At 73.3% G+C, this 57,671-nt stretch carries 43 protein-coding genes and 1 pseudogene (2 of these 44 only partly in view); 30 read left to right on the forward strand and 14 right to left on the reverse strand.

The features are described 5' to 3' along the window. The 3 genes in view from ligD to C2142_RS30615 are tightly spaced (at most 45 nt apart) and all read left to right on the forward strand, a layout consistent with a single transcriptional unit that may run on beyond the window. A protein-coding gene (gene ligD, locus C2142_RS30605; protein WP_174315791.1) for a non-homologous end-joining DNA ligase crosses the window boundary here: on the forward strand, positions 1-40 show its final stretch. It extends 968 nt beyond the left edge of the window; only the last 40 of its 1,008 coding nucleotides appear in the window; its start codon lies beyond the left edge, outside the window; its stop codon occupies positions 38-40. Between the two features lie 45 nt (positions 41-85). Then, entirely contained in the window at positions 86-775 is a 690-nt protein-coding gene (locus tag C2142_RS30610; protein WP_241002874.1) for a GNAT family N-acetyltransferase, read from the forward strand. Then, complete coding sequence (locus tag C2142_RS30615) at positions 772-1,647, forward strand: aminoglycoside phosphotransferase family protein (RefSeq protein WP_241002875.1); 876 nt, start codon at positions 772-774, stop codon at positions 1,645-1,647. The genes C2142_RS30610 and C2142_RS30615 overlap by 4 nt, the downstream gene beginning before the upstream one ends. A gap of 186 nt (positions 1,648-1,833) precedes the next feature. Here C2142_RS30615 and C2142_RS30620 read toward each other — a convergent pair whose 3' ends face one another. Together C2142_RS30620 and C2142_RS30625 are read right to left on the reverse strand one after the other, a co-directional pair. After that, positions 1,834-3,060, reverse strand: coding sequence for an 8-amino-7-oxononanoate synthase (locus C2142_RS30620; protein WP_148646078.1), 1,227 nt, complete (start codon positions 3,058-3,060; stop codon positions 1,834-1,836). 221 nt (positions 3,061-3,281) lie between these two features. Continuing rightward, the gene (locus tag C2142_RS30625; protein WP_148646079.1) at positions 3,282-4,022 is read right to left on the reverse strand and encodes a hypothetical protein; all 741 of its coding nucleotides are present in this window, start codon (positions 4,020-4,022) and stop codon (positions 3,282-3,284) included. A gap of 195 nt (positions 4,023-4,217) precedes the next feature. On the opposite strand from C2142_RS30625, the gene C2142_RS30630 reads away from it, so the two are divergent. Next, entirely contained in the window at positions 4,218-6,710 is a 2,493-nt protein-coding gene (locus C2142_RS30630) for a DUF3516 domain-containing protein (RefSeq protein WP_346766440.1), read from the forward strand. 296 nt (positions 6,711-7,006) lie between these two features. Here C2142_RS30630 and C2142_RS30635 read toward each other — a convergent pair whose 3' ends face one another. Further along, positions 7,007-7,837, reverse strand: a complete 831-nt coding sequence (locus C2142_RS30635; protein WP_148646081.1) for a hypothetical protein — start codon at positions 7,835-7,837, stop codon at positions 7,007-7,009. A 214-nt stretch (positions 7,838-8,051) separates the two neighbouring features. On the opposite strand from C2142_RS30635, the gene bioB reads away from it, so the two are divergent. Genes bioB through bioD form a run of 3 tightly spaced genes read left to right on the forward strand, consistent with a single transcriptional unit; the run spans position 8,052 to position 11,463 of the window. Beyond that, positions 8,052-9,356 (forward strand): biotin synthase BioB, encoded by a 1,305-nt coding sequence (gene bioB / locus C2142_RS30640; RefSeq protein WP_148646082.1) that lies wholly within the window; start codon positions 8,052-8,054, stop codon positions 9,354-9,356. Between the two features lie 23 nt (positions 9,357-9,379). Then, entirely contained in the window at positions 9,380-10,711 is a 1,332-nt protein-coding gene (locus C2142_RS30645; RefSeq protein WP_148646083.1) for an adenosylmethionine--8-amino-7-oxononanoate transaminase, read from the forward strand. Then, complete coding sequence (gene bioD, locus C2142_RS30650) at positions 10,708-11,463, forward strand: dethiobiotin synthase (RefSeq protein ID WP_148646084.1); 756 nt, start codon at positions 10,708-10,710, stop codon at positions 11,461-11,463. The genes C2142_RS30645 and bioD overlap by 4 nt, the downstream gene beginning before the upstream one ends. A 105-nt stretch (positions 11,464-11,568) precedes the next feature. On the opposite strand, the gene C2142_RS30655 is transcribed toward bioD, so the two are convergent. Continuing rightward, the gene (locus C2142_RS30655; protein WP_148646085.1) at positions 11,569-12,504 is read right to left on the reverse strand and encodes a hypothetical protein; all 936 of its coding nucleotides are present in this window, start codon (positions 12,502-12,504) and stop codon (positions 11,569-11,571) included. 173 nt (positions 12,505-12,677) lie between these two features. Between C2142_RS30655 and C2142_RS30660 the strand changes: the two genes are divergently transcribed. From C2142_RS30660 to C2142_RS30675, 4 genes and pseudogenes are all read left to right on the forward strand, one after another. Next, the gene (locus C2142_RS30660) at positions 12,678-12,857 is read left to right on the forward strand and encodes a hypothetical protein (protein ID WP_148646086.1); all 180 of its coding nucleotides are present in this window, start codon (positions 12,678-12,680) and stop codon (positions 12,855-12,857) included. Between the two features lie 185 nt (positions 12,858-13,042). Continuing rightward, positions 13,043-13,489, forward strand: a complete 447-nt coding sequence (locus C2142_RS30665) for a hypothetical protein (protein WP_148646087.1) — start codon at positions 13,043-13,045, stop codon at positions 13,487-13,489. 197 nt (positions 13,490-13,686) lie between these two features. Beyond that, entirely contained in the window at positions 13,687-15,039 is a 1,353-nt protein-coding gene (locus tag C2142_RS30670; protein ID WP_241002876.1) for an NtaA/DmoA family FMN-dependent monooxygenase, read from the forward strand. A gap of 104 nt (positions 15,040-15,143) precedes the next feature. After that, a pseudogene (locus C2142_RS30675) lies at positions 15,144-15,428 on the forward strand (FMNH2-dependent monooxygenase); the annotation flags it as partial. 138 nt (positions 15,429-15,566) lie between these two features. On the opposite strand, the gene C2142_RS30680 reads toward C2142_RS30675, so the two are convergent. Both C2142_RS30680 and C2142_RS30685 read right to left on the reverse strand, forming a co-directional pair. Then, positions 15,567-16,106 carry a GNAT family N-acetyltransferase gene (locus C2142_RS30680; protein WP_148646088.1) on the reverse strand — a complete coding sequence of 180 codons (540 nt, stop codon included), beginning with the start codon at positions 16,104-16,106 and terminating at the stop codon, positions 15,567-15,569. A gap of 60 nt (positions 16,107-16,166) precedes the next feature. Continuing rightward, the gene (locus C2142_RS30685; protein WP_241002877.1) at positions 16,167-16,802 is read right to left on the reverse strand and encodes a 50S ribosomal protein L11 methyltransferase; all 636 of its coding nucleotides are present in this window, start codon (positions 16,800-16,802) and stop codon (positions 16,167-16,169) included. A gap of 436 nt (positions 16,803-17,238) precedes the next feature. On the opposite strand from C2142_RS30685, the gene C2142_RS30690 reads away from it, so the two are divergent. After that, positions 17,239-18,420, forward strand: a complete 1,182-nt coding sequence (locus C2142_RS30690; protein ID WP_148646089.1) for an ROK family protein — start codon at positions 17,239-17,241, stop codon at positions 18,418-18,420. A gap of 138 nt (positions 18,421-18,558) precedes the next feature. On the opposite strand, the gene C2142_RS30695 is transcribed toward C2142_RS30690, so the two are convergent. Further along, the gene (locus C2142_RS30695) at positions 18,559-19,356 is read right to left on the reverse strand and encodes a GntR family transcriptional regulator (protein ID WP_148646090.1); all 798 of its coding nucleotides are present in this window, start codon (positions 19,354-19,356) and stop codon (positions 18,559-18,561) included. 319 nt (positions 19,357-19,675) lie between these two features. Between C2142_RS30695 and C2142_RS30700 the strand changes: the two genes are divergently transcribed. Next, entirely contained in the window at positions 19,676-20,485 is an 810-nt protein-coding gene (locus C2142_RS30700; RefSeq protein WP_148646091.1) for an exodeoxyribonuclease III, read from the forward strand. Positions 20,486-20,582: 97 nt separating this feature from the next. On the opposite strand, the gene C2142_RS30705 is transcribed toward C2142_RS30700, so the two are convergent. Both C2142_RS30705 and C2142_RS30710 read right to left on the reverse strand, forming a co-directional pair. Further along, on the reverse strand, positions 20,583-23,105 hold the full coding sequence (locus C2142_RS30705; RefSeq protein ID WP_241002878.1) for a collagenase: 2,523 nt from the start codon (positions 23,103-23,105) through the stop codon (positions 20,583-20,585). 614 nt (positions 23,106-23,719) lie between these two features. Continuing rightward, positions 23,720-24,271, reverse strand: a complete 552-nt coding sequence (locus tag C2142_RS30710; RefSeq protein ID WP_148646093.1) for a helix-turn-helix domain-containing protein — start codon at positions 24,269-24,271, stop codon at positions 23,720-23,722. Between the two features lie 62 nt (positions 24,272-24,333). Here C2142_RS30710 and C2142_RS30715 point away from each other — a divergent pair, with 62 nt between their 5' ends. Both C2142_RS30715 and C2142_RS30720 read left to right on the forward strand, forming a co-directional pair. After that, positions 24,334-25,200: an alpha/beta hydrolase gene (locus C2142_RS30715; protein WP_162002597.1), complete on the forward strand. Its 867-nt coding sequence runs from the start codon at positions 24,334-24,336 to the stop codon at positions 25,198-25,200. A 165-nt stretch (positions 25,201-25,365) separates the two neighbouring features. Next, complete coding sequence (locus C2142_RS30720) at positions 25,366-25,542, forward strand: hypothetical protein (protein ID WP_153882833.1); 177 nt, start codon at positions 25,366-25,368, stop codon at positions 25,540-25,542. 264 nt (positions 25,543-25,806) lie between these two features. Here C2142_RS30720 and C2142_RS30725 read toward each other — a convergent pair whose 3' ends face one another. From C2142_RS30725 to C2142_RS30735, 3 genes are all read right to left on the reverse strand, one after another. After that, positions 25,807-28,617 carry a type 2 lantipeptide synthetase LanM family protein gene (locus C2142_RS30725; protein ID WP_241003301.1) on the reverse strand — a complete coding sequence of 937 codons (2,811 nt, stop codon included), beginning with the start codon at positions 28,615-28,617 and terminating at the stop codon, positions 25,807-25,809. A gap of 189 nt (positions 28,618-28,806) precedes the next feature. After that, positions 28,807-31,770, reverse strand: coding sequence for a LuxR family transcriptional regulator (locus C2142_RS30730; protein WP_148646097.1), 2,964 nt, complete (start codon positions 31,768-31,770; stop codon positions 28,807-28,809). A gap of 41 nt (positions 31,771-31,811) precedes the next feature. Then, entirely contained in the window at positions 31,812-32,378 is a 567-nt protein-coding gene (locus C2142_RS30735; protein ID WP_206671055.1) for a flavoprotein, read from the reverse strand. Between the two features lie 390 nt (positions 32,379-32,768). Between C2142_RS30735 and C2142_RS30740 the strand changes: the two genes are divergently transcribed. The 3 genes from C2142_RS30740 to C2142_RS30750 are packed head-to-tail and all read left to right on the forward strand — an operon-like array spanning position 32,769 to position 36,628. Beyond that, complete coding sequence (locus C2142_RS30740; RefSeq protein ID WP_148646098.1) at positions 32,769-33,914, forward strand: hypothetical protein; 1,146 nt, start codon at positions 32,769-32,771, stop codon at positions 33,912-33,914. Positions 33,915-33,944: 30 nt separating this feature from the next. Next, a complete protein-coding gene (locus C2142_RS30745; RefSeq protein ID WP_148646099.1) occupies positions 33,945-36,080 on the forward strand; it encodes a tetratricopeptide repeat protein in 2,136 nt (711 codons plus the stop codon). Positions 36,081-36,103: 23 nt separating this feature from the next. After that, on the forward strand, positions 36,104-36,628 hold the full coding sequence (locus C2142_RS30750) for a flavin reductase family protein (RefSeq protein ID WP_206671056.1): 525 nt from the start codon (positions 36,104-36,106) through the stop codon (positions 36,626-36,628). 230 nt (positions 36,629-36,858) lie between these two features. Here the strand turns inward: C2142_RS30750 and C2142_RS40575 are convergent, their stop codons facing one another. Continuing rightward, the gene (locus C2142_RS40575) at positions 36,859-37,083 is read right to left on the reverse strand and encodes a hypothetical protein (protein WP_241002879.1); all 225 of its coding nucleotides are present in this window, start codon (positions 37,081-37,083) and stop codon (positions 36,859-36,861) included. A gap of 68 nt (positions 37,084-37,151) precedes the next feature. Further along, on the reverse strand, positions 37,152-38,516 hold the full coding sequence (locus tag C2142_RS30760; protein WP_148646100.1) for a glutamate decarboxylase: 1,365 nt from the start codon (positions 38,514-38,516) through the stop codon (positions 37,152-37,154). Positions 38,517-38,791: 275 nt separating this feature from the next. Between C2142_RS30760 and C2142_RS30765 the strand changes: the two genes are divergently transcribed. The 12 genes from C2142_RS30765 to C2142_RS30820 all read left to right on the forward strand — a co-directional run. Continuing rightward, entirely contained in the window at positions 38,792-39,979 is a 1,188-nt protein-coding gene (locus C2142_RS30765) for a cytochrome P450 (RefSeq protein ID WP_148646101.1), read from the forward strand. Between the two features lie 353 nt (positions 39,980-40,332). Next, a complete protein-coding gene (locus tag C2142_RS30770; RefSeq protein ID WP_153882834.1) occupies positions 40,333-40,485 on the forward strand; it encodes a hypothetical protein in 153 nt (50 codons plus the stop codon). Between the two features lie 1,481 nt (positions 40,486-41,966). Further along, complete coding sequence (locus tag C2142_RS30775; protein ID WP_148646650.1) at positions 41,967-43,451, forward strand: sugar transferase; 1,485 nt, start codon at positions 41,967-41,969, stop codon at positions 43,449-43,451. Positions 43,452-43,524: 73 nt separating this feature from the next. After that, complete coding sequence (locus tag C2142_RS30780) at positions 43,525-44,841, forward strand: nucleotide sugar dehydrogenase (RefSeq protein WP_148646102.1); 1,317 nt, start codon at positions 43,525-43,527, stop codon at positions 44,839-44,841. Continuing rightward, positions 44,831-46,096: a glycosyltransferase family 4 protein gene (locus C2142_RS30785; protein ID WP_148646103.1), complete on the forward strand. Its 1,266-nt coding sequence runs from the start codon at positions 44,831-44,833 to the stop codon at positions 46,094-46,096. The genes C2142_RS30780 and C2142_RS30785 overlap by 11 nt, the downstream gene beginning before the upstream one ends. Then, the gene (locus C2142_RS30790; RefSeq protein ID WP_148646104.1) at positions 46,093-47,466 is read left to right on the forward strand and encodes a Wzz/FepE/Etk N-terminal domain-containing protein; all 1,374 of its coding nucleotides are present in this window, start codon (positions 46,093-46,095) and stop codon (positions 47,464-47,466) included. Before C2142_RS30785 ends, C2142_RS30790 begins: the two co-directional genes overlap by 4 nt. Continuing rightward, positions 47,463-48,992 carry a Wzz/FepE/Etk N-terminal domain-containing protein gene (locus C2142_RS30795; protein ID WP_148646105.1) on the forward strand — a complete coding sequence of 510 codons (1,530 nt, stop codon included), beginning with the start codon at positions 47,463-47,465 and terminating at the stop codon, positions 48,990-48,992. Before C2142_RS30790 ends, C2142_RS30795 begins: the two co-directional genes overlap by 4 nt. Positions 48,993-48,995: 3 nt before the next feature. After that, positions 48,996-50,921, forward strand: a complete 1,926-nt coding sequence (gene asnB / locus C2142_RS30800) for an asparagine synthase (glutamine-hydrolyzing) (RefSeq protein ID WP_148646106.1) — start codon at positions 48,996-48,998, stop codon at positions 50,919-50,921. Between the two features lie 112 nt (positions 50,922-51,033). Beyond that, positions 51,034-53,226, forward strand: coding sequence for a bi-domain-containing oxidoreductase (locus C2142_RS30805; RefSeq protein ID WP_148646107.1), 2,193 nt, complete (start codon positions 51,034-51,036; stop codon positions 53,224-53,226). After that, positions 53,223-55,172, forward strand: a complete 1,950-nt coding sequence (locus C2142_RS30810; protein WP_148646108.1) for an alginate lyase family protein — start codon at positions 53,223-53,225, stop codon at positions 55,170-55,172. Before C2142_RS30805 ends, C2142_RS30810 begins: the two co-directional genes overlap by 4 nt. A 41-nt stretch (positions 55,173-55,213) precedes the next feature. Next, positions 55,214-56,752, forward strand: coding sequence for a right-handed parallel beta-helix repeat-containing protein (locus C2142_RS30815; protein ID WP_148646109.1), 1,539 nt, complete (start codon positions 55,214-55,216; stop codon positions 56,750-56,752). Position 56,753: 1 nt separating this feature from the next. Further along, positions 56,754-57,671, forward strand: the 5' portion of a protein-coding gene (locus C2142_RS30820; protein ID WP_174315793.1) for an O-antigen ligase domain-containing protein. It continues 387 nt past the right edge of the window; 918 of the gene's 1,305 nt are visible here — the first part of the coding sequence; its start codon is at positions 56,754-56,756; its stop codon lies beyond the right edge, outside the window.

Genomic DNA, 57,671 nt, shown 5'->3' on the forward strand with positions numbered 1-57,671 from the left:
GCCGACCAGGGTGCAGCCGAGCCGGGCACGGAAGTCGTGATCACCGGCGGGGGTGATCACGTAGGCTGTCGGCCCTCGAAGGATCATGCACACGGGGAGGGGTTCCGGGGTGGACGGGCACGGGGTGGACGCGCACGGGTTGCGGGGGATTCTGGCGGACGCGGCGCGCGGGGTGTTCCCGCCGTCGGACGGGTCGGTGACGGTGGTGCCGCAGCCGTCGCCGCGCGAGGCCGGGGTGCTGTCGTTCTCCGCGCACGCGGTGGTGTTCACCGACGAGGACCCGGCCTGGGTGCACGCGGTGCTCGCCGCGGTGCCGAGCGACCCGCTGGCCGCGCCGCTCTGCCCGCCGTTCCTGACCGCGTTCACCGAGCGGACCGGCCGGGTGGCCGGCAACATCGACCTGCTGACGGTGGCCGGCCGGCTGCCCGGTGAGCCGCCGCTGGCGCTGGAGCCGGTGACGGACCGGGAGCACCCCCGGGTGGTGCGCGCCCTGCGGTACCGGGAGGACGTGCGGGTGTTCACCGTGGACGGCGGGGTGCTGGTCCTCGGCCGCGGGGTGGCCGGGCGGTGGGAGTGCGCCATCGAGGTGGACGCGCAGGCGCGGGGCCGCGGCCTGGGGCGCGCGCTGGCGGCGAGCGCCCGGCATCTGCTGCCGGAGGGCGAGTGGATCTGGGCGCAGCAGGCGCCGGGCAACGCGACGAGCGTGCGGGCGTTCCAGGCGGCCGGGTACCGGCCGGTCGGCGCGGAGACGCTGCTGGTGGTGGGGCAGCCGTGAGCGGGGCGGCCGCCGGGCCGCCGGTGGCCGTTCCGGCGGAGGTCCGGTCCCGGCTGGCGGTGCGGTTCGGGCCGTCGGCGGACGCCTGGTGCGCGGCCCTGCCGTCGCTGGTGGCCGGGCTGGCCGCCCGCTGGGGCCTGACCGTGCGGGCGGGCGGCGGGGGCGGGACGGCCCGGGTGTTCCGCTGTGACCGCGGGGACGGGCAGACCGTCTGGCTGAAGCTGACGCCCGACCCCGAGGTGGCCCGGCAGGAGGCGGTGGCCCTGCGCGCGTGGGCGGGGCTGCCGTCGGTGGTGCGGCTGCTGGAGGAGGACGTGGCGGCGGGCGCCCTGCTGCTGGACGACGTGAGCCCCGGGCCGGCGCTGCGGCAGCGGGAGTGGCGGCCGGCCGAGGTGGCTCCGGTGCTCGGCGCGCTGCGGTCGGTGCCGGTGGCGGGGCTCGCGCTGGCGCCGCTGGCCGAGCGGGTGGAGTTCCTCTTCGACCTCACCGAGCGGCGGGTGCCGGGCGCGGTGCCGCGCGGAACGCGGGCGTTCGCGCGGGAGCTGGCCGCGGACGGCCCGGTGGCGCTGGTCCACGGGGACCTGCACCCGGGCAATGTGCTGGACGGCCCGGCCGGGCCGGTGGCGATCGACCCGCGGCCGTCCCTCGGGGACCCGGATTTCGACCTGGTGGACTGGGTGATCGACGGTGCCACCGGCCTGCCCGGGCTGGAGCGGCGGATCGCCGGCCTGACCGCACTGGTGCCGGGGGCCGATCCGCGGCGGGTGCTCGACTGGTGCCGGGCCTCTGCCGTGATCATCGCCGCGCCGCGGGTGGCGGCAGGACGGCAGGACGCGGGGACGGTGTTCCTGGCGGAGCTGGCCGGGCTCTGAGCCCGGCCGGGGCGGCGTGTGCCCCACGGCCAGCAGGGCGAGCGCGCAGGCCGCCGCGCCCACCATCGTGAGCAGTACCCGGACCGGGAGCGGCAGCTCCCGGAGTTCCACGCGTCGCATCACCGCTCCCCCGCCGGTCCGCGCCGTCCTCGCCTGGGACGCCCCGGACCCGGCGGGCGGTTGCGGTCAGCGCGTGGCACCCACCGGGGCGAGCGAGGCGATGATCCTTACCGCATCGGCGATCTGACCGTCCGTCAGGTCACCGCGGGCGGTCAGCCGGAGGCGGGAGATGCCGTCCGGGACGGAGGGCGGGCGGAAGCAGCCGACGGCGAGCCCGGCCCGGCGGCAGTCGGCGGCCCACGCGACGGCGGCCTCCGGGCCGGGGGCCCGGACCGAGACGACGGCCGCGTCCGGGGTGGAGGCGTGCAGGCCGGCCGCGGTGAGCCGGCCGGCGAGGGTGCGGGCGACCTCGCGGGCCCGGTCGGCGCGCTGCGGCTCGGCGCGCAGCAGCCGCAGCGCGCCGAGGGCGGCTCCGGCGGCGGCCGGGGCGAGGCCGGTGTCGAAGATGAAGGTGCGGGCGGTCTCGGTGAGGTGGCGGATCACCCGGCGCGGGCCGAGCACCGCGCCGCCCTGCGAGCCGAGCGACTTGGAGAGGGTGACGGTGGCGACGGTGTCCGGCTCGCCGGCGAGGCCGGCGGCGGCCAGGGCGCCGCTGCCGCCGGGGCCGAGGACGCCGAGCCCGTGCGCGTCGTCCACCAGCAGCGCGGCGCCGGCCGAGCGGGCGGCGGCGGACAGTTCGGGCAGCCGGGCGGCGTTGCCGTCGACCGAGAAGACGGAGTCGGTGACCACCAGCGCCCGGCGGTGGGTGCGGGCGGCGAGCGCGGCCCGGACGGCGTCGGGGTCGCTGTGCGGGGCGCGGTGGACGTCTCCGCGGGCGAGCCGGCAGCCGTCGATCAGCGAGGCGTGGTTGTACGCGTCGGAGACGATCAGGGTGTCCGGGTCGGTGAGCGCGGTCAGCGCGGCCAGGTTGGCGGTGTACCCGGAGGAGAACACCAGCGCCGCCTCCACCCCGCAGAACTCGGCCAGCTCGTCCTCGAGTTCGGTGTGCAGCGCGGTGGTTCCGGTGACCAGCCGGGAGCCGGTCGAGCCGCCGCCCCAGCGCAGCGCGGCGTCGGCGGCGGCCCGGGTGACGGCCGGGTGGCGGGTCAGCCCGAGGTAGTCGTTGCCGGCGAGGTCGAGCACCGGGTCCTCCGCCGGGCGGCTGCGCAGCGTCCGGGTGAGGCCGGCGCGGGCGCGCAGTTCGGCCGTCTCGTCGAGCCAGTCGAAGACGGCGGCCGGGGCCGGGGTGCCGGCGGGGCCGGGGGCGCCGGCCGGGGCGAGGACGGACGGTTCGGACGCGGTGCGGTGGGCCATGATCGGCACTCTGGCACGCGGGGCGCCGGGCGGGCAATGTGCGTCTGGGCACACCCTCGGCGGGTCCTGTTGTCCGTTTCCGTGCGGCCCCGTACGGTCCGTACGGCCCCCTCCGGTGTGTGCGGCCCCGTCCGGCCTCCCGCGGCCCCTCCGGTGCGACGGGCCCGGCGGCCGCCGCCACGAAGGGGCCGACGCCCTGTGCCGAAGGGCGCGCGCCCGGCTCAGTGCGACCAGTAGGGGTCGTCCACCGGGGTGGCCGGGCCACTGCCCCGGTTGCCCCGGTTGCCGTACACGCTGTCGGCGGCGTGCTCGACGCCGTCCTGCTCGGCCGTGATCTCCACCTCCGTGGTCTGCGAGAGGGTCGCGCTGCCGGAGTCCTCCACCCGGACGGTGAGCCGGACGCCCTCGGGCGAGGTGGCGGTGTGCTCGGTCCGGTACCCGGCCGAGGGGCGGTGCCCGAACTCCTGGCTCTGGATGTCGCGGTAGCCGTTGCGGGCCCAGTAGTCGGTGATCGCCGCGGCGAGGGCGGGGTGCCGGCCGGCCGCGACGGTGGTGGTCAGCCGCAGCGAGCGCGAGACGGAGGTGAGCGGGCTGCGGGTCCCGTCCATGTAGTGGGCACCGGGCAGGACCAGGTAGCCGCTGTCGCGGTACCGGACGGCGGGCGTGATGCCGTTGACCGTCCCGGTCAGCGCCCGCTCGAAGCGGTCACGGCACTCGGCGGCCGTCATCAGCGGGCGCTCGTCGGCGGTCTTCTCGCCCAGCTCGTGGTTGAGCCAGACACCGAAGCCCATGATCAACGCCATGACCAGCAGCATGCTCGCGAGGAGGGCGCCCAGCACGACGCGGACGATGCGCAGGGCCAGGCCGCCGGCCCGCCCGTTCGTCGCCGCCGGTGTCGTGACCGTCGCGTCGGCCGTCCCCGGCCCCTCCGCCGTCGCCGCAGTCTCCGCCGTCTCGGCCATGCCCATTCCCCCTGCCAACCGGTGCGTTCTTCCGCGCCGACAGTAGCCGCGCGGCCGGTCCGGGCACCTGAGTACGCGTACTCAACCGCGCCGCCGCGTCCGCCGGCGGCCGTCGGGCGCCCGGGCGGGCGGCCGCGGGCTTTGCCCGGTGTGGGCGCGAACAGGCAAGATAGCCGGGTGACCCTCCTTGACCTGATGCCGAAGCCCGCTACTCCCGACGCTCTGTACGAGACCTTCGCCGCCTGGGCGGAGGAGCGCGGGATCACGCTGTACCCGGCGCAGGAGGAGGCGCTGATCGAGCTGGTGTCGGGGAACAACGTGGTCCTGGCGACGCCGACCGGCTCCGGCAAGAGCCTGGTGGCGGCGGGGGCGCACTTCGCGGCGCTGGCGGAGGGCAAGCGGACCTTCTACACCGCGCCGATCAAGGCGCTGGTGTCGGAGAAGTTCTTCGACCTGTGCAAGGTGTTCGGCACCGAGCAGGTCGGCATGATGACCGGTGACGCGAGCGTCAACCCGACCGCGCCGATCATCTGCTGCACCGCCGAGGTGCTGGCGCAGATCGCGCTGCGGGACGGCGCGCGGGCCGACATCGGCCAGGTGGTGATGGACGAGTTCCACTTCTACGCGGAGCCGGACCGCGGCTGGGCCTGGCAGATCCCGCTGCTGGAGCTGCCGCAGGTGCAGTTCCTGCTGATGTCGGCGACGCTCGGCGACGTCCGCCGCTTCGAGGAGGACCTCACCCGCCGCACCGGCCGGCCCACCACCGTCGTCCGCTCGGCGACGCGCCCCGTGCCGCTGTTCTACGAGTACCGCCGCACCACCCTGCACGACACGCTGGAGGAGCTGCTGAAGACGGGTCAGGCGCCCGTCTACGTCGTGCACTTCACGCAGAAGGAGGCGGTGGAGCGGGCGCAGTCGCTGATGAGCATCAACATGTGCTCGAAGGCAGAAAAGGACGCCATCGCCGACCTGATCGGCGGTTTCCGCTTCACCACCAAGTTCGGCCGCAACCTCTCCCGGTTCGTGCGGCACGGCATCGGCGTGCACCACGCCGGCATGCTGCCCAAGTACCGCCGGCTGGTCGAACGCCTCGCCCAGGCAGGCCTGTTGAAGGTGATCTGCGGGACGGACACGCTCGGCGTCGGCGTCAACGTGCCGATCCGCACGGTGCTGTTCACCGCGCTGTCCAAGTACGACGGCGTGCGGGTGCGCGTCCTGCGGGCCCGTGAGTTCCACCAGATCGCGGGCCGCGCCGGGCGGGCCGGGTTCGACACCGTGGGGCAGGTCGTCGCGCAGGCGCCGGAGCACGTGATCGAGAACGACAAGGCCGTCGCCAAGGCGGGCGACGACCCGAAGAAGAAGCGCAAGATCGTCCGGAAGAAGGCGCCGGAGGGCTTCGTCGGCTGGTCCGAGGAGACCTTCGAGCGGCTGATCGCCGCCGACCCGGAGCCGCTGGTCTCCCGTTTCAAGGTGAGCCACGCGATGCTGCTGTCGGTGATCGGACGGCCCGGCAACGCCTTCGACGCCATGCGCAAGCTGCTCACCGACAACCACGAGGACCGCGCCGCCCAGCGCCGGCACATCCGCACCACCATCGCCATCTACCGCTCGCTGCTGGAGGGCGGCGTGGTGGAGCGGTTGGACGAGCCGGACGCCGAGGGCCGGATCGTCCGCCTCACCCTGGACCTCCAGGAGAACTTCGCGCTCAACCAGCCGCTCTCCACCTTCGCGCTGGCCTCCTTCGAGCTGCTCGACCCGACCTCGCCGTCGTACGCGATGGACGTCGTCTCCGTCGTCGAGGCGACCCTCGACGACCCGCGCCAGATCCTCGCCTCGCAGCAGAACAAGGCCCGCGGCGAGGCCATCGGCGAGATGAAGCGCGACGGCATCGAGTACGAGGAGCGGATGGAGCGGCTCCAGGAGATCACCTACCCGAAGCCGCTGGAGGAGCTGCTCACCCACGCCTACGAGGTGTACCGCCGGGCGCACCCGTGGATCGGCGACCACGAGCTGCGGCCGAAGTCCGTGGTCCGCGACCTGTACGAGCGGGCGATGACCTTCTCGGACTACGTCGGCCACTACGAGCTCGCCCGGACCGAGGGCATCGTGCTGCGCTACCTGGCCGGCGCCTACAAGGCGCTGGAGCAGACCGTCCCCGAGGACGTGAAGACCGACGACCTCAAGGACGTCATCGCCTGGCTGGGCGAGCTGGTGCGCCAGGTCGACTCCAGCCTGCTGGACGAGTGGGAGCAGCTGGCCAACCCGACCGAGCCGCAGGCCGCCGAGGTCACCCTGGACGACAAGCCGGCGCCGGTCACGGCCAACGCGCGGGCCTTCCGGGTGCTGGTGCGCAACGAGATGTTCCGCCGGGTCGAGCTGGCGGCGCTGGAGCACTACGACGCGCTGGGCGAGCTGGACGGCGAGTACGGCTGGGACGCGGACCGCTGGGCGGACGCGCTCGACGGGTACTGGGAGGAGTACGACGACCTCGGCACCGGCCCGGACGCGCGCGGCCCGAAGATGCTGCTGATCGAGGAGGAGGACTCCTCGTGGCGGGTCCGGCAGATCTTCGACGACCCGTCGGGTGACCACGACTGGGGCATCAGCGCCGAGGTCGACCTCTACGGTTCGGACGAGGAGGGCCGCGCGGTGCTGCGCGTCACCGCGGTGGACCGCCTGGGCGGCTGAGGCTCCGCTGGCCCGGTAACCCTCGGACGGGGCGCTCCCGGGCCGGGGTGACCGCCGGACCGCGAGCACCCCGGCCGGGCGGTCACCGGCGGGTCACCGCCGGACGCGGGGGACGCGGGCGGACGTAAGCGCAAGGAGGCCGGGGTCCGCAGAGTGCGGGCCCCGGCCTCCTCGTGTCCGGACTCCGGCCGGCCCCGTTCGGATCTCAGGCTCCGGGCTCCGGGCTCCGGGCTCCGGGCTCCGGGCTCCGGGCTCCGGGCTCCGGGCTCCGGGCTCCGGGCTCCGACCTGCCCCGATCAGATCCAGATGAACGGCGCGCCCGCCGCGTACGACAGCGCCCGGGTGGCCTCGTCCAGCACCTGCTCCGCGCCGGCCCCCGGGCTGGGCGGGACGGCGAGCGGGGTCGCGGAGACGGAGGCCCCCGGGGAGGCGGACGGCGAGCCGCCGTGGCCCTCGACCGGCCGCGAGCTGGTGACGGTCACGTGCCGTCCGACCGCCTCGACGCGCTGCTCCGTGCCGGGCTTGGCGGTGCCGGCGGGCAGGGCGGGGGCGGTGGAGGCGTCCGGGAGGATGAAGGCGAGCGCGCCCGGCTTGGCCCGCAGCGCCTCGGCGGCCTTGGCGGCGGCGGCCTGGTCGGCGAAGCGCAGCAGGGTGACGCTGCTGAGCACCGGCTTGTCCTGGCCCGCGAAGCTGACGGTCAGGTAGCCCTGGCAGCCGCTCTCGCGGAACAGGTCCTGGGCCCGGTCCTGGAGGGCCTCGGTGCAGTTCTCGCCCTGGCGGACGCCGGAGCGCTTGCCCTTGTAGGCGCCGACCTCGACCACCCGCTGGGCGGGGAAGAGGGTGTCGGCGTTGAGCCCCTCGGGGTCGGCGCCGCTGCGCGGGGGCGGGGAGCCGACCACGCGCGGCGTCTTGGTCGCGTCCTTGCTGGACGGGCCGAGGCCGGGTATGAAGTCGCCGGGCGTCGGGCGGGTGATGATCCAGCCGCCGGCCGCCACGACGCCGACCACCACGATCCAGCCCACGACGCGGCGGGCGCCGACTCTCCTGGCCGGCCGCCGGTACGCGCCGCCCGGCTGGTCGGTTCCGTGGTCTCCCGGTGACGGGGTGCGCTCCCCCTGCGTGGTCATGGCGCAGATTCTAAGCAGTGCGCAGGTGGTGGAGATCACGGGGGAGGGCCGGTGACGATCACCCGCGCCGGGGGGCCGGGGAGCTCCGCGGCCGGGGAGTGACATTTACCACTACAGTGAGCTCCGACACTGTGACAACTCGCACATCCTCCCGGAGATCTTCTGGTGGGTTTCCTCTGGCGTCGTCCGTCGGCCACCAGGCAGGATCAGGCCCATGGATCTGCTCGATACCCTCACCGCCAAGGGCCTGCGCGGCGAAGCCCCGACCCGCGAGGAGGCGCTCGCCGTCCTCGCCACCACCGACGACGAGCTGCTGGACGTCGTCGCGGCCGCCGGGCGGGTGCGCCGGCAGTGGTTCGGCCGCCGGGTGAAGCTCAACTACCTGGTGAACCTGAAGAGCGGGCTCTGCCCGGAGGACTGCTCGTACTGCTCGCAGCGGCTGGGCTCCAAGGCCGAGATCCTCAAGTACACCTGGCTGAAGCCGGACCAGGCCGCCGAGGCCGCGAAGGCCGGCGTCGCCGGCGGCGCCAAGCGCGTCTGCCTGGTGGCCAGCGGCCGCGGCCCGACGGACCGTGACATCGACCGGGTCGCCGACACCATCTCCGCCATCAAGGACGCCGACCCGGCCGTCGAGATCTGCGCCTGCCTGGGCCTGCTCTCCGACAACCAGGCCGAGCGGCTGAAGGCGGCCGGCGCCGACGCCTACAACCACAACCTGAACACCTCCGAGGGCACCTACGGCGACATCGCCACCACCCACACCTACGCGGACCGGGTGGACACCGTCCAGAAGGCGCACGGCGCGGGCCTGTCGGCCTGCTCCGGCCTGATCGCGGGCATGGGCGAGAGCGACGAGGACCTCGTGGACGTGGTCTTCGCGCTGCGCGAGCTGGGCTCGGACTCGGTGCCGGTCAACTTCCTCATCCCGTTCGAGGGCACCCCGCTGGCCAAGGAGTGGAACCTCACCCCGCAGCGCTGCCTGCGCATCCTGGCGATGGTGCGCTTCGTCAACCCGGACACCGAGGTGCGGATCGCGGGCGGCCGCGAGGTCCACCTGCGCACGCTCCAGCCGCTGGGCCTGCACCTCGCCAACTCCATCTTCCTCGGCGACTACCTGACCAGCGAGGGCCAGGCCGGGCAGGCCGACCTCGACATGATCAAGGACGCGGGCTTCGAGGTCGAGGGCGCCGGCGAGGCCACCCTGCCCCGGCACCGGGCCGACGTCGCCGCCGCGGTGGCCACGGGCGGCGCCTGCGGGACCGGCGGCGGCTGCGGGCCGTGCGGCGGGCACGGCGAGGCCTCCGGCGACGCGGCCGGCGAGGAGGAGGCAGGCGGCGGTGCGCACGGGTGTGGCCCCTGCGGCGGGCATGCCGTGGCGGCCCCCGCCGAGAACGCGGCCGAGAGCGCGGCCGAGAGCGCGGCCGAGAGCGCGGCCGAGAACCCCAACGACGAGCTGCGCAGCGACCTGGTCCGGGTCCGGCGCCGCGGCGCCGGCACCGAGCTGGCGCCCAACGCCTGACCGCTGCAAGGGAATCCATCATCATGGCTCAGCCTTCCGCCCCCGCCCGGCCCGCCGGGGCCCTGCCCACCGACACCCTGCTCGCCCTCGACCGGGCGCACGTCTGGCACCCGTACGGGCCGATGCCCGGCACCGCCACCCCGTACGTGGTGGAGTCCGCGTCCGGGGTGCGGCTGAAGCTCGCCCGACCCGTCGAGGGGAGGGACGAGCTGGTCGACGGGATGTCGTCCTGGTGGGCGGCGATCCACGGCTACGGGCACCCGGTGCTGGACGACGCGGTGCGCGGGCAGCTGGGCCGGATGAGCCACGTCATGTTCGGCGGGCTCACCCACGAGCCCGCCGTCCGGCTGGCCGCGCGGCTGGTGGAGATCACCCCGGAGCCGCTCCAGCACGTCTTCCTGTCCGACTCGGGCTCGGTGGCCGTCGAGGTCGCGATGAAGATGTGCCTGCAGTACTGGCAGTCCACCGGACGGCCGGAGAAGCGCCGGCTGCTCACCTGGCGCGGCGGCTACCACGGGGACACCTTCCACCCGATGTCGGTCTGCGACCCGCAGGGCGGCATGCACCACCTGTGGGGCGGGGTACTGCCCGACCAGTTGTTCGCGCCGCAGCCGCCGGCCGGCTTCGACGCGCCGCTGGACGCCGAGTACGCGGCCCGCTTCGACGAGTTGATGGAGCGTCACGCCGGCGAGCTGGCCGCCGTCATCGTCGAGCCGGTGGTGCAGGGCGCCGGCGGGATGCAGTTCCACTCCCCCGCCTACCTGCGGATGCTGCGCGAACTCTGCGACCGCCACGGCGTGCTGCTGGTCTTCGACGAGATCGCCACCGGCTTCGGCCGCAGCGGCGCCCTGTTCGCGGCCGACCACGCCGGCGTCTCCCCGGACGTCATGTGCCTGGGCAAGGCGATGACCGGCGGCTACCTCACCATGGCCGCCGCACTCTGCACCGGCGAGATCGCCGACGGCATCAGCCGGGGCGAGATGCCCGTCCTGGCGCACGGCCCGACGTTCATGGGCAACCCGCTGGCCGCCGCGGTCGCCAACGCCTCCATCGACCTGCTGCTCGGGCAGGACTGGCAGACCGAGGTGAAGCGGATCGAGACCGGCCTGCGGGACGGCCTTGCGGACGTGGCCGCCCTGCCCGGTGTCCGGGACGTCCGGGTCCTGGGCGCCATCGGCGTCGTGCAGTTGGACCACCCGGTGGACATGGCGGCGGCGACCACGGCGGCCGCCCGGGAAGGCGTCTGGCTGCGCCCGTTCCGGGACCTCGTCTACACCATGCCGCCGTTCGTGACGGGGGACGAGGACGTGGCGCGGATCGCGGCCGCGGTGACCGCTGCGGCGGTGGCCGGATGATCGCCCCTCCCGTGCTCTTCGTCACCGGCACCGGCACCGAGGTCGGCAAGACCGTGACGACGGCCGCCGTCGCGTCGGCGGCCCTCCAGGCCGGCCTGCGGGTCGCCGTGCTCAAGCCCGGCCAGACCGGGGTCGAGCCGGGCGAGCCGGGGGACGTCGAGGAGGTCGCCCGGCTGGTCGGCGCCCCGCTCGCCGGCCGGCTCACGCTGCGCGAACTCGTCCGCTACCCCGAGCCGCTGGCGCCCGACACGGCCGCCCGGCGCTCCGGTCGGCCGTACCTCGCCCCCGCCGACACGGCCGCCGCCGCCGCCGAACTGGCCCACGACCACGACCTGGTCCTGGTCGAGGGCGCCGGCGGCCTGCTGGTGCGCTACGACGACGAGGGCCGCACGCTCGCCGACCAGGCGCTCGCCGCCCGCGACCTCGGCCTGCCGGCGCAGCTGCTGCTGGTCGCCACGGCCGGCCTCGGCACGCTCAACACCACCTCGCTGACCGCGGAGGCGCTGGCCGCGCGCGGCCTGCCGCTGTTCGGCGTGGTCATCGGCGCCTGGCCCGGCTCCCCCGGCCTCGCCGACCGCTGCAACCTCGCCGACCTGCCCCGGTCGGCGGGCGCCCCGCTGCTCGGCGCCCTGCCCGAACGGGCGGCCGCCGCCGGGGACTTCGCCGCCGTGGCGCGCGCCTCGCTCGCCCCGGCGCTGCACGGGCGGTGGGACGCGGCGGAGTTCGCGAGGACGCATCAGGCGGCGGGCTGACCGGCCCCGGCGGGAGGCCCGGTGAGTGGCCCGGTGAATGGCCCGGTGAATGGCCGGGTCACCGGGCCTCCCACCGGGCCTGCCGCATGACCCGGCCGGTCCGCCTCAGAGGATGGCCTCGCACACCTGCCCCAGGCGGTGCGCTTCGAGGAAGACGTCGCCCTGCTTCGGGGTGGGCATCGGCATCGTGGCGAAGGCCTTCAGCTCCGCCCGGAACGCCTCCGGGACCTTGAGCAGGTCGGCCAGGAAGAAGAGCCCGCTGCGCAGGCCCTCGATGTCCGGGTCGTCCGGCCAGGCTATCGTCACGACGTAGCCGATCGTGTGCAGCAGCCGCCCGAGGGTGAACCAGTTGAACTCCTCGGCCGACGACAACTCCCGTGCCAGGTCGACCACGCCGTCCATGGCAGCGGCGAACTCCACTACCAGGGCCCTGCCCACCTCGTTCGACTCGGCGGCCGGGATCCTGCTCGTGTAGGCCTCGATCCGCTCGATCTCCGACGGCGGGAAGTCGAGCGTGCGCAGCGTGTCCAGGAACTCGGCGAGCCTCTCGGCGCCGCCCGACGATCCGGTCAGCGGGGCCAGATGGAGCTTCCAGCCGACGCCGCAGCCGGCCCGGTAGAAGTTCATCCTCCTGTGCCGGTCGATCCCGGGGGCGCCGTTCGGGGTCGTTGGCGGTGCCGCCGCCGCTGCCGCTGCCACCGGGGGCCGACCGCTCCCCTGGCTCACGCTGCCCTGTTTGCGCTTCTGCTCGGCCCGGGCGGCGGCCAGCAGCTGCGCCCATCTCAGCCCGGACTGCCGGGTGGGTGTCTGCCCCGCCTGTCGTTGCAGCCAGGGCACGAACGCCTCGAAGTAGCCGGTGAACCGTTCGCTGGGGACGGAAACCCTGGTCAGCCACCCGTTGATCGTCGAGTCGGAGATCGTGACCGGCGGCACCTGAACCTCACCCAGCCGGACCGCGGTCTTCAGCGGGGGCGGCCCGGCCGCCTCCCACAGGTCCCGTAGCTCCGCCCAGAACCGATCGGCCGCATCATCCACCCGCATGCACGTCCCCCCTGTTCGGACGACCGACGGAAGCGGTCGCCGGAAAATCATCAATAACAGTGCTGGCCAGCATAGTTGGGTCACCGCGGACCGACCACGGATCGCCGGATGTCCCCGGAAGCGGGACAACGGTGTCATCGAAGGGCTCGAACCCGGACCTCGGAGGCTCGCACATGTCCGTCCTGTTCCACCTGTTCCAGAACGGCTCCACCCTGCTCGGCACCGCCGGAACGATCTACGCCGCAACCGTCTCCGCGACCGCCATGACCTCGGCCTTCTCCCGGAACCCGCAGCGCCGGCGCGACGCCCGGGCCTCCCTGGCCCTCCTCCTGCGCCGCTCCCGCGGCCGCTGAGGACCGGTCCTGACCGGTCGGAACCGGTCAGGACGGAGCGTCCGGCGACGGCTTCGGCAGGAGGGGCGGAACCGTCGTCGGAGGCGTCGCAGGCGACTGCGGCGGGCACTCGGCTTCGCTGGAACGAGTGAAATCCACGCCCAGGCGGTAGCACGGGCCCGGCGGGGCTCAATACCGTTCTCGGCATGACAGACGGCCTGACGCTGGACGAGTCCCTCCGGGCCCTCGCCGCACTTGAGGCGGTGTGGAAGGAGGACGACGAGGCGCTGACCGCGCTGGCCGCCGGCGGCCCGGGCGAGCAGCCGCTCCCGGCGCTGGTCGCGGCGTACGGCGAGCACGCCATCGACACCCTGATGGCGCTCGCCTTCGGCCTGCAGTCCAGCATGACCGACGAGGAGTTGGCGGAGCTCACCGATGCCGTGAGCGCCAACATCGGCGCCCGGATGGCCGCCCTGCTCGCCCAGACCCTGCGCGCCTGGGCCGGCACGGCCGCCGCCAACGACCTCGGAGCCACCAGGGCGATCGCCCGCACCGTCATCGACGCCCTGCGGGCGGTCACCGAGGAACCGGGCAAGACGGACGTCCTGCCGCTGCTCGCCACCTTCCGCACGTACGCGCTCAGCCACCCCTGAGGGCTCCGCGGGGAGTTCGCGCGCCGCCGCCGGGCACCCGCCGCGCCCCGGCCCGGGGGACGCCCGGCGCTGCCCCGTCCGCGGGGTTCGTTCCGCCCGTGAACAGTTGATTGCATCCGTTGCCCCCGCTCCCCCGGCCTGCGCAGGATGGGCCGGTCCCCAGCGTCCGGGCGGGTCACAGGAGGCGATCAACCGTCGTGTCGGGTAAGCAGATTCACCTTGCCGCGTTCTTCCCGGGGATCGGGAACTCCACCGTGTGGTCCGATCCGCGGGCCGGGAGCCAGATCGGCTTCGAGTCGTTCGTCCACCTCGCGAAGACGGCCGAGCGGGGGAAGTTCGACTTCCTCTTCCTCGCCGAGGGCCTGCGGCTGCGGGAGCACAAGGGCGAGACCTACGAGCTGGACGTGGCCGGCCGGCCCGAGTCGCTGACCGTGCTGAGCGCGCTGGCGGCCGTCACCGACCGGCTGGGGCTGGCCGCCACCGTCAACTCGACGTTCAACGAACCGTACGAGGTGGCGCGGCGGCTGGCGACGCTGGACCACCTGAGCGAGGGCCGGGCGGCGTGGAACGTGGTGACCAGCTGGGACGAGTTCACCGGGGAGAACTTCCGCCGGGGCGGCTTCCTGGCGGAGGCCGACCGGTACACCCGGGCCGCCGAGTTCCTCGCGACAGCACGGGAGTTGTGGGACAGCTGGGCCGAGGGCGACGTCCTGGCGGACGCCGTGGGCGGACGGTTCGTCCGGGCCGGGGCGGGCGGGTTCGCCCACCGGGGCCGGCACTTCGACATCTCCGGCCGGTTCAACACGCCCCGGCCGCCGCAGGGTCACCCGGTGATCATCCAGGCGGGCGAGTCCCCGCAGGGACGGGACTTCGCCGCCTCCGACGCCGACGTGATCTTCAGCCGGTACAGCAGGCTCGCCGAGGCCCGGCAGTTCTACCGGGACGTCAAGGGCCGGCTCGCCGCGCACGGCCGTTCACCCGAGCAGCTGAAGATCCTGCCCTCCGCCTCGTACGTGCTCGGCGACACCACGGAGGACGCGCACGAGCGCGCCGCCGAGATCCGCCGGGCGCAGACCGGCCCGCAGACCGCGATCGCCTACCTGGAGGCGATCTGGGGGCGGGACCTCTCCGACCACGACCCCGACGGCCCGCTGCCGGACGTCGACCCCGACCCGGACAGCCTGCTGCTCAAGGGGCACGCCCTGTTCCGGGTCGACCGGGAAGCGACGGCCCGGAAGTGGCGGACGCTCGCACAGGAACAGGGGCTGAGCATCCGGGAGCTGGTCACCGAGGTCACCGGACGCCAGACGTTCATCGGGACGGCGCGCGAAGTCGCCGACGCGATCGACGGGTTCGTGCAGAGCGACGGCTCGGACGGCTTCGTCCTCACCCCGCACCTGACCCCGGGCGGCCTGGACGACTTCGTCGACCAGGTGGTACCGCTGCTCCAGGAGAAAGGCGTGTACCGCGCCGACTACACCGGCAGCACGCTCCGCGACCACCTGGGGCTGACGGCCCCGAAGCAGCGGCTCCGGGAGGCGACCGCATGACCGGGCAGAGCCGGAACCAGGGCCAGAGCCACGCGCAGGGCGGGGACCACCGGGAGGGCCGCGAGGACCGGGACGACCGGCAGCCCCCGCAGGACCGTTCCCGCCTGCACCTCGCCGTCGCGCTGGACGGCGCCGGCTGGCACCCCGCCGCGTGGCGTGCCGAAGGCGCCCGCCCCGCCGAGCTGTTCACCGCCGGCTACTGGGCCGACCTGGTCGCCGAGGCTGAACGCGGCCTGCTCGACCTCGTCACCCTGGAGGACACCCTCGCCGTCCAGTCCTCCCGCTTCACCGGCCCCGACGACCGGACCGACCAGGTCCGCGGCCGCCTCGACGCGGTGCTGATCGCAAGCCGGATCGCGCCCCTCACCTCGCGGATCGGGCTCGTCCCCGAACTGCAACGGCGCGGGGCGTTCCGGACGGCGTACACGGCGGACACCCTCCGCGGCCACCTCGGCCTCCCCCGGCCGACCGGCCGCTACGCATCGGCCCGGGCGGCCGGCTGAGGCCCCGCGGCCTGCGGCCCGCGGTCAGGCGTCCAGGGGCTTGACCCAGCGGGTCCACTGCGGCTGGGGGCCGTAGCCGGCCGCCTTCCAGGTGCGCTGCCCGAGGCCGTTGCCATCCAGCACCATGGCGTCGGCGCGGCGTCCGCCGAGGGCGGTGAAGCGGGCCTCGGCAGCGGCCAGCAGGGCGGCGCCGATGCCGCGACGGCGGTGGGCGGGGTCGACGGCGAGACGGTAGAGGTGGCAGCGCCAGCCGTCCCAGCCGGCGATCACGGTGCCGACGACGGTCCCGGTGTCCGCGGCCGGCGTGGCGACGATCAGGCACTCCGGGTCGCGCTCCAGCAGAGCGGCCACACCGTCGGCGTCGTCCGTGATGCTGGTCCCCTTGGCCGCGCGGGCCCAGAGGGCGAGCACCGCGGGTATCTCGTCGGGGGTGGCGGCACGCAGCACGACGTCACCCGCGCCGGTGGCGGTCACGTCAGAGGTGACCTCGTCGGTCAGGTCGCCGGCGGTCAGGTCGCCGGCGGTCAGGTCGCCGGAGGGCTCGTCGGTCAGGTCGTCGGTCATGTCGGTGTGTCTACCAGGCCGTTCGGCCCGTCCGCTGGTATTTCCGGACTCCGGACGGGCTCAGCCCTGCGGCGGGTCGAGCCGCCAGACCGTGGTGGTCTTGAGCGCCGCGTCCTCCAGGTCCGCGACCACCGGGACGTCGTACGCGGCCAGCGCGCTGAACCGCTCGCGCGGCAGGTAGGCCCGGCCCGGGTCGCCGACGATCACCACCGCGCCACGGGCCCGCGCCCGCTCCAGGAAGGGGAGGAAGCGGGCGGCCATCGCCCGCTCGTAGAAGACGTCGCCGGCGAGCACCACCTCGGCCGGTGCGCCGTCCCCGTCCAGCAGGTCCTCCACCGCGGCGTCGACCCGGACGCCGTTCGCCTCGGCGTTGACGTCGATGGCCGCCACCGCGTAGGCGTCGATCTCGGCGGCCCGTACCGACCGCGCGCCGCGCAGCGCCGCCGCGATGCCCACCAGTCCGGACCCGGCCGCCAGGTCGAGCACCGTCCGCCCCGCGACCAGTTCCGGGTGGTCGAGCACGTACCGCGCGACGCCGACCCCGCCGGCCCAGGCAAACGCCCAGAACGGCGGCGCCAGGCCCACCTCGCCGCGCACAGCCTCCGTGGTCTCCCACAGCGCGATGGCGTCCTGCGCCATGTGGAGGGTGACCTCGGGGACGAACGGCACCGGGGCCGGCCGGGTCTCACTCCGCACAAAGCTCCGGTCCGACAGCACAGTTGCACCCGGATGAACGTCGCGCGTCTCGTTCAGCATGTCCGCAGCATAGAGGCTCCGCGGGGGTATCCCGACCAGCCCGCGCCGCGCCGCGGGCAGGGGCGGGAGGGGGACGAGGGTGTGCCGGTGGTGCCGTGGAAGGGAGGAGCACGCACGGCGACCCGGTGCGTACCATTTCGATACCGAAGCCTTGGTGAGCTGCGAAGATGCTCGCCCGCCGGGCCCGGGCCCGGGTAGCATCCGGCACGTGCCCTCCGGGCTGGCGCAGGCGGCTCAGCGCTGCCGTGCCCGCGGTCCGGGCGGCGGACTCCCGCGGGACACCCGGCGGTCGGCATTCGGTGGTCGGCATTCGGTGGTCACCGCGCACTCGGCACCGCGCGCCAGGGCTGTCGCGCGAACGGCGAAGGGCAGCGTCTTGGCGGATCGGCTCACCGGAGGAGACTCCTCGCTGCTGCGGCGGATCAACGCGGCGGTCACGCTTCGGGCGCTGCGGGCCGGCCACTCGGTAACCCTCACTCAACTGGTCGGGGACACCGGACTGTCCCGGCCCACGGTGGAGGGCGTGATCGAGGGCCTGGTCGAGACCGGCCTGGTCGCCGAGGTGGAGCAGCCGCAGAACGGCGGCCAGCCCGGCGGCGCGGGCCGCCGGGGGCGTCCGGCCCGCTGGTTCCGGTTCCGCGCCGAGGCCGGGCACATCCTGGGCGTCGAGATCGGCGTGCACGACATCCGGGTCATCCTCGCCGACCTCACCGGCGAGGTGGTGGGCAGTCACTTCCGGACCGTCGAGGAGGGCGTCGACGCCGAGGAGCGGCTGACGGCCGTACGAACCGTCGTCGCCGAGGTCCTGCGCAAGGCCGGCGTCTCCCGGGACAACCTCTGGGCGGTCGGCGTCGGCACCCCCGGCATCGTCGACCGCGACGGCACCGTGCAGCTCGGCACCGCCATGCCCGGCTGGACCGGCCTCGACCTGGGCGCCCGGCTGCGGCGCTCGTTCCGCTGCCCCGTGATGATCGAGAACGACGCCAACCTGGCCGCCATCGCCGAGCACTGGCAGGGCGCGGCGGTCGGCGCGGACGACGTGGTCTTCGTGATGGCGGGCCTCAGCCCCGGCGCCGGCTCGCTGATCAACGGCAAGCTGCACCGCGGGTTCGGCGGCGCGGCCGGCGAGATCGGCGCCCTCCACCTGCTCGGCCAGGAGGTCACCCCCGAGCGCCTGCTCTCCACCACCGGCAAGCCGCTCAACCCGCTGGACGAGGCCGCCGTCGCCCGGGTGCTGAAGCTGGCCCGTGAGGGCGACGAGGTGGCGAAGGTGGCGATGGACCGCTTCCTGACCCGCCTGGTGCAGGGCGTCGCCGCCCTGGTCCTGGCGATAGACCCGCAGCTGGTCGTGGTCGGTGGCTGGGCCGCCGGCCTCGACGGCGTCCTGGAGCCGCTGCGCGAGCGCCTCGCCCAGTTCACCCTGCGCGCCCCCGAGGTGGCGCTGGCCGCGCTCGGCTCGGAGGTCGTCGCGATGGGCGCACTGCGGGTGGCGCTGGACCAGGTCGAGGAGCAGCTCTACGCGGTCGACCCGCCCACGGGCGCGGGCGCCCGGGCCTGACCCTGCCTGGGCCGGCGGTCTCCCGTGACGGCCTCTCCCGACGGCGGCCACCAACGACCACCACCGCCACCAACGGCCCAGGCCCGGACGCCTGTGGGCGTGTCCGGGCCTGGGCCTGAGGGTATTTCGGCAGGTGGTTCAGGAGGCGGTGCGCACCTCGGCGGCGGCACCGGTCGCGGCGCCGACGGGGGCGCCGACAGGGGTGACCTCGACGACGCCGGCCTCGCCGAAGGTGAGCTTGCAGGTGTCGGCGCGGTAGGTGGAGACGGCGAGGGCGACCAGGCGGCCGGCGGCGGCGTACTGGGTGGTCATCACCAGGACGGGCGAGCCGGGCGGGCGCTCCAGCAGGGCGGCCTCCTCGGCCTCGGCGACGCCCAGCTCGACGGCGCGGGACTCACCGTCGACCTCCAGGCGCTCCAGCTGGCGCAGCACCGAGCGGGCACGGTCGCTCTCGGCGCGGAAGCCGGGCAGGTGCGGCAGGGCGGCGGCGGGCACGTGCAGCGACTCGGTGGCCATGTTCTGGCCCTGGACCAGCCGCACCCGGCGGACGGTGTGCACGGTGGCGCCCTCGGCGATGCCGAGCGCCTTGGCGAGCCGCGCGGTGGCGGGGGCGGTGGTGCAGTCGACGGTGCGCCAGGCCTGGCTGCGGGCGGTGCCGGGCCAGCCCTCCTCGTGCCGGTTGACCGGGACGCCGACCCGGGGGGCGGCGATCAGGGTGCCGATGCCGCGGCGGCGGACCAGCCGGCCCTCCAGCTCCAGCTGGTCGAGCGCCTGGCGCAGGGTGGCCCGGGCGACCCCGAAGCGGGCGGAGAGCTCGCGCTCGTTGGGCAGGACCTGGCCGGTGGAGAACTCCGTGTCGATCGCGCGGAGCAGCACCGTGCGCAGGTGCCAGTACTTCGGTTCCGGTACCGCCGCGAGCTGTCCTGTCGTTCCCACCGTGGCCTCCACCCTGTTTTGTCCGCCGTGCTGAAAGGAGGGCGGACCCGGCCCGCTGTCCGCTGTTGCGGCAGGTGGGAGAGCGGGCTTTATCCGTCCTTCTTTATTAAAGGTCCTTGCAGTAAGTGACCCTAGGGGCTGCGTCGGGAGATGGTCAAGACCAATGACGGCGGTTGGTGCGGTTGTCCCGCGGGTTCACGTCGCGTTCACGACACTCCGATATCCGGACACCCGGCCGCCGACCCTTGGTACCCCGGCCCTTCCCCCGCGCTCGACGCGCCGCCGCCGCGCCGGCCGGGGGGCTCGATAGGCTTCCCGGGTGATTGTGGTGACGAGTGTCAATGTGAACGGGATCCGGGCGGCCGCCAAGAAGGGCTTCATCGAGTGGCTGGCGGCCACCGAGGCGGACGTGATCTGCCTGCAGGAGGTCCGCTCCGAGCCCGGGCAGCTGCCCGTGGAGCTGCGCGACCTGGACGGCTGGCACGCGGTCTGGGCGCCGTCGGTCGCCAAGGGCCGTGCGGGTGTCGCCCTGCTGTCCCGGCAGGAGCCGGAGCGCACGGTGGTCGGATTCCAGTCCGAGGAATTCGACAATTCGGGCAGGTATGTGGAAATCGACCTTCCCGGGCTGACCGTGGCCAGCCTCTACCTCCCCTCCGGCGAAGTCGGCACCGAACGCCAGGAGGAGAAGGAACGCTTCATGGCGGAATTCCTCGTCCACCTCGGCAGGCTCCGCACCCGGGCCGCCGCGGAGGGCCGCGAGGTCGTCGTCTGCGGCGACTGGAACATCGCCCACCGCCCGGAGGACCTCAAGAACTGGAAGGCCAACCAGAAGTCGGCCGGCTTCCTCCCCGAGGAACGTGCCTGGCTCACCCGCGTCTACGAGGAGGCCGGCTACGTCGACGTGGTCCGCCGCCTCCACCCCGACCGCACCGGCCCCTACTCCTGGTGGTCCTACCGCGGCCGGGCCTTCGACAACGACTCGGGCTGGCGCATCGACCTCCAGGTCGCCACCCCGGGCCTCGCCGCCAAGGCCGTCGAGGCGTACGTCGAACGCGCCGAGACCCACGCCGAGCGCTGGTCCGACCACGCTCCGGTGACCGTGGCGTACGACCACGACCAACTCCTCTAGCACTTACCGAAGTTCGGGCAATTGCAGTGCCCCGCCCGCGCACGCGAACGCCCGGCCGGGAGAGCCCGGCCGGGCGCCAGTCGCGGTGCTCCGTGGATCAGAACTGGGTGGTGACGGTGACGCCGGTGAAGTCGGTGGCGGCGTACAGGCCGAAATAGCGGTAGCCCGCCGTAGGGTTGGTGACGGTGATGGACTGGGTGGTGCCTGCGGCCGTGGAGGCGGCGGTGTAGGCCTTCGGCGACGCCCAGGTGTCCGCGTTGTAGTACAGGTACGCGGTGCCGGTGCCGCCGAAGGTGTTGACCTTCAGCGTGGCGGTCCCGGCCGGCAGGTAGACGTACAGGTAGTCGGTGTTGCCGACGGTCGCCGAGCGGCCGGTCCGGGCGCAGTTGCGGTCCATCGCGTCGGCGCGCTGCTCGGGGCAGGCCGGCAGGCCGAGGGCGGTCGTGGTGACCGCGCCCTGTGTGGTGCCGCTCCGGCCGGTGTCATCGGTGGTGGTCAGCGCGATGGTGTACGGGCCGGGCGCGCCGTAGGTGTGGCTCGGGCTGCGCTCGTCCGAGAAGGTGCCGTCGCCGAAGTCCCAGTGCCAGCCGGTGATCCGGCCCGGGCCGGTCTGCACGGAGCGCTCGTTCAGGCTGACGGTCGCGCCGTTCGCCGTGGTGTCGAACAGCGAGGTCGGACCGGTCGCGTAGCAGCCGCCGGCGACGCAGGCGTCGAGCCAGGCGTCGAAGTCGGCGTCGTACGAGGTGCCGAGGTTGTTGTAGACCGCGTAGCCACCGGGGTAGTCACCGACGCGGAAGCGCTCCAGCATCGCCTGGACGTCGGCCGGGTGCCTCTCCAGCATGTACCGGACGGACAGGTAGCCCCACGGGTAGATGCGGGTCGAGTCCGAGTTGGCGTAGGTGTTCTGGAAGAGCGTGCTGAGCTTGTAGGTGTGCTTGGCCGCCTGGTTCATCGCGTCGACGTCGGTGGCGCCGCGGTGGCTGTACGAGACGTACTCGGCGAGGCCCTCGACCCACCACTTGTTCGGGACGGACGACTGGGTGTCGTAGTTGCCCTTCAGGTTGTAGATGCCGTCGAGGTAGTGGGTGTACTCGTGGTTGAGGTTCCACACCCGGGCGGGGTCGTTGACGTTCCAGGCCTTCTGGTACATCACGGTCACGGCCCGCTTGTTCGGGTCGGTCGCGTCCATGACGGTCTGGCCGCCGTTGTCGGTGCTGTTGCCGTAGATCGCCCACGAGTAGGTGGTGTAGTCGGCCTTGTTGGCGAAGATCCCGAAGGTGACGGTCTTGGCGTACTGGTTCGGGATGGCCCCGCTGTCCTTGGACACGCTGTGGAAGAGCGCGTCCTGCTTGCGCAGGCTCTCGCAGACAGTGGCCAGTTCGGCGGCCGACAGGGACTGGGCCTGGAGGATGCGGTTGTCGCAGACCAGTTGGTTCGGCAGGATCACCGAGGTGAGCTTGTTGCGCAGGTCGCAGATGCCGTAGTACGAGCACTGGCTGTAGTTGAAGTACTCGGCCTGGCGGGCCGTGTACAGGTACAGCGACCCGAAGGGCGAGAGCAGCGGCGCGGAGTCCAGCACCTTCTTGACCAGCGGCTTGGCCACGGCCTCGGCGGCGGGGCTGGTCCCGGCGAACTTGGCCAGGTCGTTGCCCGCATTGGTGTCGAGGACGGAGTGGGGCCCGCTGAGCAGGTCCCGGTGGTTCATCGCGAAGTCGGCGAGCGAGTTGATGAGGCTCGGGTCGGCCGCGAGCGCTTGGACGAAGTCCTTGTTCCGGTAGCCTTCCCAGAGCGGGTAGAACAGCACGGAGTTGACCGCGCTGCGCATCTGCGGGAACTGATTGTACGTGTTGTCGTACTCGTCCAGGATCCGCTTGTAGACGCCCAGGTAGTGGGCCTGGACGTTGGCGCTGTCGGTGAGCCACACCACCTCCTTGAGGATGCGGCCGTTGTTCTCGCTGACGTCGCGCCAGCGGGTGCCCGCGAAGAGAGTGTCCAGGGCGGTCGTGACGGCGTCGGTGAGCGCGGGGGTGTACGCGCCCGCCGCAGCGGGGTAGTAGAACTGGATGTAGTAGCCCACCTGCAGGTACTTCACCAGCTGCGCGATGCCGGTCGTGTTGTCGCCGGGGTAGTTCGCCGCCACGTCCTTGAGGGCGGCCGCGACGGACAGCATCCGGGCCTGGTTGAAGATGCTCGGGTCGGCGCCGGCGCTCTGGTACAGCGAGTTGATGCACTCCGGGGTCGAGCTCTTGATGAAGGCGACCAGCTCGGCCCCGGTGTGGGCCGCGAAGTCGGCCGGGGTGCAGCTCTGTACGGCGAGGGACTTGAACTGGGCGGGGGCGGCCGCGTCGGCCGGCTCCTCCAGCAGGCGCGTCGCGCCGATCAGCGCGGGGGACAGCGGGGCGGCGGGCTCGCCGGGTTCCTCGGAGCCCGTCGTCGTGGTCGGGGCCGTCGGGGCGGCGGGGCCGACCGGGCCGGCCGAGGCGGTCGTCGTGGTCGGAGCCGACCCGGCGGTCACGACGGGCGGCGCCGCGAAGGCCTGGGCCGGGAGCACGGCGGTGGCCGTGGCGCAACAGGCGACGACGCCTGCCGCGAGCACGGAGAGTCTGGTGCGCAGGAGCACGCCGAATCCTTCGTCGAGTGGGGGCAGCCCGACGTGGGGTCGGGCTGAAGGAAGGAGATTTGGCGTGGATCCTGTCATCGACCGATGATCAGAACAATGTCACAGGTTATATTGCATGAGAGTTTCGGCCATCTCGCGGCTCGCACCCTCCGAGCGGCTGACCTGCGACGTTCCCGGCCTGAGCGGATCGGCGTATGGGAGCCGAAGGGACATCGGGCCACGATCCGGACGGCCGCACCAGGCCGACGGGTCGCACGGACTGGCCGATCTGCGCCCCAATGCGGAACGCCCGGCCGGGAGACCCCGGCCGGGCGTGCACGGCCTGTTACGCGACAGGCCTCGAAGGTCATCAGGCAGAGTGAACCATCCATCAGCGCACGGGCCCCCGCCGAGAACGGGACGACCTGGATCAGGGCCTTACGGGCCCGGGCCAGTGCCGCCAGGCGCCGGAGCTGTCCGGCCGTCACATCCGCACCGCCGACCGGCCGGCGGATCACCGCCTCGTCCAGGACGGCCCAGTACATCGGTGCGTCCTGCCGAGGACCAGCGGCCGGTCCGGGAGTGTGACGAGCAGGTCCGGCAGTAGCGAGCGGATACTGCCGGGTGCCGTCGGTTCAAGGCCGCTCCTCGTCGGGGGATGGCGGACCGAGTGGGAAGCGGATGGGACTGAGCAGATAGGGTGCGCGACCCGGTGCCGGCCGGTTGGCCAGCCGAGGACCCAGTACCGCGAGCAACTCAGCTGTCATCTCGGCGAGTTCGTCCGGGCTGAGCCAGAGCGTGCCCTGGCGGTACGAGACCGCGTCGGCCACCGGGTCGGCGCCGTCGCGGTCGAGGTAGGCGTTGAACTCGGCGATCAGCACGGCCATGGCGGTGGCGAAGCCGCGGCGGTGGTCCTCCGGCGTCATCGCCGCGGCGGCGTCGACATCGACGACCGGGCGGTCCTGCCGCAGTCGGTAGTGCCGCTCGACAGCGCCGCGCACCCGCTGCTCTCCGGCCACCTCCAGGAAGCCGGCCTCGGCCAGCAGGGCGACATGCCGGTACATGGTCACCTTCGGCACCTCGGGCATGCGCTCACACAGCTGCGCGGTGGTGAGCACCCGGCCGCCGGAGAGCGCGTGCACCACGCGCAGGCGCACGGGGTGGAGAAGTACGTCGGTAGTGTCCATGGCGTTACGATTCCATGCTCGTTACTATTATCGAAAATGGAAACAGTGACCTTGGAGGGAGCATGCGTCAGGCAGCGGGGCGGGCGGTGCGGGTGAACGGCCGGACCGTCCATGTCGAGGAATCCGGCAGCGGGGCGGACTGGGTGGTCTTCGAGGCGGGCGGGGGGATGGGGCGCACCTGCTGGGATCCGGTGCTGCCGTGGCTCACGGACCGGACAAGGATGGTCGCCTACGACCGCGCCGGCTTCGGGCGCAGCGGCCGGACGGCAACCCAGCTGAGCATCGAGGACCTGGCCGCAGACCTGGTCGCGCTGGTCGAGGCGGTTGTCCCCGACCGCTTCGTGCTCGTCGCGCACAGCATGGGAGGGCTGGTCGCACGCCGTGCGGTGGAGGGCCTGGGCCGGCGGCTGCGGGGGATGCTGCTGCTCGATCCGGCAGCGGAAGGCGCGCCGGTCTACGACGCCTTCGACCGGACCGCCGCGAAGGTCGACCGTTCACTGGCCGTGACCCAGGCGCTGTTCCGCTCCCGCCGGCTGGCCCGCCTGGCCAGCGGGAACATCCGCCGGCTGTTCCCGACGGACACCTACGAGACCATGCTCGCCGAGGACTTCGTCCCGTCCGGGACCGCACAGACGAGGAAGGAGATCAAGGCCGTGGCCGCGGCCATCCCCCGCTTCCGCGCCGACCCGCCGGCCCCGCCGACCTGCCGGACCATCCTGCTCTCGGCCTCGCGTCCCCAGGCGGGCCGGTCACGGCACCACGCCGACCTGGCCGCGCACCAGCGGCGCTGGACCGAGTCCCTCCCGGACGGCCGGTTCGAAACAGTCGACTCCGGCCACTTCATCCAGGCCGACCAGCCGAAGATCGTCGCCGACAGGGTCAAGCACCTCCTCGACCACGCCGGCCGGGCAGGTGCCCCGTCGACGTGACCGGATCCGCGCCGCCTGCCCAGGCCTCCGAGCCTGTCCCTGCACGGCGGCACCCTCGCTGAGCTTCGCCGCTTCGTCGGCGAGCTGACCACGTGAGGCGGGTGAGCACGCGCTGGTGCAGTTGCACGGCGGTTTCTGGTGGCTCGTGGGGGCGGGTGGACGTTCATGGAAAACGCGTCGTTCCGCTGGCGGATCGACCTGATCGTGACGACCCCCGGCCTCGCCGACAGGGCCGTCGAGGCCTACGTCGAACGCGCCGCCACCCACGCCGAGCGCTGGAGCGACCACGCGCCCGTCAGCACCGTCTTCGAGCTCGGCCAACTGGCCGACAGCCCGCGATAATTCTCCACCGCTGAGGGGAAGTCGGCGGAAACCAAGGGCTGGACCGACGACCGGTCCGACGCAATGTCAGATGGCCTGCCTGGTGGTGGGGCCGCCCGAGGGCGGCCCCACCACCTGTCTCGGACAATGACGCTTTCTCAGAGGATAATGCTCGCGACGGTGCTTGTGTTTGGATCCCCCTGCCCCAGTGCGACCCCGGCAGCCGCGCCAACGGTCAGGCCGGCGAGGATCGCCACCCGCAGCCGGGCCTGGCGGGCCGCGTGGTCAGCCGCCGTGCGACGCTCGTCGGTCTCCTGCAGCTCGTTGTCCACATTGTCGAGCAGTTCGCCGTCCATCATGGTGATGCCCTCCCTCTCGTTCGACGGGCCCCGGTCCTGCTGCCGGTCGCAACAGCAGCACCGAGGGGATCCTGGGGCCGAAGCCGAGCCGCAGCAGGCCGTAGCCGATGCCGGCCAGTCCGGTCAGCAGGCCGGGTGTGGGCACCTCGCTGGGGGTGCCGCAACGGGCGCCTTGCTGTTCGACGGACCGCACCAGTCGAGCGGCCGTACGGCGATGGCCGGCATCGGTCGGCATCAGCTCCACCAGTGGTTCCAGCAGACCGAGTTCGCCGTGGCGGAGCGAGTGGCCCGGCATCGGCACGCGGTCGGCGAGCAGGGCGAGGTGCTGGTCCGCCTTGCAGGCGCGCAGCGCCCGGCCGACCCAGTCCGGGCACCGGCCGGGGCCGTCGGAGTCCGCCAGGTCCACCGCCGCTCGCTCCCGCAGGGCCCACGCGACGCCCTCGTGGCCGTGGAGGAATCCGGGCCGCTCAGGACGGGGCCGATGGCCCGCCAAGGTCCTGACAGTGTGGGCGAGTTCGGCAGCTGCCGGCAGCCGCGTCTGAGCATGCACGGCCTCGGCCGCGAGCAGGGCACCGGCCAGGCCGTCGGCGATGTCCATGGGGGCTGCCGGGTCGACAGCGGCCGTGTGAAGTGCGGCGAGGCCGGCGGGCAGGGCGGCGCTCAGCTCCGGGGAGTCCAGCAGGGTGGCGAGCCGGGCGGTGGCGTAGCTGATTCCGCCGAGCCCGGAGAAGCCGCCCGGCCCCACGGCACGCGCGAGTTCGGGGTGCTCCGCCAAGAGCCTCAGGAGCTGTGGGAGGACGCGGACGGCCTGGGCGGCGGCCTCCTGATAGCGGACCGCCCCGGTGAGCCGGCCCAGCTCGGCGAGGAACAGCGCCGGGCCGGTGTAGCCGTCGCCGAGCGCCATGCCCATCGGCAACACCGCCCACTGTCCTGGCCAGGCCTCCTGCAGCCCGAGCCAGTTCACCCGGCCCTCGCCCCGACAAACCCGGGAGAGCAGGTCCTCCCCGATCCCCCGTGCGAGCTCCAGCGCCTGGGCACCGGGGTCACCGTCGTAGGCGTCCTCGGATTCGGCAGCGGGGCGCCCCGGAGCATGGCGGCCCGGAGACCGTCGTCCGGCGGCCAGGGAGGCGCGGATCAGCCATGCCTGCCGGTCGAGGTCGCCCTCCGACATCCCCCGGATCGTCCCGGCGGCGGCCGTCAGCCCGGATTCGTCGAGCAGGAACGGGAGTTCACGACCGTCCCAGGTCCGCAGGGTGCGGGCGGCGGGGGTCGTGGTGAAGAACGGGACGTCGCCGGCGAGCAGGTCGGTGAGTTCGTGGGGCGCCAGCACGTGCAGGTGCGGGTAGCCGGTCTCGTCGTGCAGTGCGGCGAAGGCCCGCTCCCGACCGGAGTGGTCGCGCAGCAGCTCCGGCTCGGTCGCCTCGGCGAGCAGCGTCGCATAGCTCTGACTGGGCCGCGCCACCAGGCGCATCGCCTCACCCGCAAAGCGAGACAACATCCCCTGCTCACCGAGCAGTTCATGGGAATGTGCGGCAATCGCCCGGTAGCCGGCGCGGAATCCGCACAGCAGCCGGTCGAGCTGGTCGGCCGGATCGGCGGGTCTCCCGGCCAGCATCGGGCGGTTGTCGGCACCCGGCCAGCGCGCCGGGCGGCGGACCAGCCGCATCAGGTCGGTGCCCGCGTCCGCCCACCCGGGCATCGGGTCCGGCGTCCACTGGTCGGCCTGGCCACCAAGTGCCGAGAGGTCGAGTGAACCGCCGCCGCCGAACCACGGGTTCGGCAGCACCATGGTCCGCTGCACGGACGCGGCGAGCGCCCGGGCGGCCGGATCGGCGCCGCCGTCGGTGACGGGCGCCCAGCACGGGTGGAACAGCGTCTCCACGTCCACCACGACCGGCTGGTCGCGCGCGGCGATGAGGTTCTCGGCATGGATGTCGACCGCGTTCACCACGTGCAGCAGCGCGAGCTGGGCGCCGAGCCGCTCGTAGAACCGCCCGACTTCGGCTTGGGACCGGCATGGGCGCGGCGCGACGTACTCGGCCCAGCCGTACCCCGCCCGCGGCAGCAACCGAACGGCTCGCGCCGCCAGTTGGGGCTGGCGTCCGCCGAACCAGGCGAGCAGTTCGTTCCACCGGGCGTGCAGACCGAGCGGGCGCGGCTTGTACACCAGGCGCTGCCCGCCGTCGAACTCCAGCACGGCGACGGACCGGCCCGCCGCATGCGGGTCCCCCAGTCCGAAGCGGACCCGGGTCAACCGACCGGGCTCGCCGTCGAGCAGGGCGGCGGTGAGCTGCTCCCGGTCCGCGTGGAGCCGCTCCAGCAGTTCGGTGGCTGCGGCCACGGTGCGCGTGCACCGTTCGGCCAGCAGCCGGGCCAGCACGGGATGACGGTGCAGCACCGCGCCCAGGGCCGGTCCGGCGGCGACCTCGCACAGGAACGCGTCGAACCGCTCCCGCCCGTCCTGCCCGGTCAAGGTTCCGGCCCGGCGCGCGTGTCCCAACTCCTGTACCAGTGTGCGTCCGGCCAGCCGCACCAAGCCGCCGGCCAGGTGGTGCCGTGCACCGGCCCACACCACTCGCCGATCTGCCGCGGCAGGGTTCACCGCCGCGAAGTGGCGGGAGGCGGTGAGCAGGAACGGCCGCAGCGGATGCAGCAGTCGGCCCTCGGGGCCGGTCCCGGGGAGCGAGCGGATCCGCCCGCCGGGCGCCGACTCGGCGAGGCGCAGCGTCTGTTCCACCAACTCGGCCCAGCGTGGCGTTCGCCCGGGCGGCAGGGCATCGCGTTCGGCCGGCGACAGTGCGGGCAGCCACCAGGCGCCAGATGCCGCGGGCAGCGGAACCGACTGAGTCGTCTGCACTGTCACTCCACAACTCTGACACACCATCGCCCACTCTGACAGGGTGGCGCATCAGATTTCCCGGCAGGCCTAGCGTGCGGCGAGGAAGTCCGCCACGAAATCGCACAGCTGGGCGCGGGTGGCGGAGTTGGTCTTGCCGATCAGACTGGCGATGTGTTTCTCGACCGTCCGGGGAGAGATCTGCAGGCGGGCGGCCACGGCCTTGTTGCCGACGCGTTCGACCAGCAGGCAGAAGACGTCGTACTCGCGCAGGGTGACGCCGAGCGCGACGAGTTCGGCCGGAATCCGGTCCGTGCCGGTGCGGCGCTGCCCGACCGGAGCGCCCAGCGAACGCAGCCGGGAGCGGCACGCGGCGGCGACGGCGTCGGCACCCGAGTGGTGGAAGTACGTCTCGGCCTCGGTCAACCAGTCGCGGACCGCCCCCCATCCGTCGGTGACCGCGGCGTCAGCGACCAGACGCAGGCCGAGGTGACGAGCCGTCGGGAAGATCACCGCGTCGGCCTGCGCAGCGCGGCACGCCGCCACCGCCTCGGCCGGGCGACCTTCCCGACCGTACAGGACCGCCCGGGCCAGGCCGACGAACTGCCGGTTCCACCGCATCCGGCCCGCCTGACTCGCGGTGATCCGTTCGACCTCTGCCCAGTCGGCTCGCCCGGCCAGCACGGACAGCAGCAGGACCAGCCCGTGGCTGCCGGCGAGGTGGAAGTAGTTCTCCTCGTCCGGCGGGGCGGCGGCGGCCAGCCGCGCAGCCAGCTCCGCCGCCTGCTCGTGGTCCTCCTCCAGCAGCGCGCAGAACAGCTCGGCCAGACCGAGCACGAGCGGCGCCTCCCGCGACTCGTTCCCACCGCTGGTCCGGAACCGGGCGAGCGCCGCCCGCAGTTGGAGCCTGCGGGCCCGGTGGGCGGCGGCCACCGCGCCCACCATCAGGGCGTACCGGGACACCGAGTGCAACTGCAGTCGCTCGGTCTCGGCCCTGGAGCCGTCCAGCAGGGCCGCGGCCCGGTCGAAGTCGGCTCGCAGCACCGCGTCGAGCGCCAGCATCGCCCCGACGTTGTGCGCCAGGCTCACGCAACCGGTTCGCATCGCCTCCTGGTGGGCGTGGTGCAGCCCGTCCAGGTCGGCCTCGGCGAGCCAGGCGTTGCTGCCCAGGCCGATCAGCCCGTGGTTGTGCCAGCTCACCTGGCGGCTCTCGGCGGCCATCCGCAGCGTGCGGCGGAAGCACCGGTCGGATTCGGCCAGGGAACGCCCACGGGTCGCGAAACCCATCGCGTACCACGCCTGGCAGGCCAGTGCGTGGTCACCGCGCTGTTCCGCGCCCTCGATCGCCCGGCGGGCCAGTTGCTCGCTGCGGCCGATCCGCCCCTGCTCCGCCGTCGACACCGTCAGGTAGGCCTCGACCACGTCGATGCCCGCGGTGTCCCGCGCACCCGCCCCCTCGGGCAGCAGCTCCCGGGCCGCGCGGACCTGTTCCAGTCCCACGTCCCACTGCCCGGCCACCTGCGCCGCCCAGGCCAGCCGCACGTGCAGCTCGACCCGGCGTCCCGGATCGGCCTCGACATCGGCCCGGCGCAGTTGCTGCGCCACCTCGGTGGCCCGGTCGAGCCGGCCGTCGTCCGCCAGGGCGAGCAGCAGGGTCTCCAGCAACTCCCGTCGCACGCCCGCCGGTACGGCGTCGTCAGGCAGGTGGATGTCCGATCCGTCGACAGGCCCCAAGGCCGACCGGGCTTCGTGCAGCGCCGCGATCGCCGTTCCGGGCCCGTGGCCGGCCAGGGCACGGCGGGCCACCTCCAGGTAGCGGACGGCGGCGGTCCGGCGGTCCCCCGCCTGCCCGTGCAGCCGCGCGGCCACCAGGCACCACGTGCCGGGCAGGCTCGGGTCGAGCTCGTTCATGGCCGCCACGGCCCGGGCGGCGAGCTCGGCCCGGTCGGCCGGCGTGAGCCGGTCGAGCAACGCCTCCTGGGTCAGCGGATGTTCGAAGGCGTACCAGTCGGGCCCACGCTCGTCGTCCGGCACCAGCAGGCCGTCGACGACGGCGGAGCGCAGCGAGACGGCGGGCTCGTGGTCGTCCGGCGCGGCGCAGCGCCGCGCCACCGACAGCGGGAAGCTGCGGCCCAGCACTGCGGCGGCCGACAGCAGCCGGAGCGTCTGCGGTCCGAGCCGCTCCGCCCGCTGCTCGACCGCCCGGACCAGGGTGAACGGGATGGCCGCGCGGCTGGTGCCGACCAGCCGCCAGCGGCCCTCGGTGCGTACGAGTCGGCCCTCGGCGCGCATGCCGCGGATCAACTCGGCGGCGGTGAACGGGATTCCGCTGCTGTCGGCGAGCACCCGGTCGGACACCGCCACAGGCAGTTCGTCCGGCGGGCAGCCGAGACAGTTCGCGGTCAGCGCGTGCACCTGCGCGGCACCGAGCCGGCCGAGTCTCAACAGGCCGGCTTCCCCGCGCTGGGCCAGCGTGTCCGCGAGCGAGTGGGCGGCGCCCGGCGTGTCCCGCAGGGTGGCGACGACGGCGACCGGCAGCAGGGCCAGGTTGGCCGCCAGATACTCCAGGACCGCCAGCGTCTCGGGGTCCGCGTCGTGCAGGTCGTCGATGACGAGCAGGCAGCCGCGCTCCCGGCCGCAGGCGGCGGCCAGCCGGACCACGGCCTCGGCCAGCACGATCGGCGACCGGTCGCAGGCGTCCCCGATCGCCCACTCGGGTACCAGGCGGCCCAGCACGGGCAGGTACGGTCCGAGCGCGTCGGTGGGCGGCGCGCCACCGGCCCGGGCGAGTGACAGCAGTGCCTCGGTGAGCGACCGGTACGGCACGGCCGGGCCGGTGGCGATGCAGCGGCCCTTGAGCACGGTCATCCCGGCCTCCCGGGCCAGCGTGATCGCCTCGCCGGCCAGTCTGGTCTTCCCGATCCCCGGCTCTCCGGTCACGCACACCGTGCCGCCCCGCGACTGCCGCGCGTCCTGCAGGACGCGGTCCAGCAGGACGAGTTCGTCCTCGCGTCCGACGAGTCCACTGAACCGGTCCACGCGCGGTTCCGTCATCGTGATCCCCTCCGGTCTGCCGATCCCGATCAAGGCGCACCCTATGCCGACTCGTCGTCGCCGTTGAGGGCGTCCTCCAGCCACTTCACGACCGTCTCGGCGGCCTCGTCGGGCCCCGGCATGGCAGGCCCGACGCCGTTCTCCTTCTGCCACAGCAGGAACATCTCGCGCTCGGTCGGCTCGACCACGGTGTGGCCGTCGGCGCGCAGCGTACTGACGTGACGTCGGGTCGCGGGCTTGCGCCACATCGAGCCGTTCATGTTCGGGAAGAACAGTGCGGGCCGCTCGTGGGCCAGCAGTACCGTCTGGGCCGGCGTGGCGGCCAGCCCGAGTGCCGCCGCAGCCAGGGTGTTGGCGGTGGCGGGCAGCACCACCAGGCCGAGCGAGCGGTGCGCGAACTCGGTGGGGTTGAGGGTCGGGTCGTCGGCGACGTACACCTCGTCCGCGTGCCAGGCCAGTACCTGGGGGTGGACGAAGCGCGCGGCGCTCGCGGTCAGCAGGACCCGTAACGGCAGGTCGATCTCCTGGCGGAGGAAGACGAGGTAGTTCGGCAGGTCCTTGGCCGCGATCGAGCCACAGGCGATCACGGAGAGGGCGTCATTTCGCATGGCTCGGATGGTGTCCGAACCCGGGCCGACCCCGGTATGGGGATCGAGCCCCCGTTTTCCGTCCCGGCTCCCGGCAGGAAGACGGGGAGCGACTACCCATGTCCGCCCACCGGGCGCCGTGCCATCGTCGGAGTCGCCGATCCGCCACCAGGGCGGGCGGTGCCAACCCACCTCTCCATCAAGGGAGTCGAACCATGAAGAAGATCGCTGTGCGCAAGACCGGTTCCATCAAGCTCACCTCGCCGGCGTCCTACGTCCTGGTGGTCTGCTGACCCGGTGACACCCCCGGGCCTGCGTGCAGCCAGCACGCAGGCCCGGGTTCGTCCCGCCGCACCCGCCCGAGCGGGCCGCACCCGTCCGGGAGGCCCGCACCCCTCCGAGGGAGAGATCATGGCGACCACCGACCTCGCGTTCCATCCGCTCACCTTCGTCACCGAACGCGACGGCACGCTGGTGGGCCGGCCCGACACCGGGTCCTTCGCACTGCTCCCGGAGGACGGCGCGGCGCTGCTGCGACGCCTGGCCGACGGCATGCCGCTCGCCGAGGCCGCCGCCTGGTACGACGCGGCCTACGGAGAGCCGGTCGACCTGGCCGACTTCATCGAGACCATGCGCGATCTCGGCTTCGTCCACGAGCCCGGCGCCGCCGCCGAGCCCGTGCCCGTACGCCTCCAGGCCTGGGGACGTGCCATGTTCTCGCCGCTCGGCTGGAGCTGCTACGCGCTGATCACCGCACTGGCGATCGCGGCGATGATCTACGAGCCCCGACTGCAGCCGCACACCCGGAACCTGTTCTTCGTCCCGTCCCTGGTCGCGGTGGAGGTGACCCTCGCCGCGCTGCAGATGCCACTCATGCTCTGGCACGAGGGCTGGCACGTCCTGGCCGGCCGCAGGCTCGGCCTGCCCACCGGCCTGGGCATCGGACGACGGCTCTACTTCGTGGTCTTCGAGACCCGGCTCGATGCGCTGTTCGGTGTGCGGCCCGCGCAGCGCTACCTGCCCTTCCTGGCCGGGATGCTCGGCGAGGTCGTGCTCTTCGGCGCGCTCACCCTCGCGGCGGCGGTCGACCTCGCGACCGGACCGTCCTGGGCCGGGCGGTTCGCCCTCGCCGTGGCGTACCTGATCCTGCCCCGGCTGGCCTGGCAGTTCCTGATCTTCCTGCGCACCGACCTCTACTACGTCCTCGCCACGGCCCTGGGCTGCGCCGACCTGCACGAGGTGGGTTCGGCCTATCTGCGCCACCGTCTGGGCCGGGGCGGCTGGGCGGAGGACCGCTGGACGGCGCGGGAGCGGGCGCTGGCCCCTTGGTACGCCCTGCTGACCGCGATCGGCACCGCCTTCCTGCTGGTCGCCGCCGTGTTCACCGTCGTCCTGCCGGCCGTGACGTTCGCCCGGCGACTCGCCGACGGCATCGCGCAAAGCTCGCTGAGCGACAGCCGGCTCTGGGATGCCGCCGTCGCCCTGCTCGTCATCGTCGTCCAGGTCGTCGTGCTGCCCCTGCTGGTCGGCCGCAGGCAACGCCGCGCCGCCGCGTGACCGGCCCGCGCACTCACGAAAGGAAAACCCGTGACCTCCCACACCTGGCGCCTCCAGCCCGAAGGCACCGCGCACGACGACCGGTACGACGCCCGAGCCGACTGCCACCGGCGGCTGCGCGGACCGTACACCGGTCTGGGCACCCTGCTGCGCTCACTGGTGCCGGATGCGCACCGGGCCCGCCCGGAGCTCGTGGCGCACCACGCCGTCGAAATCCTGTCCGCTGCTCCGGAACTCAAGGACCTGATCGGCGCCGGACCGCAGACCCTCACCTCGCTGGCCGTGCCCAACGAGCGCACCCGCCTCTACCCGGCGAAGCGCACCCGCCGTCTCGCCCACGGCATCATCGAGTTCCTGCACGGCCACGCCCGCGAGCGCGGCCACGCGCTGGCCCTGCGCTTCGACCGGGTCGACGAGGCCGATCACACCGACCAGGAGTTCCTCGCCATCCTGCTGCGCCGGGCCCTGCCGGACCTGGTGATGGTCACCGTGCACACCGGCGGCGCCGACCTGATCCCCGAACTCACCACGGCTCTCGCCGCCCATGCCACCCACACCATCGCCCAACATCCCGACGAGCACGAAAACCTGACGGATCATCAGAAGCTGGCCCTGGCCTACGTCGAGTCCGACGGCACCTCCCACGACCCCGCTGAACAAGCCGCCTACCGCCGCGTCGACGCCGCCGAGCGGGCCCGACTGCACGACCAGCGGGCGGCCGAGCTGCGCCGCAGCGGAGACTGGAGCCTGTGTCTCGGGGCGATCCCCTATCACCTGGAGCACGGCAGCGACCGGGAGGCGGCCGCCGACGCGTTCCTCGAAGCCGCCGAGTACCTGGTCTCGATGGGCTTCTACCACTCGCTGCTCGACGTGGCCGGACGTGGCACGGCCCTGATGGACCCGGCCGAGGAGCCCCGGAAGTACTGGATGCTGGGCACCAAGGTCACCACCGCACTGGCGATCCTCGGCCGGCCGGAGGAGGCCGAACGGCGCTACATCGAGCTGCGCGCCATGTTCGACCAGCCGATGCTGCACATCTTCTCCGGCTACGCCCTGGCCATGCTCTACACGCGCTACTACCCGGCCGAGCACAAGGACCACCAGCTGGCCAAGGCCCACCTGCACAACGTGCTCGCGATGGCCTCCCTGCTGCCGGACCACGACCAGCGTGTCTTCCAGTCGGTCTTCAACCGCAACGGCCTGGCCCTGGTGGAGCTCCAGCTGGGCAACCCGACCGAGGCGCTGCGCCTGGTCAGCACCGGTCTGGCCGACATCGACCGCGAACTCCCCGCCGAGAAGCACCGCTTGCACCGCTCCGTGCTGGTCCACAACCGGGGCCGGGTGTACACCGCGCTCGGCCGGCTGGAGGAGGCGCTGGCCGACATCGACACCGTCATCGAGCTGGATCCCAACTACCCGGACTACTACTTCGACCGGGCCGACGTGCGGCGCCGGATGGGCGACCTGCCCGGCGCGTTGGCCGACTACAGCGAGTCGATCACCTTCGCCGCGCCGTTCTGGGAGATGCACTACAACCGGGCCGACCTGCGCCTGGAACTGGGTGACCTGGCGGGCGCGATCGCGGACCTGGGGTACGTACTCGAACTGGAACCCGACGAGCTGGACGCCCGGATCAACCTCGCCAGCCTGCTGCGGGAGCAGGGCGATGCGGCGGGCTCGCTGACCCAGGTCGAGGAGGGGCTGCGCCACCATCCGGGCGACGCCCGCCTGCTGTGCGCCCGGGGGCTGCTGGCGCTGGACGCGGGCGCCGACCAGGAGGCGCTGCGCGACTTCGACCTGGCGCTGACCGCCGAGCCGGACCTGGTGAGCGCGCTGGCCAACCGCGCGGCCCTGGTACTGGAGACGGGCGACCACCGCACCGCAGTCGCGGATCTCACCCGGGCGCTGGCGATCGAGGCCGACGATCCGGACCTGCTCTACAACCGTGGTTACGTCCACCAGAGCGCCGGTGACTGGGAGTCGGCCCGCCGCGACTACACCGCCGCACTGCTGCTGCCCGGTGCCGACCGGGCCGACCTGCTGCGACAGCGCGCCGAATGCCACCTCGCGCTGGGGGATCCGACGGCCCATCAGGCCGACCTGGCGGCGGCCGAGTCGGCTGCGAGCTCGCCGAACGCGGTCGCGGATCCGGTGAGGGTGTCGTGACGGCCGGACCGGATCCTGGCACCGTGACCGGTCCGGTGACGCCCCGGCCGCAGCCCCCGGCCGTCAGCGGACCGGCCCTGCGGAGCGTCATGCGCCGCTGGGCCACGGGGGTCGCCCTGGTCACCGCCACGGCCCAGGGCCGGCCGACCGGTTGCACGGCCAGCTCCTTCACCTCGGTCTCGCTCAGCCCGCCGCTCGTGCTGGTGTCGCTGTACCGGAGCAGCCGCACCCTGGCCGCGATCACCAGCCAGGGTGCCTTCGGCATCAACCTGCTCGGCCGCCATCACCAGGACCTGGCCGACCGGTTCGCCACCGCACCGGCCGAACAGCGGTTCACCGGCGTCGGCCACCGGCTGGTCCGGGACGTCCCGGTGATCGACGAGGCGATGGCGGCCCTGGTGTGCCGGGTCGAGCGCACCGTCGCCACCGCCGACCACCTGCTCGTGCTGGGGCAGCCCATGTGGTGCGACCAGAACGGTGCCGCCGACCCCCTGGTGCACTTCGGAAGCCACTACCAGTGTCTGGCCGTGGGATCGGCACGTGCGTGATCCGGTCGCTCGTCCGTGGGGGACGAACAGTGGGACCACGGGTGATCATCGGCGCCGTCCCGGCGGGTACGACCTCGGTGCCGCGGCTCGCCGAGCGGACGGAGTGAGGCGGATCCGGCAGTCGGCGCCGGCGGGGGCGCGGCATCGAGGTCGTCGGTGCCGCGGCCCGGGCGGTGCGGCGCCAGGCCTCGCCTACGGCGCCGCGCTCACTCGCCCCGGGGCGGCGCGGGCTACGTCTCCAGGCCCGCCGGCGTCCGGTAGCAGGACATCACCCGGGCGATGGAGGAGTCCGGCTCCCGGCCCTCGCGGATGGCGGCGACGAACGCGCGGTCCTGCAGTTCGATGCCGTCCGTCGACGCTCCGGTGACCGTGGCGTACGACCGCGAGTTCTGACCGCAGCCAGGAAGCCGGGCTGCCTGTCCTTGATCGGCAGCCCGGCCGGGACCGACGCGCACGGCGGCCGTCCGGCGGCCCGTCGGCACCCGCGCTGTCGCCCGGCCCCGAAGGGCGCCGGCTGCGACCGTCAGTAGCCGCTGCCGCGCTTGACCTGGGCCCGCTCGACCTCGGTGGTCGCCCCCTTGTGGTCCAAGGTGGCACACGCATCGGCGATGTCCTGGGTCAGGCGGTCGATCTGGCCGCGGCTCAGGGTCTCCTTGACCAGCGCCCTGAGGATCTTCACCCGCTCCGCTTTGGGCGGGAGCGTGTACGCCGGCACCATCCAGCCGCGCTCGGCCGAGAGTTGCCAGGCGATGTCGGACTCGTCGTAGGAGTGCTTGCCGGCGAGGCGGAAAGCGACCAGCGGCAGCTGTTCGAGATCGCTGCCGATCACTTCGAAGCGGCCGCTGTCACGCAGGTTCTCCGCCAACGCGTGGGCGTTCGTCTGCATCGTCTCCATGACGTAGGTGTAGCCCTGACGGCCCAGCCGCACGAAGTTGTAGTACTGCGCGAGCACCATCGACGCGCCGGTCGAGAAGTTCAGCGTGAACGTCGCATCGGTCTTGCCCAGGTAGTTCTCGTAGAACACGAGGTCCTTGGCCAGATCCGACTCCTCGCGGAAGACCAGCCAGCCGATGCCGGGGTAGACCAGGCCGTACTTGTGTCCCGAGACGTTGATCGATCGGACCTGCTCTAGCCGGAAGTCCCATTTCGAGTCCGGGTAGAGGAAGGGCCACACGAAGCCGCCGCTGGCGCCGTCCACGTGGATCGGGATGTCGAGGTCCCGCTTCTTGCGGATCTCCCGCAGGAGCTTGTCGATCCCGACGACGTCGTCCTTGTGGCCGGTGAACGTGGTGCCGACGACGGCGACGACGCCGATCGTGTTCTCGTCGAGGTGGGGCTCCACGTCCTCCGGGCCGATCGTGTACTTGCCCTCGGCGAGCGGCACGATCCGCGGCTCGACGTCGAAGTAGCGGCAGAACTTCTCCCACACGACATGAACGTCACCGCCGAAGACCAGGTTGGGCCGGTCGGCCGACAGGTTGGCCGCCTTACGACGCTCCCGCCACTTCCACTTCAGCGACAGCGCGCCGAGCATGATCGCCTCGGACGAGCCCTGGGTCCGGCACCCGGTGGTCCTGCCCGGCGCGTTGAAGAGGTCGGCGAGCATCCGCACGCAGCGCTGCTCGATCTCGGCGGAGATGGGGTACTCCGCATGATCGATGAAGTTCCGGTGGAGGTTCTCGGCGATGATCCGCTGCGCCTCCGGCTCCATCCACGTGGTGACGAACGTGGCGAGGTTGCGCTGCGGGTCGCCCTCCATGACGAGGTCCTCATCCACCAGCCGCATAGCGTCCGTCGCGGTCATGCCCTCCTCGGGAAAGGTCTCCGAGGGAGCGGGCACGGTCAGGAAACGGTTACCGAACAGGTCCCCGACATCACTCTTGGTCATGTCGGCGACTCAACCAGTTCCGGGCCGGGAGCCGTGCTCAGGACTCGTGCGCCGAATCGAAAGCACCCGAACGGTCTACCTTCCCGGTCCGCTCGCACGCCGTCTGCAAGGCCATCACGACCCGGCACCGCAGGCGACCGGCGAGTCCGCCCGCGCCGGGGGTCTCCGCGCTGTGGCTACGCTCGGTCCCTCAGCAGTACGCGACCAATGACATCGTCCGCACCGCCGTGGCCGCCCAGCGGCAGACGGCACTTGAAACGGCACAGGGATCGACCATGGCCTCCTCACCCTTCGCCGACCCGGCGTTCTACGCAGACCGCTACCCCACCTACGCCGCCCTGCGCGCGGCCTCCCCCGTCCTGCAAGTGTCCTTGGACGGCGGTGCCGCCACCGCGGCGGTCGTCACCGGCTACGACGAGGCCCGGCAGGCATTCACCGCCCCGCTGTCGAAGGACACCGGCGCGTACTTCGCCGGCCGACCGTCCGGCGGCCGGTCCCTGCACCCGGCCGTCGCACGCACCATGCTCGCCACCGATCCGCCCGAGCACACCCGGCTCCGGCGGCTGGTGACCAGGGCGTTCACGCCGGCCCGGGTCGACGGTCTGCGCCCCTACATCCGTTCGCTCGCCGAGCAGCTCGTGGGGACGTGGGAGCCCGGCACCGAGGTCGACCTCGTCGAGGAGCTGGCCGGGCCCCTGCCGGTCACCGTCATCTGCCAGCTCCTGGGAGTCCCCCCGGTCGACCGCCCCTCGATCCGCTCCTGGTCGACCGACCTGTTCGCCACCGGCGACCACCGGCGGATCGACGCCGCGTCCCACGCCGTGGCCGGCTACATGTCGGAGCTGATCGGCAGCAAGCGCACGCGCCCGGACCGCTCGCTGCTCTCCGACCTGATCGCGGTCCACGACGAGGACGCCGGCCGGCTCAGCGAGGACGAGCTGCTCTCCCTCGCCGTGCTGCTGCTGGTCGCCGGCCACGAGACCACCACCGCGGCGATCGGCAACGCCGTGCTGGCGCTGCTCCAGCACCCCGCCGAGCTGGAGCGCCTGCGCACCGACCCGCACCGCATCCGGACCGCCGTCGACGAGCTGCTCCGGTACGACTCCGCGGTCAGCATCGCCACCTGGCGGTGGGCACCCGAGGAGGTGGATCTCAGCGGCACCGCGGTGCCCGCCGGCAGCCCGGTCTTCGTGTGCCCGGGCGCGGCCAACCGCGACCCCGGGAGGTTCCCCGACCCCGACCGGCTCGACCTCGGCCGCGCGAACGCCGCCGGCCATCTGGCCTTCGGCCACGGGATCCACCGCTGCCTCGGCGCACCGCTGGCCCATGCGGAGGTCGAGATCGTGCTCGGCGTCCTCCTGGAGCGCTTCCCCCGTCTGCAGCTGGCGGCCCCTGCCGACCGGCTCGTCCGGCGGCAGTCCCGGCTGGTCCGCGGCCTCGTCGCCCTGCCGGTGAGCCTCTAGGCGCTTGCGGTGGGGGGTCGGGATCCTCACCTTCCCCGCACCGCAAGCCCCGGCTCTCCGCCGCTGCGGACCACTTTCCGGAGAAGCCTCGGGCGAGGCCCGTCTGCGCTCTCCCGGCGTGTCCGATCACGTGCCGACGACCAGGCGGACCGGCGCTGGACGGCGGACGGCCACACCCGGCACACCCATTGCTCACCAACCGACAGGCCTTTAAACAGTAGGACAACAACCCACTCTGACTATGAATTGGCGAGCGAAGCGCGAATGTTGATGTAGAATCATAGGCGCAAGGGTGCCTTGGGGTCGATGCTGAAGCCATCGGCAGGTCACCCGCCGACAGGGGGAACGACGTCATGAACCACCATCTCGACACCGCGCGCGCCATCATCAACGAGCGGATGCGGGAGGCCGAGCAGCACCGCCTCGCCCACGCGCTGCACCTGAAGAACCGCGCCGAAGCCAAGACCCGGCGGGCACGCCTGCTCCTCGCCCGCCTCGGCGGATGAGCATCGCCCCGGCAGGCCGTCACCCACAGCGTGACGGCCGGACCAGTGGTCGGCCGTCGGGTCGTTGACCTGGGAGCAGCGCAACGGAAGCCTCCGCGCGGACGGGCTCAGGACGCGGCGCGCAGGCCCTTGCGGGATGTCGAGGTCGGCGGCCCGTCGGTAGTGCCCGGCCCTGGTGAGCCGGTCGAGGTGCTCGCGCTTCGCCGCCAGGCGCTTCCCAGTGACGGGCACCGCGCCGGCGGACCCGCCGGCGGCCCCGTCCACGGACTCCGACGAGCCGGGTGCCGCCTTCCCGCTGCGGGCGTCCTCCGGACTGCGGCGCAGCACGCCTGCCGGATCGACGCGGCACACGGCGACACGAACGCCCCGACCGGCAGCGCGCACTGGGTGCCCGGAAGCCGTGTCCTCCCACAGCATCGCGAGGAACAGCGGGACGAGGCCGGAGCGGACCGCTCCGCCTGAGCCGGCGTCACCTGATCCCGAAGTCGTTCCGTCAACTCGGCCGGCGCCGCGGTGAAAGGCGACGCTCCGCCGCCGGGCCTCGAAGGGCCGAGGAACCGGCCCTCGCGGTGGTCCAGGGTGACGGCGTCGTCGGTGGAGACCAGGACCTTGCGGCTCCCTCCGCCCGGTACGCCGCATCCGCCCAGTCCTTCGCCGGCCGGAACGCCCGGTCCACCTCGGGTCCGACACCAAGGACCACCTCGGGCCAGGGCCCGCCGCGCGGCACTGCCCCGGTCGCCTGCCGCAGCCGCTCCAGAGCGTCCCCGAGGTCTCCGCGGTGCGGGTTTGCCGGATCCCGCGCCGCCTGGCCCGCACCCTCACCGCACGGCGCCGACGGACAGGTGGCATCGCCCGAGCCCTGAGCGCGGCCCGGCCGGCAGTGGCGGGACGCCTCGGGATTGCCGGTGCCCGCAGCCCGGAGAACTCCCGCATCACCAGTCACAATGAACGTCTTCCGTCTCAGGAAACCCGTGCTGTCACCATTCATCGGATCAAGCATCAAATATCGAGCACGCGTTTCACACATCGCCCCCTTCGGACGGCCCCGATGCTCTAGATTGACTGTCACTTCGCACAGTTGGAAGCGGAGCGGCAAATGATGATCTACAGGTCCGGCGCCGCGGACGGCGAGCAGCCGTGTCCCCGGCGGAAGACGTGGAGGTGATCAATTCCTGGCGCCCGAGTGGGGCCTCGGGCGTGGAGGGCAACCGTCGACGGTTTCCCGTACGCCTCGGGACCCTGGCGGGATATTCACATCCGCCGGCGCCCGGGTGGGATGTTCACGTGGCACCGCAATAGGCGGTTGGCACCGCAATAGGCGGTTTGCCATTCGGGGGGGGCGGGGCGTCCCCGAGGGGAACAGTGCGGCACGGGAGGCGGGGCCTCCCGAGGGGAGGAACAGGGCGGGAGGCGCAGGTCTCCCGGGGGGAGGAACCGTGTGGAGCGAACACGTCGAACCCACTGCCGACCTGGAGGGGGCCGTGGAGCAGGGGGAAGGAGAATTAGTCGGCCCGTTTCTACCGGCGCGGGGGCGTCGGCTGAACGGGAGAATCAGCCGGCCCGCGATCGACTGGGAGCAGCAGTACCGCCGTGCTGTGATCATCAGCGATACCGCGGCCACCGCCTTCGTGGTGGCGGCGATAGGCCGATTCTTCGGGGTCCGGCACGCGGCCAACTGGCACGAGAAATGGGGAATTCTCGCCTTCTGCACCGAGCTGCTGGTGATGGGATCGCTTGCGGTGACCCGGTCGTGGGCTCCGGCCGTGCTCGGCCAGGGCGCCGAGGAATTCCGCCGGCTCGGACGCTCATTGTTCACGGCCGCCGTCGTCCTGGCGCTCGGCGGGATCGCCCTCACCTCGCACAACATCAAGCTCTGGGTGTTCGTCGCGATCCCGGCGATCACGCTCACCACCATGACCGAGCGGTATCTGCTGCGCCTGTGGCTGCACAAACAGCGGAAAGAAGGACGGTGCCTGCGCCCGGTGCTCGCTGCCGGGAGCCCGGCCACCGTGCGCGACCTGATCGCCCGGACCCGCAAGTTCCCGCACCTCGGCTGGCGGGTGGAGGCGGTGTGCACGTCGCACGGTCTCGGGCCCAACCGTGACCGGCTGGACGAAGTGCCGGTCGTCGGCCGGCTGACGGAGGTCGCCAATCACGTCCGCCGCGACGGCTACCGGGTCGTCGCGGTCACGCCGGACCCGCACTGGTCACCGGACCGGCTGCAGCGGCTGGCCTGGAACCTCGAAGGCGGCGACGCCGAGATGGTCGTGGCCCCCGTGCTGATGGAGGTGGCCGGCCCGCGGCTGCACGTCGATGCGGTGCTCGGGATCCCGATGCTGCGGGTCAGCATGCCGGCCTTCACCGGGGGTCACCGGGCGGTCAAGGAGGTCGTCGACCGACTGGGTGCCGCGGTCCTGCTGATCCTGTTCGCACCGCTGATGCTGCTCGTCGGGCTGCTCGTGCTGGTGGACAGTCCGGGCGGGGCCTTCTATCGACAGCACAGGGTGGGCAAGGACGGCCGGGAGTTCACCCTGGTCAAGTTCCGCACCATGGTCGCCGGGGCCGACCGGGCACGGGCCGCACTGGCCGACCGCAACGAGGGCGCCGGCCTGCTGTTCAAGCTCCGCCGGGACCCGCGGGTGACCCGGGTGGGAGGAGTGCTGCGCCGGTACTCGATCGACGAGCTCCCGCAGCTGCTCAACGTGGTCACCGGCTCGATGTCGCTGGTCGGTCCGCGGCCTCCGCTACCGGAGGAGTCCGCCGCGTACGGCCCGGACATCCGGCGGCGGCTGCTCGTCAAGCCCGGGCTCACGGGCCTGTGGCAGATCAGCGGACGCAGCGACCTGCCGTGGGAGGAGGCGGTCCGGCTGGACCTGCGGTACGTGGAGGACTGGTCGCTCGCCCTGGACGCGGTGATTCTCTGGAAGACGCTGCGCGCGGTGCTGCAGGGGCGGGGGGCCTACTGATGCGCGGGGGGCGTCGACCGATCGACGCGCGGACGGCCGGCCGCAAGGGCCTGCCCGAGGGGAGGAACGGATCATGAGGGTCAGTGTCCTGGGGCTCGGCTACGTGGGCTGCGTGTCGGCCGCGTGCCTGGCCAGCCTGGGCCACGAGGTCATCGGGGTGGACGTGAACCAGGTGAAGGTCGACCTGGTCAACGAGGGCAGGGCCCCGGTGGTCGAGGAGCGGATCGGCGAGCTCATCGCCGAGGTCGTGCGGTCCGGGGCGTTGCGCGCCACCGGCGACGTCCGTGAGGCGATCATGGGCAGCGAGGTTTCGCTGGTCTGCGTGGGCACGCCGTCGGAGCCCAACGGCAGCCTGTGCACCACCTACCTGGAGCGGGTCACCGAGCAGATCGGTGCCGCGGTGGCCGAGCGGGGTGGGCGGCAGACCGTCGTGTTCCGCAGCACCATGCTCCCGGGCACCTGCCTGAACCTGCTGGTACCGATCCTGGAGAAGTACGCCGGCGGCACGGCCGGGGTGGACTTCGGGGTCGCGGTCAACCCGGAGTTCCTGCGCGAGGGCACCAGCGTGCGGGACTTCTTCGACCCGCCCAAGACCGTCATCGGCGAGCTCGACCCGGCGAGCGGCGACGTCGTCGCGGCGCTGTACGACGGACTGCCCGGCGAGGTGTTCCGGGTGCCGGTCCCGACGGCCGAGGCGATCAAGTACGCGGACAACGCGTTCCACGGCCTCAAGATCGGCTTCGCGAACGAGCTGGGTGCGGTGTGCCGGGCGCTCGGGGTGGACTCGCACCAGGTGATCGACGTGTTCCTGGCCGACCGCAAGCTGAACATCAGCCCCGCCTACCTGCGGCCCGGCTTCGCCTTCGGCGGCTCCTGCCTGCCCAAGGACCTGCGCAGCCTGGTCCACGCGGCGCGGCAGGCCGACGTCGCGGTGCCCATCCTCTCCCACGTGCTGCCCTCCAACCACGAACACCTGCAGCGCGCGGTGGAGTTGGTCGAGCGCACCGGCAGGCGTCGGGTGGGCCTGTTCGGCCTGTCCTTCAAGCCCGGTACCGACGACCTCCGCGAGAGCCCGCTCGTCGAGCTGGCGGAGAGGCTCTTCGGCAAGGGCTACGACCTGCGGATCTACGACCCCAACGTGAACCTCTCCCGGCTGCTCGGCGCGAACCGCGAGTACATCGAGACCAGGCTGCCGCACCTCGCGCAGCTGCTCGCGACGTCCGTCGACGAGGTGCTCGACCACGCCGAGGTGTGCGTGGTCGGGACCAGGGACCCGGACGTGCTGTCGGCGTTGCCCCACGGCAACGGCCCGGTGATCGTCGACCTCGTCCACCTTCCCGACGCCGAGGCGCGCCGGACCGAACCGGGGTACGTGGGCCTTGCCTGGTGACGCGACGGGCGGCGACGGGCGGGGCCGTCGCGCGCTGATCCTGGTGGAGAACCTGTCGGTGCCGTTCGACCGGCGGGTGTGGCAGGAGTGCACGACGCTTCGTGACGCGGGCTGGACGGTGGACGTCATCTGCCCGCAGGGGAGCAAGCGGGACACGGAGCCGGAGGCGGTGATCGACGGGGTGCGGATCCACCGGTACCCGTTGCGCGCGGCCACCGGGGGGCCGGCCGGCTACCTGCGGGAGTACGGATCGGCGTTGTGGCACACGGCCCGGCTGGCCCGCAGGGTCGGCCCGGTCGACGTGGTCCACGCCTGCAATCCGCCCGACCTGCTGTTCCTGCCGGCCCTGTGGCTGAAGCGGCGCGGCGCCCGGTTCGTGTTCGACCAGCACGACCTGGTGCCCGAGCTGTACCTCTCCCGCTTCGACCGCGGTGAGGACCTGCTCTACCGCGGCGTGTGCGCGCTGGAGCGGCTGACCTACCGGGCCGCGGACGTCGTGCTGGCCACGAACGAGAGCTACCGGGACGTCGCGCTGCGCCGTGGCGGCCGGCGCCCGGACGACGTCTTCGTAGTGCGCAGCGCGCCCGACACCGAGCGGTTCCGGCCGGTGCCGCCCGAGCCGGAGCTGAAGCGCGGCAAGCCCCATCTGCTGTGCTACCTCGGCGTGATGGGGCCGCAGGACGGCGTCGACTACGCCCTGCGGGCCCTCGCGAAGCTGCGCGACGAGGTCGGGCGGACCGACTGGCACGCGGTGTTCGTCGGCGGCGGCGACACCTTCGACGCGATGGTCGAGCTGTCCCGGCGGCTCGGGCTCTCGGAGCAGGTGGAGTTCACCGGGCGCGTTCCGGACGCCGACCTGGTGCGGTACCTGTCCACCGCGGACGTGTGCCTCTCCCCCGACCCGCGCAATCCGCTCAACGACGTGTCGACCATGAACAAGGTCCTGGAGTACATGGTGATGGGCCGGCCGATCGTCTCGTTCGACCTCCGCGAGGCGCGGGTCTCCGCCGGTGACGCCGCCGTCTACGCGCCCGCCAACGACGAGACCCGGTTCGCCGAACTCGTCGCGCAGCTGCTGGACGATCCGGAGAGGCGGGCCCTGATGGGCAAGGTCGGCCAGGAGCGGATCAACGGGCCGCTGGCCTGGCGGAACTCCCAGCGGTCGCTGCTCGCCGCCTACGAAGCCGCCTGCCGGGACCGGGCTCCGGGGGCGGCGGGCGGCCCGGACCGGACGGGGAGAAGGCCGCTCCGTTGAGCGAGGACACGATACGCCTGGCCACCATCGGCCGGATCCTCCGCCGGCGCTGGCGGCTGCTCACCGTCCTCGCCGTGCTGGGCGCGCTCTCCGGCTTCGGCGCCTCCGCGCTGTTCCCGCCGCAGTACACGACGTCGGCGTCGGTGCTGCTGCCGGGGGCGTGGCAGGACCGCGAGCTGCTCACCCAGGCGGAGATCGCGACCAGTTCGGTGGTGATCGACCGGGTGGCCGCCACGCTCGGCTGGGCCGGGGTCAGCGGCAGCGACCTGCGGGGCCGGGTGACCGCCACGGCCGCGGACGGGAACATCATCAAGATCTCCGGTACGGCCGAGACCCCGGAGCGCGCGCAGCAGCTCTCCGACCAGGTGGCCCGGCAGTTCGTCACGTTCGCGGTCCGGATCGCGGGCGACGGCACCGACCCCGAGGCGGCGCAGCCCGAGGCGCTGCGGCAGCTGGTGGCGCAGGCCAGCCGCCGCATCACCGACCTGGCCGACGCGGCCGCTCCGGGGCAGAGCGTGGACGCCGTGCAGACCCGCACCGAGCTGGTGAAGATGCGCACCGCGCTGCAGGACGCCATGAAGAAGCTGGACCAGGCCGACCCGGCCACCAACAAGGCGGGCACCATGGTCGTCATGGGCTCGGCGGCCCGGCCGACCGGCGAGGCCGCGCCGACCAGGGCCCAGCTCGTCGCCGGCGGGGCGCTGGTGTTCCTCCTGGTCGGGGTCATCGGCCACCTCAGCGCCGCCCGGGCCAGCCGTCGGCTGCGCACCGAACCGGAGATCGCCGCGGCGCTGCGCTCGGTGTTCCTCGGTGCCGTCGACGTCTCCGGTGAACGGTCCGCGAGGCGGCCGGAGGACCGCGGTCCGAAGGCCCTGGTCCGCCGGCTGCTGGGCCTCGACGTCCGGTGGGACGTGCCGGCCCCGCACGCCTGCGGCGACGAGGCCGACCGGCAGGCCCGCTACCGGCGGGTGTGCGCCCGGCTCCGGGACCGGCTGCCGACCCCCCGTCGCCTGCTGGTCGTCGTCCCCGGCGGGGACCGGCTCGCCCACCGGGCAGCCGGGCAGCTCGTCGCCGAGGCGGGCGGCGAGCCCGCGCTGCGGGTGGTGGAGGTGTCGGTGGACCGGCCGCTGGTGCCCGACCGCGAGGACGAGTCCGGTGCGCTGGTGGTGCTCGGCGCGGGCAGCCGGACCGCGGCCGAGCTGGCCGGCATCGCCGAGGCGTGCGCGGAGGCCGGGCACGAGGTCGTCGGCGTGGTCGTCGCCGGCCTGGTCCGGGCCCGTCCGAACCGCTCCGCCGACCCCCGTCCGGACGCCGCCGAGCGGGTGCCGGTGCCGGTGGGCGGCGACGACACGAGGAGAGCGTCGGGGTGACGACGAGTACGACGTCGGAGTCGCCGGCCGCCGCTCCGCTCCTGGACCTGCAACAACTGGTGGCCGCGGTGCGCAGGCGCCGCCGCCTCTGGTGCTCCCTCGCGCTGGTCGGGCTGCTGCTGGGCGCGGCGGTGGCCGTCCTGATGCCGCCGCCGCCGAGCGCGGTGGTCAAGCTGCTGGTCGCGCACGAGGGGGACCAGCCGAACGACTCCGGAACGCTGATCCGCACCGACGTGGCCGTGCTGCAGACCACGGCGATCGCCGGCAAGGCCCTGCAGGCCCTCGGCGCCCCGGACAAGCCCGAGGACTTCATGAAGGCCTACACGGGCCTCGGCCTGACCAACAACCTCCTGGAGATCGACGTGACGGGCCGCAGCGACGCGGAGGCGGTGGCCCGGGCCAAGGCGCTGGCCGACGCCTTCGTCGCGGACCACGTGCGGCGGATCCAGGAAGCCGCGGACGCCGAGGCCAAGGCCCTGCTCGACCAGCAGGGCCGGATGCGGGAGGAGCTCGCCCAGATCAACCAGGCGATCGGGGACGGCGCGCAGCAGAACGGGCCGAAGGCCTCGGCGAGCCTGGAGTCGCTCTACTCCAGCCGGGCCGACCTCACCTCGCGGATCACCGAGTTCGGCCAGCGCGCCGCCGCCGCGCGGGTCGGCACGCCCCGGCTCGTCGCCGGCACCCAGATCGTCGACGCCCCGCACGTGGTCCGCAAGTCCCTGCCCGTGACCGCCGCCACCGACGCCGCGATCGGGCTGGTCCTCGGGCTCGTCGTCGGGCTGGCGTGGGCCGCGGTCGGCACGGTGGTGGCGGACCGCCCGGTGCTGCGCCGGGACATCGCGGCCAACCTCGGCGCCTCGGTCGTCGCGGAGTTCCGCCGACGGCCGCGCGGGCCGGCCGGACGGTTGCAGGGCCGGCGGGCCCGGGTGGCCCGGACGAGGCTGACCACGACCCTGGCCCGGACGGTGCGCGGCTCCGCGGAGGCGGTGTCGCTGCTCGAACTGGGCTGCGCGGGCAGTACGAGCGAGATCGCCCTGGACCTCGGCCGGGCCCTCGGGGAGGAGGGGCCGGTGGTCGTCGTCGACGGTCTGCCCGGCCCGCAGCTCGCCAGGCGCCGCCCGCAGCCGGGGGACCCGGCCGTGGTCGGCGGCGAGTCCGCGCCGGCCCCTGCGGGTGCGGAGCGCCGGCTCGGCGTGGGCTCGGTGGCGCCCGGCACGGCCTGGACCGACCTGCGGTACCTCGGCACCCGGACGGTGCTCGTGGTGCGGGCCGGGCACGGGAACACCGCGTGGCTGCACACCGTGGCGCGGCAACTCGCCGACCAGGACATCGCGGTGATCGGCGTGGTGCTGATCGACCCCGATCCGCGGGACCGCACCGACGGCACGCTCTGGGACGGGCCGCCCGCCCCGGCGCGCGGCCGCAGCGGGTCGCCGGCCCGGCAGAACGGCACCGGCCGGCGGCGGACGGAGCGACGACCGATGTGGACCGCACGGGTCCCGGACAGCGACCAGGAGGCGAGGTAGGACATGTGTGGCATCGCAGGCGCGTACCGATGGCCGGACGGGAAGGTCGTGACCGACCTGCTCACCGACACCCTCGCCCACCGCGGTCCGGACGGGTCGGGCCGCTACGGTCACCCGGTCGGTGACGGCGAAGTGCACCTGGGGCACCGCCGGCTGGCCGTCATCGACCTGTCCGGGACCGGCGCCCAGCCGATGGTCTCGGACGGCCTCGTCCTGACGTACAACGGCGAGCTGTACAACGCGCCCGAGCTGCGGGCCGAACTCTCGGCCGCCGGGGTGCGCTTCCGCGGCACCTCCGACACCGAGGTGCTGCTGGAGGCCTGGCGGCGCTGGGGCACGGACTGCCTGCCCCGGCTGCGCGGCATGTTCGCGTTCGGGATCTTCGACGAGCGGACCGGCGAGCTGGTGCTCGTCCGCGACCAGCTCGGCATCAAGCCGCTGTTCCTGCTCCGGCGCGGCGAGGGTCTGGTGTTCGCCTCCGAGCTCAAGGCGCTGGCCGCCGCCACCGGCGGGACGCTGGAGGTGGACCACGCGGCGATGGTGGCCTCCCTGCTGTACTACTGGGTGCCGGACTCGCGGTGCGCGTTCCGCGGGGCGGAGAAGCTGCCGCCGGGCAGCTGGCTGCGGTGCAGGCCCGACGGGCGGGTGGAGCGCGGCCGGTTCTGGCACCTGCGGGAGGTCGCCGCCGAGGGCCGGGAGCGGGCCCGGGCCGGCGAACTGCCGGACATCGCCGCCGTCGTCGAGGAGTCGACGCGGCGTCACCTGCTCTCCGACGTCCCCGTGGCGACCTTCCTCTCCGGCGGGCTGGACTCCAGCTACCTGACGGCGCTGGCGGCCCGCGACCACCCCGGGATCTCCGCCTACACGATCGGCTTCCGCGCCGAGGACGCCAGGTTCGAGGCGATGCCGGACGACCTGCGCTACGCCCGGCAGGTGGCCGAGCGGTTCGGCGTCGACCTGCACGAGATCGAGATCGCCCCGGACGTGCTCGACCTGCTGCCGCGGATGACGTACCACCTGGACGAGCCGATCGGCGACCCGGCCGCGATCAACACCTTCCTGATCTGCTCGGCCGCCCGGGAGGCCGGGGTCAAGGTGATGCTCTCGGGGATGGGCGCCGACGAGCTGTTCGCCGGCTACCGCAAGCACCTGGCCAACCAGTTGGCGCTGCGCTACCAGCGCGTCCCCCGGCCGCTGCGGCGCGGCCTGTCCGCGGCCGTGGACCGGTTGCCGGTCGCCTCGGCCCGGCGGGGGTTCCGGTCGGTGCGGTTCGCGAAGCGGTTCCTCTCCTTCGCCGACCTGCCGGAGGAGACGGCGTTCCGGCGCAGCTACACCATGTACGACCGGGAGGAACTGCTCGCCCTGGTCGATCCGGACCTGGCCGGGACGGTCCAGGACGTGCTGACCGAGCACGCGGACGTCTACCGGGACAACGACCTGGACGACTTCGTCAACCGGATGTGCCTGGGCGACGCCCGGATGTTCCTGCCGGGCCTGAACCTCGCGTACACCGACCGGTCGAGCATGGCCGCGTCGACCGAGGTGCGGGTGCCGTACGTGGACGTCGAGGTGGTCCGGGCGGCGTTCTCGGTGCCCGGCAACCGCAAGATCGTGGGACGGCAGGGCAAGGCCGTCCTCAAGGAGGCGGCCACCTCGGTCCTGCCCCGGGAGATCGTGTACCGGCCCAAGGGCCTGTTCAGCGCCCCGCTGCGGGCCTGGATGAGCCGGGACCTGGCACCGCTGGTGCGCGAGGTGATCAACGACGGCGAGCTCGTCCGGTCCGGGTTCCTGCGCCGCGACGCACTGGCCCGGCTGGTCGCCGAGGACGCCGCCGGGCAGCAGGACTTCTCCAAACACCTCTGGCACGTGCTGACCCTCGAGTACTGGTACCGCGGCGCGACCTCCGGCGCGACCGCGGCACCTTCCTGACGGCGCGGGGCCCGCCCGACGGCGTGGGCTCACGTGACGGCGAAGCGGACCGGACGGCGTGGCGGACAAGACGGCGTGACGAGCAAGACGGCGTAGAGAGCAGGGGACTTCGGTGAAGCAGGTCGTGCAGAACTACAAGAGCGGCGAGCTGGCGGTGCTCGACGTACCCGTGCCGGGGTGCAAGCCGGGCGGTGTGCTGGTCCGCACCGCCTACTCGCTGATATCCACCGGGACCGAGCTCATGAAGGTGTCCGAGGCCGGCATGTCGATGCTGGGCAAGGCCCGTTCCCGGCCGGACCAGGTGGCCAAGGTCATGCAGAGCGTGGCCACCAACGGGCTGCCCGCCACCTACCGCAAGGTGATGGGCAAGCTGGACTCCTACACGCCGCTGGGCTATTCGCTGTGCGGGGTGGTCGAGCAGGTCGGCGCCGGGGTCGACGACGTGAAGGTCGGCGACCTGGTGGCCTGCGCCGGCAACGAGCACGCGTTGCACGCCGAGCTGAACTGGGTGCCGAAGAACCTCTACACCCCGGTGCCGGACGGCCTCGCGCCGCGGCACGCGGCCTTCGGCACCGTCGGGTCGATCGCGCTGCAGGGGGTGCGCCAGGGCGAGCCGCAGCTGGGCGAGGTGGCGCTGGTCATCGGCCTCGGGCTGATCGGGCAGCTGGTGGTGCAGCTCCTCGCCGCCGCGGGGGTGCGGGTCGTCGGGGCCGACCCCGACCCGACGCGCTGCGCGCTCGCCGAGCGGCTGGGCGCCGTGGCCTGCGGCGACCCCGGCTCCTCGGCCCTGGAGGGCGCCGTCGCCGAGCTGACCGGCGGTCACGGTGTGGACCAGGTGTACCTGGCCGCCGGCGGCGGCAGCAACCAGCCGGTCGAGCTGGCCGCCCACCTGGCCCGGGACCGCGGCCGGGTCGTCGACATCGGCAAGTGCCGCCTGGACCTGCCGTGGAACGCGTACTACGAGAAGGAGCTGGACGTCCGGTTCTCCCGCTCGTACGGCCCCGGGCGCTACGACCCGGAGTACGAGCTGGACGGGCGGGACTACCCGATCGGCTACGTGCGCTGGACCGAGCGCCGCAACCTGGCCTGCTTCCTCGATCTCCTCGCCCGCGGCCGCGTCGACGTGGAGCCGCTGGTCTCCCACATGGCCGAGTTCGAGGACGCCGTCGAGACGTACCGGCGGCTGAAGGACGGCGAACTGAAGGCCGTGGCCGTGCTGTTCCGCTACCCCGGGCCCACGGGGGAGGAGTCGGAGCACGCCGTGGAGGCCCCGGTGGTGGCGGTGCCCGCGGTGCGCCGCGGCACGGGGTCCACCCCGGCCCGGCCCGTCGGCGCGCCGGTGCGGCTGGCGTTCGTCGGCGCCGGGAACTACGCGAGCTCGATGCTGCTGCCGCACCTGGCGCAGCGCGAGGGCGTCACGCTGTCCACGGTCGTCACCACCACGGCGCTGTCCGCGGCCAACGCCCGGCGCAAGTTCGGCTTCGCCCGGGCGACCACCGACCTCGACGCCGTGCTCGGGGACCCGTCCGTCGACGCGGTCTTCGTGGTCACCCGGCACAGCTCGCACGCCGAACTGACCCGGCAGGCGCTGCTGGCCGGCAAGACGGTGTTCGTGGAGAAGCCGCTGGCCCTCACCGAGGACGAACTGGCCGGTGTGCTGGCGGCGGTGGAGGAGTCCGGCAACGACCGCCTGCAGGTGGGCTTCAACCGCCGGTTCGCACCGCTGCTGCGGGAGGCGAAGAGCCGGCTCGGCGTCCGGACCGGTCCGGCGAGCCTGCGCTACCTGGTGAACGCGGGCCGGCTGCAGCACGGCAGCTGGTACCTGCGGCAGGGCACCGAGGGCACCCGGTTCGCCGGCGAGGGCGGGCACTTCATCGACACGGCGAGCTGGCTGCTGGATGCCGACCCGGTCTCGGTGTACGCGGTCGCCTCGTCCGGCAACGAGGACCTCCAGGTGGTGCTGCGCTACCCGGACGACTCCACCGCCACCATCAGCTACGTCACCACCGGCGCGCCCGGCTTCCCCAAGGAGACGCTGGACCTCGTCGCGGACGGCAAGGTGCTGAAGCTCGACGACTTCGTCCGCGCCTCGGTGCACGGCCCCAAGCGGTGGGTCAGTTCCCGGCTGCCCAAGGCCCGGGACAAGGGCCAGTCCGCCGAACTGGCCGCGTTCGTCAGGGCCGTGCGGACCGGCGGGCCGATGCCGGTGCCGCTGGAGTCGCTGGTCGCCACCACGGCGGCGACCCTGGCCGTGCAGGCCGCCCTGACCGGCGGCGCGCCGGTGACCCTGGCGAGGCCGCGATGACCATGAGCGCGGGCTGGTACCTGCGGCGGCTGTCCCGGATGGGGCCGCGGGAGGTCGGCGGCCGGGTGGGCGACGCGGTGCGCAGGCGGCGGTGGCGGACGGTGGCGCCGCGGCGCCCGGTCGTGTCCGGCGCCCGGTTCACCGCCGTGCTGCCCGCCGGGGCGATCGCCGCGGTGCCGGCGGACGCCGCGAAACGGCTGGTCGCCGCGGCGGACCGGCTGATGGACGGGCACGCCGAGTTCTTCGGGGTGGTCCGTGACGACCTGGCCGCCCCGGACTGGTGGCGCGACCCGAAGACCGGGCGCCGGGCCCCGGCCGGTTACGCCTTCGACGTGCCCTACCGCGACGAGGACGCGGTCGGGGACATCAAGCAGATCTGGGAGCCGTCCCGGCACCAGTACCTGACCGTGCTCGCCGCCGCGTACGCGGTCACCGGGAACGAGCGGTACGCCGAGCGGGTCGCCGAGCACCTGCGGTCCTGGTGGGCGGCCAACCCGCCGCTGCGCGGCGTGCACTGGATCAGCGGCATCGAGCTGGGCATCCGGCTGCTGTCCTGGGTGTGGATCCGCCGGCTGCTCGACGGCTGGCCGGGCGCGGCGGGACTGTTCGAGGGCAACCCGGTGGCGCTGGACCAGATCTGGCACCACCAGCGCTGGCTGGCCGCCTTCCCCAGCCGGGGGTCCTCGGCAAACAACCACGTCATCGCCGAGGCGGCCGGGCAGTTCGCCGCGGCCTGCGCCTTCGGCTGGTTCCCCTCCTCCGCGCGCTGGCGCACGGGCGCGCTGCGGTCGCTGGAACGGAACCTGCGCGGCAACACCTTCCCGTCCGGCCTCAACCGCGAACTGGCCGGCGAGTACCACGGGCTGGTCCTGGAGCTCGGCCTGGCCGCGGTGGCCGAGGCGGACGCCGCCGCCGTACCCGTCCCCAGGACGGTCCGGCTGGTCCTGCTGCGGATGACCGACGCGCTCGCGGCCGTCGTGGACGACCGGCTGCGGCCGCCGCGCCAGGGCGACGCGGACGACGGGCACGGGCTGGTCGTGGACGGCGCGGGCACCGACCGCTGGGCCTCGCTGCTGGCCACCGGGGAGGCCGTGTTCGGCCGACTCGCCTGGTGGCCGGAGGTGACCGGCACCGATGTGCGCACCCCGCTGCTGGCCGCGCTCCTGCGGCCGTACGGGAAGGACGGGACCGTGACCCGCCCGGCGCGCCGGCGGGCCCACTTCGCCGACGCCGGGATGACCGTCCTGCGCGGCCCGGACGGGATCTGGTGCCGCTGCGACGGCGGTCCGCACGGGTTCCTGTCCATCGCCGCGCACGCCCACGCGGACGCCTTGTCCCTGGAGGTGCGGCAGGACGGGGTCGACGTGCTCGCCGACCCGGGGACGTACTGCTACCACGGGCAGCCCGAGTGGCGACGGTACTTCCGGTCGACGCTGGGCCACAACACCCTGGAGCTGGACGGCGAGGACCAGTCCACCTCCGGCGGCCCGTTCCTGTGGACCCGGCACGCCCGCAGCCGGGTCCTGGTCGCGGACACCTCCGCCGAGGGGGTGGCCCGCTGGTGCGCCGAGCACGACGGCTACCAGCAGTCGGTGCACCGCCGCCGGGTGGAGCTGACCGCCGCGAGCCGGGAGCTGCGGGTGGTCGACGAGGTGCGCGGCCCGCGCCGCGCGGTACGGCTGGCCTTCCACCTCGGCCCGGCGGTCACCGCGGACCTGACGGGCAACCGGGCCGTGCTGACCTGGACCGGGGACGGTGAGGACCGCTCCGCGGTGCTCGACCTGCCCGGGCAGCTGACCTGGCGGGCGCACCGCGGCGAGACCGGACCGCCGCTGGGCTGGTACTCCGCCGGCTTCGGACGCAAGGTACCGGCCACCACGCTGGTCGGCACCGGCTTCACGGACGGCGCGCAGGGGTTCACCACCGTGCTCGGGTTCCGCGGCTAGTGGGACGGGGGGTGACGGGGCGGATGGGACGGATGGGGCGGATGGGGATCACCGGACGGCACCGGTGGGCGTCGGCGGCGGTGCTGACGCTCGCCCTGCTGGTGGCGACCGGCTGTACGGGCGGGTCGGACTCCCCGGCGGAGCCGACCGCCCAGCCGTCCGCACCGGTGGCCGCACCGGTGGCCGTGGCACGGGTGTGCGCCGAGCCCGCGGCCGGGCCGGCCAGCGCGCCGGCGGGCGCGGTGACGGTCGACCCCGCGGTGGTCGACGACCTGGCCGTGAAGACCAGGAACAGCCCCCCGCACACCACGTTCTGGCTGGCCCCGGGCAAGCACACCCTCGAACCGGACCGCTACGCCCAGGTCATGACCAAGGAGGGGAACACCTACCTCGGCGCGCCGGGCGCGGTGCTCGACGGCCGGAAGACCAACAACTACGCGTTCAGCGGCACCTCCCCCGACGTCACCATCCGCTACCTGACCGTGCAGGGCTTCGTCGCGCCGCACGACGAGGGCGTGGTCAACCACGACATGGCCGACGGGTGGGTGATCGAGCACACGACGATCCAGGGCAACTCCGGCGCCGGGCTGATGGCCGGCGCCCGCCAGCAGGTCCGCGCCAGCTGCCTGCGCGACAACGGCCAGTACGGGATGAACGCCTACAAGACCGGCGACACCATCAAGGGCCTGGTGGTCGAGGGCAACGAGGTCGTGGGCAACAACACCGACGACTGGGAGCGGCGGCAGCCGGGCTGCGGCTGCAGCGGGGGCATCAAGTTCTGGGCCGTCAACGGCGCCGACATCCGCGGCAACTGGGTGCACGACAACCGCGGCACCGGGCTGTGGGCGGACAACGACAACAACGACTTCCTCATCGAGGACAACGTGCTGGAGGCCAACGACGGCTCCGCGCTGATGTACGAGACCAGCTACAACGCGGTGGTCCGCAACAACACGATCCGGCGGAACAACTGGGTCGACGGCCGCCGGCACGCCGCCGACGGCGACGACTTCCCGCACGCGGCCGTCTACGTGTCGGAGGCCGGCGGCGAACCCCGGATCCCGGCCCGCACGGACAAGCTGGAGATCTACCGGAACCTGCTGGAGGACAACTGGTCCGGGATCACCCTGTGGGAGAACGCCGACCGGTTCTGCAACAGCCCGGCCAACACCTCGACCGGCTACTGCACCCTGCTGGTGAAAGACACCCGGCGCTGCGCGAAGCCGGCCATCGACACCGCACCGCTGTACGCCGACTGCCGCTGGAAGACCCAGCGGGTGGACATCCACGACAACCGCTTCGCCCTCGACACGACCGTGGTCAAGTGCACGGTGGAGTGCGGCCGGATGGCGGTGCTCTCCAACTACGGCACCTACCCGGACTGGTCCCCGTACCTGGGCAAGCGGGTGTCCGAGGCGATCACCCTCAAACAGGACAACCGCTGGCACGACAACGTCTACACCGGACCATGGCTCTTCGTCGCCGACGACCCGGGCCGGCCACTCGACCCCGGGCAGTGGCAGGGCCTGCCGTACCGGCAGGACGCGGGCAGCACCTTCGCCGCACGGGCCGGTGGTTGAGATGGGCGGGACCCCGGTGCGGGGCGGGCCGACGGACGGACCGGACGCGACGACCGCGCGGCCCGGCACCGCACCGCGCGCCGAGGCCACGCCGAAGGCCGTCTGGATCGTCTGGGCGCTGCTGGGCCTCAACACGCTCGGCTCCGCCGGGGCGAAGACCATCGTCCGGCTGCCCCGCTCCCTCATCCAGATGGCCACCATGGGCGCGCTGGTCTCCGCGTTCGCGCTGGCGCTCCTGCTCAACCTCCGGCTGCGCATCCGGGCCGGCGCCTTCCTGTTCCTGCTCACCCTGCTGCTGGTGCCGAGCCTGATCTCCAGCCTGAAGCTGGAGGTGGGGCTCGGGGCGCTGTTCCGTTGCACCCGGCTGGCCATCTTCGTCGGCACGCTCTGGCTGATCAGCCGCTGGTGGGACGGCAGCCTCACGTTCGTCCGGACCCACATCCGGATGTACTACGCGGTGCTCTGGTCGGTCGCCGCCGGTCTGGTCATCTCCCCGGGCACGGCCATGCCCGAGTACTACGGCGGTCGGCTGGTCGGCGCCCTGTGGCCGCTCACCCCGCCGCAGATCGGCCAGTACTCCGCGGTGATCATCGGGCTGACCGTGCTGCTCCTGCTGGGCCGCCGGACCACCGGCCGGAGCGCGGCGATGATCATCGTGCCGACCTTCGTCCTGCTCGCCATGACCCACACCCGGACGGCCACGATCGGCCTGCTCGCCGGCCTGGCGCTGGCGATCTGCTCGCTCGTCCTGACCAGCGCCGCCGCCCGCCGGTTCTTCACCCGGGCGCTGGTGTGCTCCACGGTGGCCGCGGTGGCGTTCGCCTCCGCGCTGCAGACCTGGTTCATGCGCGGGCAGAGCAAGGAGAACTTCTCCAACCTCACCGGCCGGGCCAAGGTCTGGGACGCCCTGCTCACCCAG

The organism is Streptomyces sp. CB01881 (assembly GCF_002953255.1).
Taxonomy (GTDB): Bacteria; Actinomycetota; Actinomycetes; order Streptomycetales; family Streptomycetaceae; genus Kitasatospora.

Coding starts and splice junctions, on each gene's coding strand:
- C2142_RS30610 (WP_241002874.1), top strand. CDS start 86: ATGCACACGGGGAGGGGTTCCGGGGTGGACGGGCACGGGGTGGACGCG.
- C2142_RS30620 (WP_148646078.1), bottom strand. CDS start 3,060: ATGGCCCACCGCACCGCGTCCGAACCGTCCGTCCTCGCCCCGGCCGGC.
- C2142_RS30625 (WP_148646079.1), bottom strand. CDS start 4,022: ATGGCCGAGACGGCGGAGACTGCGGCGACGGCGGAGGGGCCGGGGACG.
- C2142_RS30630 (WP_346766440.1), top strand. CDS start 4,218: ATGCCGAAGCCCGCTACTCCCGACGCTCTGTACGAGACCTTCGCCGCC.
- C2142_RS30635 (WP_148646081.1), bottom strand. CDS start 7,837: ATGACCACGCAGGGGGAGCGCACCCCGTCACCGGGAGACCACGGAACC.
- bioB (WP_148646082.1), top strand. CDS start 8,052: ATGGATCTGCTCGATACCCTCACCGCCAAGGGCCTGCGCGGCGAAGCC.
- C2142_RS30645 (WP_148646083.1), top strand. CDS start 9,380: ATGGCTCAGCCTTCCGCCCCCGCCCGGCCCGCCGGGGCCCTGCCCACC.
- bioD (WP_148646084.1), top strand. CDS start 10,708: ATGATCGCCCCTCCCGTGCTCTTCGTCACCGGCACCGGCACCGAGGTC.
- C2142_RS30655 (WP_148646085.1), bottom strand. CDS start 12,504: ATGCGGGTGGATGATGCGGCCGATCGGTTCTGGGCGGAGCTACGGGAC.
- C2142_RS30660 (WP_148646086.1), top strand. CDS start 12,678: ATGTCCGTCCTGTTCCACCTGTTCCAGAACGGCTCCACCCTGCTCGGC.
- C2142_RS30665 (WP_148646087.1), top strand. CDS start 13,043: ATGACAGACGGCCTGACGCTGGACGAGTCCCTCCGGGCCCTCGCCGCA.
- C2142_RS30680 (WP_148646088.1), bottom strand. CDS start 16,106: ATGACCGACGACCTGACCGACGAGCCCTCCGGCGACCTGACCGCCGGC.
- C2142_RS30710 (WP_148646093.1), bottom strand. CDS start 24,271: ATGGACACTACCGACGTACTTCTCCACCCCGTGCGCCTGCGCGTGGTG.
- C2142_RS30715 (WP_162002597.1), top strand. CDS start 24,334: ATGCGTCAGGCAGCGGGGCGGGCGGTGCGGGTGAACGGCCGGACCGTC.
- C2142_RS30720 (WP_153882833.1), top strand. CDS start 25,366: ATGGAAAACGCGTCGTTCCGCTGGCGGATCGACCTGATCGTGACGACC.
- C2142_RS30730 (WP_148646097.1), bottom strand. CDS start 31,770: ATGACGGAACCGCGCGTGGACCGGTTCAGTGGACTCGTCGGACGCGAG.
- C2142_RS30735 (WP_206671055.1), bottom strand. CDS start 32,378: ATGCGAAATGACGCCCTCTCCGTGATCGCCTGTGGCTCGATCGCGGCC.
- C2142_RS30740 (WP_148646098.1), top strand. CDS start 32,769: ATGGCGACCACCGACCTCGCGTTCCATCCGCTCACCTTCGTCACCGAA.
- C2142_RS30760 (WP_148646100.1), bottom strand. CDS start 38,516: ATGACCAAGAGTGATGTCGGGGACCTGTTCGGTAACCGTTTCCTGACC.
- C2142_RS30765 (WP_148646101.1), top strand. CDS start 38,792: ATGGCCTCCTCACCCTTCGCCGACCCGGCGTTCTACGCAGACCGCTAC.
- C2142_RS30770 (WP_153882834.1), top strand. CDS start 40,333: ATGAACCACCATCTCGACACCGCGCGCGCCATCATCAACGAGCGGATG.
- C2142_RS30780 (WP_148646102.1), top strand. CDS start 43,525: ATGAGGGTCAGTGTCCTGGGGCTCGGCTACGTGGGCTGCGTGTCGGCC.
- asnB (WP_148646106.1), top strand. CDS start 48,996: ATGTGTGGCATCGCAGGCGCGTACCGATGGCCGGACGGGAAGGTCGTG.
- C2142_RS30810 (WP_148646108.1), top strand. CDS start 53,223: ATGACCATGAGCGCGGGCTGGTACCTGCGGCGGCTGTCCCGGATGGGG.
- C2142_RS30815 (WP_148646109.1), top strand. CDS start 55,214: ATGGGGATCACCGGACGGCACCGGTGGGCGTCGGCGGCGGTGCTGACG.